We start from the raw sequence: 55,975 nt of genomic DNA, 5'->3' as shown, positions 1-55,975 counted from the left end.
ACGCGGTGTGCGCAGCCCTCGACCGGTTCACCGAACCCGCCGGCCCCCACACGCGGCAGCGAGCTTACGAGGAAGCCGCCCGGTTAAGCACCCTCGTGCCCGACCACACCACGCCGCCTGCGAGGCCCGACCTCGCCGCCCGGTGGATGCCCGATCAAGCCGAGGCGGCCCGCGAGTCCCTGCTGGGCGGCAAACCACAATCACCGTTCGGCGACCACAACGGCCGCATTGATCTACGCGGACTGCGCATCGGCCCCGCCGACGCGGTGAATCCCGCCAAGATGATCTACGAACTCGACCGCATCACCGTGACCGGCGTCGACCTGTCCGACGGCACGTACACGCAGTGTCGCTGGTCGCGAACCAAGTTCGTCGATTGTCGGTTCGACCGATCGAGATTCGACGGGCTGCGCACCTACAGCGCCCGCTTCGATCGGTGTTCCTTCATCGACGCCGATTTGCGTGAAGCCTCACTCGGTGGCTGGACCAAGCGATGGGGGCGCCGGGTGTATGGCGCGCAGTACACCGATTGCGACTTCACCAACGCGGACCTGCGGTATCTGAACGTCGGTGACGCCTGGTTTCGGGGTTGTGCGTTCGTCGGCAGCCGCTGGCTCGGTACCCGAACAATGTCGGCTGTGTTCAAGGACTGCGACTTTCGTGACGCCACCCTGCGTGAAGTGACGTTCGATGGACGAGAACTCGGTGCGGGCATCCCCCGCCGGCGCGGCACAAACCGACTGGCCGGCTGCGACTTCACCACAACCCACCTCCACGGGTGCTCGTTCATCGCGATCGACTTCCGAGACTGCGTGCCGCCCGCCGGCCCAGAACTCGTGCTGATTGACAACTTCCCTGCGCGCGCGCAGGCCGCGGTGCGCTATCTGCGCGCCCAACCCCACATCGAGGCCCACAGCGCAGCGGCCGTCCTCGACATCGAGGCCGGTCCGGCGATGCTGCTGCCCGCGGATGCGGTGGGACTACTGGACTTGCAGGACCTGAACTCAACGCAGCGTGAACTGCTCGGGCAGGCATTCGGCATCTAACGTGCCCCTGGCCGCCACTGCGGCGTGCCGACAACCTGCGGGATGCGTGTACGAAGGCGCGGGAGAGCGGGCCACAAGCCGCCGGCGAGGCGGGTGCCGCTGGCTACCTACCGATTGACGGCAGAAGCGATCACGACTGCGGAACTACCCCAGCGATTCGAACAGATGAGCTTGTTCGATGACACCGCGTAGCCGTGGCGCCAATGTCATGGAATGGCACAACTAGTTCGCTTGGGGGCCATCAACTTTCGTTGGCGTCAAGGAAAGTTGACAGCTCCAGACCGTACATGTCCCAGAGAGCGGTCCAGTTCGGCACCAGCTGCGGCGATCGATCAGCTGTCCTGCGGCCGGGTCTGGGCCGGGCGGCGTGGCGCTGGAGCGGCGGCGCCCGACGGACCGGCCGCCGGGTCTGCAATCCCGGCGTCCGCGTCACCGGCCTGACCACGGTGCTCGACCGACAGGATCCGCTTGTCGTCGTCCTCGCCCTTTTCGTGGCGCTCGGGGTCCCGGCGCTCCCGGTCCCGATCGTCCGCATCCGACTTGTCATGTTCGCCAACGGAATCCGCTACGCTGGAGTCACTGAGCCCGCCCAGACCCGATCCCGCCGCATGTCCGGCGCCGACACCTTCGATGCCACCCAGGCCGCTGGCTATGCCGCTGAGCACCCCGGTGAGGCCTTGCGCGATCTGCCCCGGAATCTGTCCCAACGTCTGCGCGACGCCCTGCGCGATCTGTCCGGCTTGCTGGCCCACCTGCCCGAGCGTCTGTGCCACGTCGCCGCCACCGGCGGCGGGGCTGCCGGGGACCGCCGCGCCGAGGCCGCCGGGTGTGCCGGCACTGACGCCGCTGCCGCCACCGCCACCCGGAATGCCCTCGGCTGCCGAGGACAGTCCACGCGCGCCCTGCTCGTCCCCGGCTCGATACGCCTCGGCGGCACGGTGCAACTGCTCGGACAACTGCTGGCCGGCCGCGCCCGTCGACTGCAGGATGTTGTCGCGCCGCGCCATGACCCCACTCAGCGCCGAATTCATGCCGTGCGCGATCAGCCCGTGCGTCGTCGCAGGACCGGCGGGGCCGACGGACTCCCCGAGACCGCCACCGTTCTGGAGCTGACCGAGCCCGGCCGCGACGGCGTCGTGCACCCGGGCCATGCCCAGCACACCCTCGGTATTGACGTACAGCGGATCGCCCATGATCTGCCCCCTCGAAGATCTGTTGCGGTCAATCCTATGGCGGCGTCGACGAGCTGCCCTGCGGCAAATGGTCAGGTGCGATCGGCGGCGACCTCCGCCGCCACTGCGCGGGCCTGCCTGTCGAACGCGCAGTCGACGCCGACCCGGTCGAAACAGTCCGCGGCCCGGATGTCACCCAACAACGCCGCGTCATGCAGGACGCGCAGCGCCACCGCCGACTGGCCGCCCCGCTCGGCAGCGCGGAACGCTTCGCGGGCGGCGGCGATCGCGCCGTGCCGGTCCCGACGGGCCGCGTTCGTCCAGGCGCGGGCCAGCGCCAATTCGGGCGCGAACAACATCGACTTCAAGCCGTGTCTGGCTTCGGCCCGGGCCAGCGCCCGGCCCGCCTCCGCGGTCGCGCCGCGCTGACCGAGCGCCCGCGCCAGCAGCATCCACGCCAGCGGGCCCCACGAATATCCGCTGCGCGCCAGCACTTTCGCCGCGTCCTGCAGTAATTCGATCGCGGCATCGAGCTCGCTCCGGGCGATCAGCACGTCGGCCAACAGCACCTCGCCGATGGCACGCCCGGGCTGTTGGGACTGGGTGAAATCGATCAGCTCCTGGGCCAGCTGCTGAGCCTTGTCCGGCTCCCCGGCCAACAGCAGGGCCGTGGTCTGACCGAATCCACTGGTGAACCGCAACAGACCCGGCTGACCGGCGGCCAGGGCCCGCTCGGCGAAACCGTCCACCTCGGTCAGCCGGCCCGTACGCGCACAGCTCAGCGCGGCCGCCGATGCCGCCCAGCCGACGGCGGTGTCGCTCGGGTCAGCACTGGCCAACACCGAGTCGGCCAGCTGCATGGCGCGGTTGAGGTTGCCCGCATTCATCGCGAACGTCGCCGACAAGGCATCGAGGGTGACCTGCGCCGCCGGCGTCTGGACCCGGCTGCGGACGGTGCGCAGGAACGCTGTCGCACGCTCGGGCTCGGACAGCATCCAGAACTGGTTGGCCGCGCGGGGCAGCGCCCACATCATCAAGGCGGGCTCGGTCAACGCCGCAGCGTCGACCTCGGCCAGCACGGCGTCGGCGTCCGCGCCGCGACCCTGCCAGGCCAGGGCATAGCTCAACGTCACCCGGGCGGCCAGTCCGCCGGCCGGCAGCGCGGCCCGGCCCAGCCGTTCCGCCAGCTCCAGATCGCCGAGACGCAGGGCATCGTCAGCGGCGGCGGCCAGCTCGGCGACGGGTAGGGCGTCGCCGCCGTCGAGTGCCCGCACCGCACGCCGCAGCCGGCCGACGACGCCGACGCCGACGCCGACGCCGTCGGGCGGCGGCAGCGGCTCAGGATCCCGGGACGCGACGGGATGGACCGGCCCGTCGGCAGCCACCGGAACCACCAGCCGATCCCGCACCAATGCCGAAAGTCCTTCGGGCAGAGACTGATTCGACTCCGCCGTGATGATGACCCGAGCGGCCCCCGACACGGCGAGCTGGTACACCAGCGACGCTGACAGCCGGTCGAGCAGATGTCCGTCGTCCGCGACCAACAGCAGTCCCGTCCCGAGCGCGTCGCGCGCCGCCCGCAACACCTGAATCGTCCGGCCCGTCTCGGGCACCGTGAACAGCTGCTCGAAGGCGCCGAACGGCACGCAGGAGTCGGTGACGGTGCCGGTGATCCACGCTGCGCGTTCGAATCCCGGCGCCAGCTCGTCAAAAGCCGCCCGCGCCAATGCGGTCTTGCCGGACCCGCGGGCACCGGTAAGCAGCGCACCGGCCCGGGTTTCGACGCCCGCTTTCAGCTGGCTGAGCACCACGGTCCGATCCTATGGCTGCGCAGTGGTCGGCACCCCTCGATTAGCGTTGTGCTGTGCTGGCCGATAACACCCCCGAAAATGCCTATGCCGTCTGCGTCTACTGCGCTGCCGGTCCCCGTCATCCCGAATTGCTCACCCTCGCCGGGGATGTGGGCCGGGCCATCGCGGCGAAAGGCTGGACCCTGGTGTCCGGCGGCGGCAACGTCTCGGCGATGGGCGCCGTCGCCGACGGGGCCCGGGAGAACGGCGGCCGCACCATCGGCGTCATCCCCAAGAAGCTTGTGCACCGCGAGCTGGCCGATGTGAACGCGAGCGAGCTGATCGTCACCGACACCATGCGCGAGCGGAAGCAGATCATGGAGGACCGGTCCGACGCATTCATCGCGCTGCCCGGGGGGATCGGCACCCTCGAGGAGTTCTTCGAGGCCTGGACGGCCGGCTACCTCGACATGCACGACAAGCCGCTGGTGATGCTCGATCCGCACGGCCACTACGACGGCCTGCTGGCCTGGCTGCACACGCTGGTCGATACCGGCTACGTCCAGCAGGCCGCGCTCGACCGGCTCATCGTCGTCAAAGACGTCGACGAGGCGATGGCTGCTTGTGCACCGCGTGACGTCGCTCACTAGGCTCACCGGGCATGAGTGACGAGACATCACGCACCGGCGTCGGGCTGCTCGATATTGCTAAGCAACTGCCCGGTTTCCTGTCCGACGCCCCGGTGATCCTTCGCGGCCTGATCACCGGCTTCGGTGCCAGCCCGACGGCGAAGACGTCCATCGGCAAGGTGTTCCAGGAACGCGCGGCGGCCAACAAGGACAAGGTCTTCATCAAGTTCGAGGACCAGCGCATCACCTACGGCCAGGCCAACGCGACGGTGAACCGCTACGCGTCGGTGCTCGCGGCCAAGGGCGTCGGCCCCGGTTCGGTGGTCGGCATCATGCTGCGCAACTCACCGGACGCCGTGCTGCTGATGCTGGCGACGGTCAAGTGCGGCGCGATCGCCGGAATGATCAACTACAACCAGCGCGGCAACGTCCTGGCGCACAGCCTGGGCCTGCTCGGCGCCAAGGTCCTGGTCACCGAGTCGGACTTCCACGAGCCCGTCATCGAGTGCGGTGCCGCTCCGGAGCTGACGGCGGGCCTGATGTCGGTCGAGGAGCTGCGCGAGCTGGCCGTCGGCCAGTCGACCGCCAACCCGGTGGGCACCAGCCAGATCCTGGCCAAGGAGAAGGCGTTCTACATCTTCACCTCCGGCACCACCGGCATGCCCAAGGCCAGTGTCATGACGCACTACCGCTGGCTGCGCGCACTCGGCGGGTTCGGCGGGCTGGGGCTGCGCCTGAACAGCAGCGACACCCTGTACTGCTGCCTGCCGCTGTACCACAACAACGCGCTGACGGTCGCGACGTCGTCGGCCCTCAACGCCGGCGCGGCGCTGGCGCTGGGCAAGTCGTTCTCCGCCTCGCGGTTCTGGGACGAGGTCATCAAGTACGACGCCACCGCGTTCATCTACATCGGCGAAATCTGCGGCTACCTGCTGAACCAGCCGCCCAAGCCCACTGACCGGGCACACAAGGTCAGGGTCATCGCCGGCAACGGACTGCGCCCGGCCATCTGGGACGAGTTCACCTCGCGCTTCGGCATCAAGCGGGTGTGCGAGTTCTACGCCGCCAGCGAGGGCAATACCGGCTTCGTCAACGTCTTCAACATCGACAAGACCACGGGCATCTGCCCGTCACCCGTCGTCTACGTCGAGTACGACCTGGAGACCGGCGAACCGGTCCGCGGCCCCGACGGCCGGCTGCGCAAGGTCAAGCGCGGCGAGCCGGGCCTGCTGCTCAGCAAGGTCAACAGCCTGCAGCCGTTCGACGGCTACACCGACAAGTCCGCCAGCGAGAAGAAGCTGGTGCGCAACGCATTCAAGGACGGCGACGTCTGGTTCAACACCGGTGACCTGATGCGGTCGCAGGGCTTCGCGCATGCCGCGTTCGCCGACCGTCTCGGCGACACCTTCCGGTGGAAGGGCGAGAACGTGGCCACCACCGAGGTCGAGGCCGCGCTCGGCGCCGACGACCAGGTCGAGGAGTGCACGGTGTACGGCGTCGAGGTCCCGGGCTGCGGTGGCCGCGCCGGCATGGCGTCGGTGCAGCTGCGCGACGGCGCCGAATTCGACGGGCCGCGCCTGGCCAAGGCCGGCTTCGAGCATCTGCCCGCCTACGCGGTGCCGCTGTTCGTCCGGATCGTGCCCGAGCTGGCGCACACCTCGACGTTCAAGAACCAGAAGGTCGACCTCCGTAAGCAGGGCTACGGCGACGAGGTGGAGGACCCGATCTACGTGCTCGCCGGCCGCGACGAGGGCTACGTGCGGTTCTACCCCGAGTACCCCGCCGAGGTGAAGGACGGCAAGAGGCCCCGCTAGGGACGGATGCTCGTCAGCCCGAGGTGGGCGCTGATCGCGTCAGCGGCCACCTCGGCGCCGTCCCGCTTGCGGATGTCGGCACCCAGCGCGGCCGCCGCCCGGCGATATCCCGGGATGGCGAGCACCCGCTGCACGGCGGCCCGGATCTGTTCCGCGCCGGCCTTTTTCGGCAGGGCGATGCCGGCGCCGGCGCGCTCGATGGCGGCCCCGACGCCCTTCTGATCGATCATCGGATTGGCCGGCATGATGACCAGCGGCACGTCGAACGACAGGGCGCGCATGGTCGTGCTGTGGCCGCCGTGGCCGACGACAAGCGACGCCGTCGCGAGGACCTCGTCGTGATCCAGCCAGGCGTGCAGTGTCGCGTTGGCCGGCAGCCGCAACCCCGCGGTGTCGACGCTGGCGCCCGCGGTGACGGTCACCTCGACCGGCAGCGGGGCGAGCGCGTCGAGGATGTTCTGCAGCATCGCCCCCTGGCCGCCGAAGCCACATGTGCTGAGGCTGACCAGGATTCGTGGCGTCTCGGCGCCGACGGACGGAGCCGGCGTGCCCTGCCACACCACTCCGGTGTGGACGACCGGCGGCGTGCCGCGCACGGGGTCGAGGTCGGCCCGCGCGGCGACGACCTGCAGTGCATCGGCGTGCTCGGGCGCCCGCGGGTCCATCCCGCGCAGCCGGGTGTACCACCCCGCCGGGCCGGCCGCCATGTCCTGCACGGCCCGGTAGAAGCAGTGGACGAACACGACCGCCGGAATGCCGTGCTTCAGCACGTCGGCGATCACCGCCACCAGGAGGGTGTCGACGACGATGGCGTCGGCACAGTGACGTCGTGCCGCATCGAGCACCTGCGGACCCAGGCTGCGATCGGTCATCTCACGGACGAAAGTGGTCATCATGGCGGCCAGCGACCGCGGCGTGGTCGGGTCGAATTCCCTTCCGGTGTTGAAGGTTTCGAACGAGAAGCCCGCGGTCTCGACGCGCTCGCGAGCGCCGGTGTGGCCGATGAAATGGACGTCGACGCCGCGCTGCCGGAGTGCGCGGGCAACCGCGATCTGGGGCGGGATGTTGCCGCCGCCGTCGACGATGGCCCACAGGATCTTCATGGTCCCTACCCTTCGGGTTGCGTCGTTCACCAGGTGAAATCGCTTTCGCCTCTACTCATCAGGCAAACCCATCGAAGTGCTGCATCTCACGATTTCAAGCCACTCGGTGAATGTCCAGCAAACGGGCAAACTTTTGCCTCATCGGCCTCGTGGAGCAAGCCGAATCAGCAGATTTGCGGCAGACCGATAGCCTGGGAGCCGTGCAGTCCTCCGCTAGGGGCCAGTTCCTGGGTCGCCAGGTGGCCGGCGATCGCGCGCTGATCATGGCGATCGTCAACCGCACCCCGGATTCCTTCTATGACCGGGGGGCGACCTTCAGCGACGGCGCAGCCAAGGAGGCCACCCACCAGAAGATCGCCGACGGGGCCGACGTCATCGACATCGGCGGCGTCAAGGCGGGGCCGGGCAGCACCGTCGACGCCGACGAGGAGATCGCGCGCGTCGTGCCGTTCATCGAATGGCTCCGCGGCGAATACCCCGACCAACTGATCAGCGTCGACACCTGGCGCGCGAACGTGGCCAAGCAGGCCTGCGCGGCCGGGGCCGACCTGATCAACGACACCTGGGCGGGCGCCGACCCCGGGCTGCCCGAGGTGGCCGCCGAATTCGGGGCGGGGCTGGTCTGCTCGCACACCGGCGGGGCAGTGCCGCGGACCCGGCCGTTCCGCGTGCACTACGGCGTCACCGAACGCGGCGTGGTGGACGACGTCATCGCCGAGGTCACCGCGGCGGCGCAGCACGCCGTCGACGTCGGTGTCTCGCGGGACGCCATCCTGATCGACCCGACACACGATTTCGGCAAGAACACTTACCACGGTCTTAGTTTGTTGCGCCACGTAAAAGATCTTGTAAATACCGGATGGCCAGTCCTGATGGCCCTCAGTAACAAGGATTTCGTGGGGGAGACTTTAGGTGTCGAACTGACCGAGCGCCTGGAGGGGACGCTGGCCGCGACGGCACTCGCCGCCGCTGACGGCGCCGCCATGTTCCGGGTGCACGAGGTGGGCCCCACCCGGCGCGTCCTGGAAATGGTCGCGTCGATCCAGGGCGGGCGTCCACCGAGCCGAACAGTGAGGGGACTCGCGTGACCCTAAGTCCTGAATTGTCCGCGGAAGGCATCGCTCGCCATGCGTGGCTTGCCGAACGCAGCTGGAGCCGGCCGTCCTGGACCATCGCCGAACTCGAGGCCGCCAAAGCCGGCCGCACCGTCTCGGTGGTGCTGCCCGCGCTGAATGAAGAAGAGACCGTCGCCGACGTCATCGACAGCATCAGCCCGCTGCTGGGTGGCCTGGTCGACGAACTGGTGGTTCTCGACTCCGGCTCGACCGACGAGACCGAGCTGCGCGCCATCGAGGCCGGCGCCCGGGTCATCAGCCGCGAACAGGCCCTGCCCGAGGTGCCGGTCCAGCCCGGCAAGGGTGAGGCGCTGTGGCGCTCGCTGGCGGCCACCACCGGCGACATCATCGTGTTCGTCGACTCCGACCTGCTCGACCCCGACCCGATGTTCGTGCCCAAGCTCCTGGGCCCGTTGCTGCTCGCCGACGGTGTGCATCTGGTCAAGGGCTTCTACCGGCGGCCGCTCAAGCTCGGCGGCGCCCAAGACGCGAACGGCGGCGGCCGCGTCACCGAACTGGTGGCACGTCCGCTGCTGGCGTCCCTGCGGCCCGAGCTGACGTGCCTGCTGCAGCCGCTGGGCGGCGAATACGCCGGCACCCGGGAGCTGCTGACGTCGGTCGGGTTCGCGCCGGGCTACGGCGTCGAGATCGGTCTGCTGATCGACACCTACGACAAGCTGGGCCTCGACGCCATCGCCCAGGTCAACCTCGGGGTGCGTACGCACCGCAACCGGCCGCTGACCGAGCTCGCCGCGATGAGCCGTCAGGTGATCGCGACCCTGTTGTCGCGCTGCGGCATCAGCGACTCCGGCGTCGGCCTGACCCAGTTCTTCGCCGACGGCGACGCCTTCACGCCTCGCACGTCGACGGTCTCACTGATCGACCGGCCCGCCATGAACACCTTGCGCTGACCCGGCCTGGCGGCGCTTGTCGGTGCCATCCGGCAGGATCGTCGGTGTGACACTGATTCTGATCTACCTCGTGGTGCTGATCCTGGTCGCGGTCGTGCTGTTCGCCCTGGGCACCGTGCTGTTCGGTCGCAGTGAACAGTTGCCGCCGCTGCCGCGGGGCACCACGGCCACCGTGCTGCCCGCATCAGGTGTCACCGGCGCCGACGTCGACGCCGTCAAGTTCACCCAGACCCTGCGTGGCTACAAGACCAGCGAGGTCGACTGGGTGCTGGACCGGCTGGCGCAGGAACTGGACTCGTTGCGCGGCGAGCTGACGACGTTGCGCGCGCAGACCGCGGACGCCGAACAGTGACTGCTCCTGACGGCAGGGTGCGGTGCGGCTGGGTCAACATCGGCGAGTCCGCCGACGCGACGCAGTACCGCGACTACCACGACACCGAATGGGGCCGCCCGCTGCGCGGCACTCAGGCGCTGTTCGAACGCGTCTCTCTGGAGGCGTTCCAGAGCGGCCTGTCCTGGCTGATCATCCTGCGCAAGCGCGAGAACTTCCGGGCGGCGTTCCACGGGTTCGACGTGGCGACAGTGGCGGGCTTCGGGGAGAAGGACATCGACCGGCTGCTCGCCGATCCGGGCATCGTCCGCAACCGCGCCAAGATCGAGGCGACCATTGCCAATGCCCGGGTGATCGACGGGGGTCTGGACCTCGATGAGCTGCTGTGGTCGTTCGCACCGCCGCCGCGGCCAAGGCCCGCTGACCTGGCGCAGGTCCCGGCGACCACACCGGAATCGGTGGCCATGGCGAAGGAACTGAAGCGCCGCGGGTTTCGGTTCGTCGGCCCGACCACGGCGTATGCGTTGATGCAGGCCACCGGGATGGTGGACGACCATGTCGAGGCTTGTTGGGTGCCCCGGCACACCTTGTCGGAGGCGTGACGGGCGGGTCTTTCACACCCTCGGGTAGCGATAGGGAACAATAGGCGTAGTTCAGTTGCAGTTCAGTGCCGTGAGCCGACCCATGCGAGTGGGTGGTTCCGGCCTTGATCCGGGACCGTGGATGCGGTCCGGCGCGTGCGGAGGGAGCACCCGATGGCGGCGATGAAGCCCCGGACCGGCGACGGTCCACTGGAAGCAACCAAAGAGGGGCGCGGCATCGTCATGCGGGTACCGCTGGAGGGTGGCGGTCGTCTGGTGGTCGAGCTGACCCCGGATGAGGCCGCAGCCCTGGGCGACGAACTGAAGAACGTCACCAGCTAGTTCAGTCGCAGACGCTCCGGTAGATGTCGAGCGTCTGCTGGGCGACCTGCATCCAGGAGAACTCCTCGATGCACCGCCGACGGCCGGCCTGCCCGAATGTGCGGGCCTGTTCCGGGTTCCGGACCAACGCGTTGACCGCGTCCGCGAGCCCTGTCTCAAACTCCACCGCATCGGCGGCGTCGTAGTGCACCAGGAGTCCGGTGGTGCCGTCGTCGACCACCTCGGGAATGCCGCCGACGTCCGAGGCGACCACGGCGGTGCCGCAGGCCATGGCTTCGAGGTTGACGATGCCGAGCGGTTCGTAGACCGACGGGCAGACGAAAACTGTTGCCGTCGCCAGGATTTCGCGGATGTTCTCGGTCGGCAGCATCTCCTGGATCCAGTGCACGCCGGCGCGCGTCGTGCTGAGCTCTTTCACCGCAGCCGCCACCTCGGCGGCGATCTCCGGGGTATCGGGCGCGCCCGCACACAACACCAGCTGCACGTCGGGGTCGAACCGGTGGGCCGCCGCGATGAGGTGGCCGACGCCCTTCTGCCGGGTGATCCGCCCGACGAACGCCACGATCGGCCGGTCCGGATCGATCCCGAGGTCCGCCAGGGTCTGGCCCGCCTCGACCGGGTACCAGTCGTCGGTGTCGATCCCGTTGCGCACCACGTGCACTCGCGCGGGGGCCAGCTGTGGGTAGGTGGCCAGGACGTCGGCCCGCATGCCCGCGCTGACCGCGATGACGGCGTCGGCCGCTTCGATCGCCGTGCGTTCGACCCACGAGGAGATGCGGTAGCCGCCGCCGAGCTGCTCGGCCTTCCACGGCCGCCGCGGCTCCAGCGAGTGCGCAGTCAGCACATGCGGGATGCCGTGCAGCAGCGCCGTGAGGTGCCCGGCCATCCCGGTGTACCACGTGTGCGAATGCACCACGTTCGGCATGGCAGCCGGCCCGGCGAACGCGTTGTTGACCATCGCCAGGTCCGCCGACAGTGTCGTCAGGGCCGCATTGGCCCCGGCGAGCAGCGGATCGGGCTGGGCCACGAAGGCGTCCCGCCGGTGCACTCCCATGCAATGGACGTCGACGTCGCACAGCTTCGTCAGCTGACCGACGAGTTCGGTCACATGCACGCCCGCGCCGCCGTAAACCTCCGGCGGATACTCCCGAGTCATCATCGCCACCCGCATGTCGATGACGTTAACGCGTACGGCGGGTTGGGGCGTATGTCTGGCCGCTTCGGTTGGTGGCTACTAGGTTTGGTGGCATGAGGGAACAGCCGCAGGTGCTGGGAATCGTCTTGGCCGGCGGCGAGGGCAAACGGCTGTATCCGCTGACCGCGGACCGCGCCAAGCCCGCCGTCCCGTTCGGCGGTGCCTACCGCCTCATCGACTTCGTCCTGTCCAACCTCGTCAACGCCCGGTACCTGCGGATTTGTGTTCTTACGCAATACAAGTCGCACTCCCTGGACCGGCACATCTCGCAGAACTGGCGGCTGTCGGGCCTGGCCGGCGAGTACATCACCCCGGTCCCGGCGCAGCAACGGCTGGGCCCGCGCTGGTACACCGGCTCGGCCGACGCCATTTATCAGTCGATGAACCTCATCTACGACGAGGATCCCGACTACATCGTGGTCTTCGGCGCCGACCACGTGTACCGCATGGACCCCGAACAGATGGTGCGGTTCCACATCGAGAGCGGAGCGGGCGCGACCGTCGCCGGCATCCGGGTACCGCGGGCCGAGGCGTCGGCGTTCGGCTGCATCGACGCCGACGAGTCGGGCCGCATCCGCAGCTTCATCGAGAAACCGTCGGACCCGCCGGGTACTCCCGACGATCCGGAGCAGACCTTCGTCTCCATGGGCAACTACGTGTTCACCACCAAGGCGCTCATCGACGCCATCCGGGTGGACGCCGAGAACCACGACTCCGACCACGACATGGGCGGCAACATCATCCCGCAGATGGTCGCCGACGGGATGGCGGCCGTCTACGACTTCAACGACAACGAGGTGCCCGGCGCCACCGAGCGCGACCACGGCTACTGGCGCGACGTCGGAACACTCGACGCGTTCTACGACGCCCACATGGATCTGGTGTCGGTGCACCCGGTCTTCAACCTCTACAACCGGCGCTGGCCCATCCTGGGTGAGTCGGAGCATCTCGCCCCGGCCAAGTTCGTCAATGGCGGCGCGGCGCAGGAGTCGGTCGTCGGCGCGGGCAGCATCATCTCGGCTGCGTCCGTGCGCAACTCGGTGCTGTCGTCCAACGTCGTGATCGACGACGGCGCCATCGTCGAGGGCAGCGTGATCATGCCCGGCGCACGCGTCGGGCGCGGCGCCGTGGTGCGGCACGCGATTCTGGACAAGAACGTCGTCGTGGGCCCCGGCGAGATGGTCGGCGTCGACCTGGAGAAGGACCGCGAACGCTTCTCGGTCAGTGCCGGCGGCGTGGTCGCGGTCGGCAAGGGCGTCTGGATCTAGCGCGCAGCCTGTTCCCGTCGGCACCAGGATCGACACGGTCTCCCCACCCTGTCGTGTGCCCGCGCAAGGTGAATGTCGAACACGGCATCGACGACGTCACCGTTTCCCGACGCAACCGTTGACAAGGACTTCCCATGGCCACCATGCATTTCCATCGGACCACCACCGCGACACCCGAACAGTTCGTCGCCGGCCTGACAGACTTCGGGCCGAACCGTTCGAAAGTCTTCGGCTTCAGTAGCGACGACTACCTGAAGGTGCATTCCGTCGGGCCGGATCGGGCCGACGTCACCGAAGGCTCGAGCGGCAGTTGGGAGCGGTTGGAATACGACTGGTCCGATCCCCGGCACATCGTGCTCACAACGACGGATTCCAATGTCTACGGCGGAGCCTCGGGCTACACCTACACCTTGACACAGCGGCCGGACCACCGGACCGACATCGACGTCGTGATCGTGCGGCAGGGCAAGAATCTCAAGGGCAAGCTCTGGTCGGCATTCCTCGGCACGCTGGGGCGGCCGGTACTCAAGAGCGGATTCGTCAAGAGCGTCAAGGCGATTGAAGCGGGCAGCGGCCAGATGGCGCTCTGATCAGACCGTGGCGTCGCGGCGCCTCCGGCGTCGGAGCAACGCGACCGCCGCCCAGACCAGCAGCGCCAGCGCGACGACCACCAGTACCGGCAGCACGATCGCGACGATCACCAGCCCGACGCTGGCCACGTCCTCGACCGTGCTCAGCACCGGCGCGGCAAGACCGCCGGTGGCGACATTCGCGACAGGCCGCACCGTCGACTTCGTCAGGGACACCACGAGTGCCGTGACCGCCCCGATCACCACGGGAATCCACTGCCCGGAGCCGGCGAACGCGCCGGGGTCGGTGACGGCCGCGGTCTGTGCCGCGGTGCCGGAGCCGAAGACGATGCCGCCGGAGGTCGGCCGCACGAACGTCTGGATCGTGTCGTTGATGCTGTCGAGGGCAGGAACCTTGTCGGCGACGATCTCGATGACCAACAGCACCGCCACGATGCCGATCACCCAGCCATTGGTCAGCCACGCCCATGGGTGCGGTAGCTCCACGAGGTTGGTGAAGCGTCCCAGTAGGCCCATCGCCAGCAGCGGGATGTAGGCGTTGAGGCCCGACGCGGTGGCCAGACCGAGCCCGGTGAACAGTTCCACCCGTTCAGTCTCCGCGATTTGTGCACGATTTCCCGCGCTGTCCGCGGATTTTCGTGCACAAATCGCGAGGGGCGGCGGCTACCAGACGTACGGCAGCAACCGGTAGCGCACCTTGCGGGTGTAGTCGACGTAGCCGGGGAGCTCGGCGCGCAGCATCTTCTCTTCGTCGAAGATGCGAACCATGAGCGCCGGCGCGCTGGCGATCACCGGCACCAGGCCCCAGAAGGAGCCGAGCGCCAGCGGGGTCGCGAACATCATGATGAGCGCGCAGATGTACATGGGATGCCGCACGATGCCGTACAGCCCGCCTGAGATGACGGGCTGTCCGGCCTCGACGGAGATGCTCGCGCCCGCGAAGTTGTTCTGGATCACCACCCATTGCGCCGCCACCAGCGAGACCCCCACGACGACGTTGCCCAGCACCACAACTGCAGTGGGCACGTGGGTCCAGCCGAAGCGCCAGTCCAGTGCGCTGACGACGCCGGTCGCGAACACCGATGCCAGGACAGCCCACATGACCATTTTCTGCACCGGCCGGGTCTCAGCTTTCGGACCGCCGTGCATGCGCCGGGCCAGCGCTTCGGGATGCTTGACGGCCAGGTACATGCTCGGGCCCATGGTCGAGATCATGAACACAGCGATGAAAACCCAGGCCTGCCAGTAGTGGATGGTGCCGGCCGGCACACACAGCAGCAGCGCGAAGAAGACGATGCCGCCGGCCGCCGAGGCGAGCGCCTGCAGAGCGAGTTTCATGATTTCTCCTACCGTAGATCGCGGCGCCGGAAAGCCAAGGCGCCCAGGATGATCAGAATCGCGTCCAGAGCCAGCAGCCAGGCCAGTGGCGTCGCGGTGAAGCTGCCCGACGCGACCCGCGGGATGTGGCTGAACGGGTCGAGGTCCAGCATCCAGTGCGGCGAATTCGCCAGCGAACCAAGCAGATACACCGCGATGAAGCCGACCAGCACACCCCACGCCACTGCGGTGAACCGCGGCACCGCGCCGAACAACAACGTCGTCACCGCCACCAGGAGCCAGATGGCGGGTAGCTGTACCGCTGCCGAGCCCAGAACCAGGGGCAGTTTGCCGCTGACGTTGCCGGCCGCTGCGCCGTAAGTGAGGCCGGCCAACAGACCCGACGTCAGCATGGCGGCCGTGGTGCCGGCGAGTGCGATGGCCACATAACCTGTCAGCCAACGGATCCGGCTCACCGCTCCGGCGAGCAGTGTCTCGGCACGCTGGCCGGCCTCCTCCTGATGGGGCCGCAGGGCCAGCGATACCGCGAACGCGGCGGCGACCATACCGAGCATGTTGAAGGCGATCGCGATGAACGCCTCTTCCAGGGCGCCGGTACCGCCGAGGCGCGTGATGATGTCTCGTGCCGAACCGCTGCCGCCCAGTTCGTCGCCGATGCCGTGCACGACGCTGCCGACCAGCAGCCCGTACAGCCCCAGTCCGACGGTCCACACCAGGACCGAACCGCGGGTCAGCCGCCACGCCAATCCCGTTGGGCCATGAAGCATTCTGGTGGCCCGCGGCCGGCCTCGCCGCTCTGCGAACATCCCGGCGCCGACATCGCGAGCACCCTGGAGTTGGTACGTCAGTACCACCAGGGCGACCGTCAGTGTCAGATGCAAGGCCAGCACGCCGAACCGGTCGCCGGCATACGGGCGCACCAGCAGTGACCAGCCCAGCGGCGACGCCCAGGACAGGTCGCTGCCGCTCGCGTCGCCCACCGCCCGCAGCGTGAACGCGGCGCCGAGTACCCCGAAGGCGGTACCGCGGGCGACACGGGCACTGGCGGAGAGCTGTGCGGCCACTGCGGCGACGGCGGTGAACACCAGACCGGAGGCGGCCAGCGCGCAGCTGAATGCCAGTGAACCCATAACGGGCACATCGGTTTTGAGTAGGCCGAGGAATCCGAGCAACCCGGTCAGCACCGAGGCGCCGCCGGTCAGCAGCAGCGCGGCGGTCAGGCTCGCGTTGCGGCCGACGGCCGTCGAGTCGATGAGCTCGGTGCGTCCGGCCTCCTCGTCGGCGCGGGTGTGCCGGATCATCGTCAGGATGACGGCGACGGCGATCAGCACATGGAACATGCCGGCTTTCCAGATGCCGGCCGCGCCCAGGCTGTCGTTGTAGATGTTGCCGTAGATCGCACGCTGGGCCGGGCTGGCCATGATGCTCGCGACGAATCCGGCACGGCCCGCCGCGGTGGGGTAGGCGGCCGCGATGCTGCCGATGTACACCGTTGACAGTGGCAGGGACAGCAGTAACACCCACAGTGGCAGCACGATGCGGTCGGTGCGCAGGTAAAGACGAAGCAGCCCAAGGGTTCCGGTGAAGCTGGACGCCCCGGCGGCAGGCTGGGCAGGCGGGGCCGGGCGGTCGAGGACGGTGGTCATGCCCGCACCTGCTCGGGTTCGCGGCGGGTCCGGCCATTGTCGTAGTGCCGCAGGAACAGGTCTTCCAGGGTGGGGGGCTGGCTCACCAGCGAGCGCACCCCGGCGTCGCCGAGCGCCTTGATGACGGCGCCGAGGCTCTCCGACTCGACGCGGGCCGTCAGCATCCGGCCGTCGAAGGAGATGTCGGAAACCCCTGGGAGATGGTCGATCCGGCCGGGGTTGTTGATCATGTCGGCCTTGATGGTGGTACTCGACAGGTGCCGCATCGACTCCAGCGTGCCGGTCTCCACCGTCCGGCCGGCGCGGATGATTGTCACGCGCTGGCACAGGCGTTCGGTCTCGGCCAGGATGTGGCTCGACAGCAGGACGGTGGTGCCGCGGCCGGCGGCCTCGGCGACACACTGCTGGAAGATGTTCTCCATCAATGGATCCAGGCCGCTGCTGGGCTCGTCGAGGAGCAGCAGGTCTGCGTTCGAGGCGAACGCGGAGACCAGCGAGACCTTTTGCCGGTTGCCCTTCGAGTATGTGCGGGTCTTCTTGGTGGGGTCCAGGTCGAACCGCTCGGTGAGTTCGGCGCGGCGCTTTTCGTCGATGCCACCGCGCATCCGGGCCAGCAGGTCGATGGTCTCGCCGCCCGTCAGCGTCGGCCACAGCGTCACATCGCCTGGTACATAAGCGATGTGGCGATGCAATGCCACGGAGTCGGTCCACGGGTCGCCGCCGAGTAGGCGGACAGAGCCGGAGTCGGCGCGGACGAGCCCGAGCAGGATGCGGATTGTCGTCGACTTGCCTGCGCCGTTGGGCCCGAGGAAGCCGTGCACCTCGCCCTGCTCGACTCTCAGGTTCAGTCCGTCGAGGGCCCGGACCGCACCGAAGTTCTTTGTCAGGGTGTCGATTTCGATGGCGGCGTTCACATTCACTCCTCAGTGGTGGTGACGATGGGCTGGCCTGATTCGCGTTGCGCCAGAAACGCCTCGTACATGGCCCGATCGGCCATGAGGCCGTCGGTGTACAGCTCGAGGGCGGGCAGCAGCATGTCCTGCGCGTAGTCGTGCAGGACCTGGCGGTAATCCGTCGGGTTGTCGTGCAGCTGGATGTACGTCAGGAATGCGCCGCCGCTGGTCAGGGCCAGGTACCGGGCGCGAGCCCTGGGGTCGTGACTCGGTTTGATGGTGCCGGCGCGGACGCCCTCTTCCAGATAGCCTTCGGTGTTGTCGATCATGTTCTGCCACAAGGACTTCGACAGTTCACCGCCGGTCTGCAGGGCCTGCATCAGGTAGGCCGTCATCGGCGCGAAGGACTCGATCTCGGCGATCTGAGCGAACCAGGCGTTGGGGCTGGCGTTCTGCATCGACTCGGTTTTGGCCGCCCGGACGGTCTCGATGACGTAGGCATCGCAGGCTTCGCGCAGCTTCTCCTTGGAGCCGAAGTGGTGGATCACCAACGCGGCGCTGACCCCGGCCGCTGTGGCGATGCTGCGGACACTGGCCGTGAACCCGTGCCGGCCGAACTGTCCGATCGCGGCATCGCGGATGCGGGCGACGGTGGTGAGATCCTCGACTGAACGCATGTTTAGTACGCTAAACACGTGTTCAGGCGGACGTCAAGGATCTGGCCCGTCAAAGACCCGTAAAGATTCGACAGAAACGTCAATCGCCAGGCGTTCGCGCGCCTGCCCGCGGTTGACCCCGCGGTGAGGGTGGGGCTTACTCGGCCTTTTGCGCCCTGGGTACAGGGTCAACGCGAGCCGACGGTGCCCCGGCGTTGACTCTGTGCTGAGGGCGCTGGTTACTCGACTTTTTGTGCCCTGGATACAGAGTCAACGTCAGCTGGTCGTTGATCCTGTGGCGAGGGTGTCGGTTACTCGGCCTTTTGCGCCTTGAGTACAGGGTCGACGCGGCCGGTGCGTAGTTGCCTAGTCGCGGACCGCGGCCAGGAGCCCGTCGCCCAACGGCACCAGGACCGGCGTCAGGCGTTCGTCTTCGGCGATGGCGCGGGTGGCCTCCCGCACCGCCGTCACGTCGCGGTCGTTGGCGGTGGCGTCGCCGGCCCGGCCGCCGAGCGCGGCCCGGTGGACGACGATCACGCCGCCCGGTCGCAGCAGGCGGACGCCCTCGGCGACGAACTGCGGCTGGTCGGCGGGCTCACCGTCGATGAACACCAGGTCGTACGACTCGTCGGCCAGCCGGGTCAGGACTTCCTGGGCGCGGCCGACGATCAGCCGGGTCCGGGACGGTCCGACGCCCGCGCCGACGAAGGCCTGCTTGGCCAGCCGCTGGTGCTCGGGCTCGATGTCGATGGTTGTCAGTACGCCGTCGTCGCGCATGCCGGACAGCAGCCACAGTCCACTGACGCCGGCGCCGGTGCCGACCTCGACGACGGCCTTGGCCGAAGCGATCTTCGCCAGCACGCTCAGCAGCGCACCCACGGCCGGGGTGACGGGGTTGGCCCCGCTCTCCTCGGCCCGCTCCCGGGCCGCCGCGGTGATCGGTTCCTCGGTGATGGACCGCTCGGCGTGCTTGACGATGGCCTCGGCCGTGCTGGGCTTGGGTGCGGCCGGTGCAGCAGCGACGGGCTGGGCCGGGGCCTCGGCGGGTGTCGCCGGAGCCGGCTGCGCCGAAGCAGGCTGGTTGCTGCCGGCCGAAACCGTCGGGTCATCGGTGCTGGACATGTGCGCAGCGTAACGAACGTCCGGGATGCCGACGCTCAGTACACGCGCAATCCGGCCGCGCTCTCCGGCGGCCGCGGGACGATCCTGAGCGGCCGCGCGCCACGCCCGGGACGCAAGGTTAAGTTTTGGCGAACGCTCTGTGGGTATTCGCAGGTCATGGAGCTGAAGCCGGGTTTCTCAGGAAAAGTTCAGTTTGCTCATACATCAACCTCACCAGGGTGGGGAACCGTAATCGCCATGCACGCGAGTGTTAATGATCTGCAAGCCGATTCCGGACGCCGGCAGTCGCCGGACATCCGTGGAATCGGGAATATCGGACTCCAGCTACCGGTTTCTGCTGATGCGTCATGTGCCAGCGACGCGGAACCTACGGAACTGGAGATTGCCACGACCGCCATACCGGCCCCCACGAAGCTTGCCCCGACCCACATGTCTCATGTCCCGGTCGCCGAAGCCGAGCTCGATTGGGCTGAAGTCAGCGACGAATTGACCGGCACCGCCGTCTTCGATGCCACTGGCGATGTGGCCACCATGCCGTCGTGGGACGAACTGGTCCGGCAGCACGCCGACCGCGTGTACCGGCTGGCCTACCGCCTGTCGGGCAACCCGCAGGACGCCGAAGACCTCACCCAGGAGACGTTCATCCGGGTGTTCCGCTCGGTGCAGAACTACCAGCCCGGCACCTTCGAAGGCTGGCTGCACCGCATCACCACCAACCTGTTCCTGGACATGGTCCGTCGTCGCACCCGCATCCGCATGGAGGCGCTGCCCGAGGACTACGACCGGGTGCCCGCCGACGACCCGAACCCCGAGCAGCTGTACCACGATTCCCGGCTCGGGCCGGATCTGCAGGCCGCGCTCGACTCCCTGCCCCCGGAGTTCCGCGCCGCTGTGGTGCTGTGTGACATCGAAGGCCTGTCATACGAGGAGATCGGCGCGACCCTCGACGTCAAGCTCGGCACCGTGCGCAGCCGTATCCACCGTGGCCGGCAGGCCCTGCGCGAGTACCTCGCCAGCCACCCGGGTGACTACTCCGAGGCGGCCGCGGCCATCTCCGCCAAGTCCGCCTGAGCGTTGTGACGTATCCGTCCCCGGTTGTCGCGCTACATTCAGTAGTAACGGCAACACGGACGAATGCGTGGCGCGGAGAGGAGCTCGGTGATGGTCGACCGGGGACAGTTGTTCCGTCGTGCGTTCTCCTGGCTGCCCGCGCAGTTCGCCTCTCAGACTGACGGACCCGTCGGTCCGCGCCGCTTCGGGTCCACGGAGCACCTGGCCATCGAGGCGATCGCCGCATTCGTCGACGGTGAACTGCAGATGGGCGCGCACCTGAGGGCCGCCCACCACCTGTCGCAGTGCCCGGATTGCGCCGCCGAGGTGGACGCGCAGGGTCAGGCCCGGAGCGCATTGCGCGATTCCTGCCCGATCATTGCGCCCAATTCCTTGCTGGGTGCGCTGGCGAACATCCCGAATGACGCATCGGTGCAGTTCGCGGATATCCAGACGTCCGGGAGCGAAGACCGGGACTTTGCCGATCGGCCGCCGCGGGAACGTCGTCGCCGCCGGTAGGGTTGAGCCTGAATTTTTGAATTACCGCCAGGCCCGCTCAGCCGGACCGTGCGGATAGAGCCAGTAGATGGGGAGTGCAACACCGGTGACGAATCAGGACATGTCCGGCGATCGCCCCCGTCTGGCTCCACGTCCGGTGACGCGCACCCCGGTGGATCCGGCGTCGCAGCGTGCGTTCGGCCGGCCCGAGGGCTTCACGGGCTCCTTCCTCGCCGAGGACCAGATTCGCAACCAGGGGGAGTACACCCCCACCAACCAGGCGCCCGATCCTGTGCTCGCCGAAGCCTTCGGCCGGCCCGGTGGTGGCGTCGATTCCCTGCAACGCCACCCGGCCGACGCCGGCGCGCTGGAGGCCGAGGGCAGGGACGACGAAGACGCTGTCGCCGACCCGTGGCGCGATCCGTCGGCCGCGCCGACGCTCGGCACCCCGGCCCTGCCCCCGCCGCCGCCCGTTGTGGTGGCCGCCCCCGTAGGCAAGCTCGGTGTGCGCGACGTGCTGTTCGGCCGCAAGGTCTCGATGACGGCCCTCGCGGTGCTGGCCCTGCTGGCGCTGGTCATCGGCACACTCGGCGGCGTCGTCGGGCGCAAGACCGCCGAGGTGGTCGAGGCCTTCACCACCTCCAAGGTCACCTTGAAGACCAGTGACGGCGGCGACCTGCCCGAGGGGCGGTTCGCGAAAGTGGCTGCCGCCGTGGCGGATTCGGTGGTCACCATCGAGGCGATGGGGGATACCGACGGATCGCAGGGCTCCGGCGTCGTGGTGGATGGCCGCGGCTACGTCGTCACCAACAACCACGTCATCTCCGACGCGGCCAAGAACCCCAGCCAGTACCACATCTCCGTGGTGTTCAACGACGGCAAGCAGGTGCCCGCCAACCTTGTCGGCCGGGACCCCAAGACCGACCTGGCGGTGCTGAAGGTCGACAACGTCGACAACCTGACCGTGGCGAAGTTCGGTGATGCCGAGAAGGTCAAGGTCGGTGACGAGGTCATCGCGGCCGGCGCCCCGCTGGGCCTGCGCAGCACCGTCACGCACGGCATCATCAGCGCGCTGCACCGCCCCGTGCCGCTGTCGGGTGAAGGGTCCGACACCGACACCGTCATCGACGGCATCCAGACCGACGCTTCGATCAACCACGGCAACTCGGGTGGCCCGCTCATCAACATGAACTCCGAGGTCATCGGGATCAACACGGCTGGAAAGTCGTTGTCCGACAGTGCAAGTGGTCTGGGCTTCGCCATCCCCGTGAACGAGGTCAAGGCCACCGTCGAGATCCTGATCAAGGACGGCAAGATCTTCCACCCGACGCTCGGCCTCAACGCCAAGTCGGCCAGTGACAAGGTTGCCTCGGGTGCCCAGGTCGTGAACGTCGTCGCCGGCAGCCCCGCGGAGAAGGGCGGCATCCTCGAGAACGATGTCGTGGTCAAGGTCGGTAACCGCAAGGTCGCCGACGCCGACGAGTTCGTGGTCGCGGTGCGGCAGCTGCAGATCGGTCAGCCGGCGCCCATCGAGGTGATCCGCGACGGCCGGCACGTGACGCTCACCGTTGTGCCCAACGCAGACACTCCGGCCAGCTGATGTTCGGCAACATCGGATGGGGCGAGATGCTCGTGCTGGTGATCGCGGGCCTCGTGATCCTCGGTCCGGAGCGGTTGCCCGGCGCCATCCGGTGGACGGCCGGCAGCCTGAAGCAGGTGCGGGAGTACCTGAGCGGTGCGACCAGTCAGCTGCGTCAGGATCTCGGGCCGGAGTTCGAGGACCTGCGTCAGCCCCTCAGTGAACTGCAGAAACTGCGCGGTATGACGCCGCGCGCGGCACTGACCAAGCATCTGCTCGACGGTGACGACTCGTTCCTCACCGGCGCCTTCGACACCCCGGCGCCGCCGGATCAGACCAAGCCCCTGACCACGCCTGAGGTCAACGGCATCCCACCGGCCCCGGGTGCCCCCGGGGCCGCCCCGCAGCCGGGGACGACGCAGTTCGACCCCGACGCGACCTGACGTGTCAGCTGTTCAGGGCCTGTAGCCGCGCCGGATCCCGGTAGCGATCCGCATTCCCGGCGATCTCGGCGGCCGGCGGGAGAATCTCGTCCGCAGCCACGTAGACGCCGCCCGCGCGCAGTGAGTCATCGAGCATCAGCCAGATCCAGCGGGTGAGGTCGGCGACCAGCGCGTCCTGGGTATCGCGCAGCGGCTGTTCGAGCCAGTGCCCCGCGGCGGTCTCGACCAGGCCGACGATGCCGTACGACAACCGCTCGGCGTCGGCCTGGACGTCGAAGGCCGCCACGTACACCTTGAGCACCGCGGTCAGCAGGTTGGCGATGGTGATCTTGATGTCGGCGAAGGCGTTGAAGCCCTCGTCGATCGAGCATCGCTGCAGGTAGCGGTAGAGGTTGGGGTGTTGGGTCAGGAAGTGGACGTGCGCGCTCACGCCGGCCTTGACGATCTGCGCCATGCTGCCCTCCGGCTGCCATACCGGCGCGAGTTCGGCGGTGATCATCTGGGCGGTCCGGTGCGCAACCTCGCGTTGCAGGTCCGCGGCGTCGACGAAGTGCCGATACAGCTTGGTGCGGCTGACCCCCACGTGCGCAGCGATCTGCTCGGTCGACGTCTGTGGCCCGTGTTGCTCGATCACGACGAGGGCAGCGTCGATGAACTCAGCGCGCCTGCGCTCGCGTTGGCCGGCCCAGCGACCGGTGGTGGCACTCGCCATGGCTCCTTGTTTACCTCATGTACCTGGTCGGGAGTTACCTGATGCAGTCAATCAGTGGGAGTCTGGCTATCTAGTGGTACGTGCCGTACCATTTAGCGGACCGCGCCAGTGGGTGGCGCCTTCATGTTCAAAGGGGAACGACGATGGATGCTGTCGCCACTTTTCGCCGGGTTGCCGGTCTGCCGGTCGCGGACACGAAGCTGACGCCCGCTGTCGACTACGGCTTCTTCGGACCCGACTCCGTGACCTGGCGGGTGTGGAGCTACCCGACGTCACTGCTGCTGGGCTTCGCCCGCGCCGTGACCATCGAGCATCTCGACCCGTATCTCGCGGCCGCCGTGGACGCCAGCGGTCAGGTGTACGCCCGTACCCGGCTGCGCTACGACCGCACCATGCAGTACTTCGCCCTGGTGGCCTTCGGTGACGCCGAGGCAGTGCTGGACGCCTCGGAGATTCTGGTCAAGATCCACGGCAAGGCCGTCGGCACCGAGCCGATCACCGGCAAGCCGTTCGACGCCAACGACCCGTACTCGCAGCTGTGGATCCACCTCACCGCGTGGCACTCGATCCTCTACACCTACGAGATGTTCGGGCCGGGCAAGCTGACAGAGGCCGAGGAACTGCAGTACTGGGAAGAGTGCGCGCGCGCCGCGGAATTCCAGACCATCAACCCCGACGACGTGCCGCGCACGCGGGAGGGCATCCAGCAGTACTTCGAGCAGTACCGGCCGCAGATGGCCGGCTCCGAGGTGGCCCAGAACATGATGAACTATCTCGTCGACCTGGGTTATCACATCCTGCCCGAGCGGGTGCCGAGCTGGATGCGCCGCGTGTTCAACTGGCCGATGCGCCGGGCAATCATCGCCACCATGCCGAAATGGATGCGCACGCTCGGCGGTATCCCGCAGAACTACTCCGATGACTTCATCGCCAAGCTCATAGCCCGGCCGTTCCTGCGCGCGGTGTCGAGCATCCCGCGCCTCGAGCTCGCGATCCTGGACTTCACCACCCCGCACACCACGCCGATCGTCGGCCCGACGCTGATGAAGATCCCGGCCCAGAACCCCGTCACGTACACCCCGGCCGAGGCCCGGCAGAAGTGGGGGCGGACCACGCCGTTCGAGCAGTACCAGGCGCTGCTCGCGAAGCGGGCTGTCGGGCAGGGCCCCAAGCCGTACGAGCACAACCACAGCGACGCGCTGCTGGAATTCGAAGCACACGCCGGCTGATTCCGCCCCGTACCGACCGCATCACCGGGAGAATTCAGTACATGACGGACACTGCGTACACGGCCCTGGTGGACCAGGCGCTGAACGAGCTCGCTGAAGGCGAGAAGGCCTGGGCTGCAACATCTCTGGTGCGGCGTCGGGAGATTCTCGACGACGTGCAGCAGCTGGCGGTGCAGCACGGCGCCGAGTGGGTCGAGGCCGCGATCCGGATCAAGCAACTGAATCCGGAGTCGCCGCTGGTCGGTGAGGAATGGATTTCCGGCCCGTACCCGCTGGCGGCCGGGGCAGCGGCGTTGTCGGCGAGCCTGGCCAAGCTGGAGGCCGGCAAGAGCCCGCTCGACGGCGCCAACTTCGGCACCGCCGCGGGCCGCACCACCGTGAACGTGTTGCCGCTCAACATCTTCGACAAGCTGCTGCTGTCCGGGTTCAGCGCGCAGGTGTGGCTGCAGCCGGGTGTCAGCCGGGATGAAGCCATCCGGACCGCCGGCCTGGCGCAACGGGATCCGGGCAAGACCAACGGCATCGGCGTCGTCCTCGGCGCCGGCAACATCACGTCGATCGCACCGCTCGACACCGTCTACGAGCTGATCGCCAACAACCGGGTGGTGGCACTCAAGCTCAACCCGGTGACCGATCCGTTGCTGCCGGTGCTGACCAAGGTGCTGGCCCCGTTCATCGCGCTCGGTGTGGTGCGGATTCTGACCGGTGGCGCCGATGTCGGCACCTACCTGGTGCAGCACGACGCCGTCGACCACGTGCACATGACGGGCAGCGCGCTGACGCACGACGCCATCGTGTGGGGCACCGGGGAAGAAGGCGCCAAGCGCAAGGCCGCGAACGACCCGGTCCTGCGCAAGGACATCACCAGCGAGCTCGGCGGGGTATCGCCGACCATCGTGGTGCCGGGCAAGTGGAGCAAGGCCGATATTGCGTTCCAGGCCAACCACATTGCCACCCAGCGCCTGCACAACAACGGCTATAACTGCGTCGCGTCACAGGTCGTGGTGCTGTCCTCGAAGTGGGCGCAGCGCGACGAGTTCGTCGCGGCCCTGACCAAGGCCATCGCCGCCGCGCCCAACCGCGCCGCCTACTACCCGGGCTCCGACTCACGGGTCGCCAGCGCCGAGGCGACGTACCCGAAGGCACAACGCCTGGGCGACCGCGTGCTCGTGGTCGATCCCGAAGACCGCACCGCACTGCTCAACACCGAGTACTTCTCGCCGGTGTACGGCGTCGTCGACCTGGACAGCGACGGGGTCGAGTTCATCCGCGAGGCCACCCGCCTGGCCAACGAGGACTTCGTCGGCACCCTGGGCGTCAACATCGTCGCGGCGCCGGCCACCATCAAGGTGCTGGGCAAGGCCTTCGACGCCATGATCGAGTCGCTGCACTACGGCACGGTGGCGGTGAACGCCTGGACCGGTGTCGGCTACCTGACGCCGCATGCCACCTGGGGCGCGTTCCCCGGGCACGCGCTCGACGACGTGCAGAGCGGAATCGGTGTGGTGCACAACGGCTTCCTGCTCGAGAAGCCCGAGCGCACCGTGGTGCGCGGGCCGTTCCGCCCCTCGCCGCGCTCGTTGCTCGGGGGTGAGCTGTCGATCTCGCCGAAGCCGCCGTGGTTCGTCAACAACCGCACCGCGGCGACGACGGGACGACTCCTCACCGCGTTCACCGGCAAGCCGAGCTGGGCCAAGCTCCCCGCGATCTTCGTCTCGGCGTTGCGGGGCTGACGGGTTCCCCTGGCTTTCGGAGTTGTGTCCGTCAGAGGCTGACGTACCGGCCGAAGAGCGCGGTGAGCTCGTCGAGGAACTCGTCGTGGTCGATGGGCGGCTGGTCGAGCACGTAGCGGATGGCGAGGTGTTCGACCGCCCGCACGGCGATCCACACGACGGTATCGGGGTGTTCGGGGCGTCGGTCCCGGAGGTTCAGATGGGCGAGGGCCAGTTCGCCGACGCGCTGCTCGAAGTCGACGATCTTGTTGCCCAGCCCCAGGCGCGGCGTGTGTTCGATCATGGCCCGCAGCAGTTCGGGCTGTGCATTCATCGCGTCGAGCAGGACCGCGAGGGTCTCGCGCATCGTGTCCAGTTTCGCGGGCTTGCCGACGTGCTCCACCAGATGCGTGGTGACGGTACGGGCGATTTCGTCGGTGTAGTCGTCGACGATGGCGGCGATGATGACGTCTTTGTTCGGAAAGTACTGGTAGAGCGAGCCGGGACTGATGTCGGCCGCTTTGGCGATGAGGTTGGTCGTGGTGCCGTCGTAACCGTGCTTGATCAGTACGGTGCGGCCGGCAGCGAGGATGCGGGAGACCATCAAACGCGAGCGTTCCTGCCGCGGACTGCGGCGCGGATGCGCAATTGGGCTGTTCATGAGGCACTCACAACGCGAATTGTATGCGAGTAAAAGCTCGTGTCACGCTTTGAACATGGCTTCTGGCAAGGGAAATGCCGCGGTGAAGGCGGGTTCGCACTCGTATGACTACTACTGGCGCCCCGGCGTGCCGCTGCGTCCCGCGCCGCCGCGGCTGAGGTTCGAACCGATGTGGACTTACACCCGTCGGCAGCTGTTCACACCGTGGATGGACTTCCATGAGGTACCCCGACCCACGGCGTGGACCGACCTCTTCGTCGACCACCTCTGGCAGGGCGACGAGCTGATGGACGCCGTCGTCGTGCGATTTCGTGCGATGGGCATGGCCGACGGCCGCGCCATGCTGGACCGGGCGCTCGACCACGGCATCGACTCGGTGCCCAACCCGCCGGCGGAACTGGTCGCGTTGTTCGATCAGTTGGACAACCCGCCGGACTGGTATGACCCGCGGCAGTGGGAGGCCGGGCGGCGACTGTGGATCGACGCGTCCCTGGCCGGCAAGGTCGGCATGGTGGCCGGCGATACCTTCGGGACCTTCGTCGGCGACGAGGTCGCCTATGCCACCGGGCAGACGGGTCGATTCGTCAGCGATTTCTACCGCCGCAACCTGGAAACCCTGGCCTGGTTTCGGAATATGACCTACCCCGGCGCGCTCGAGCGCTGGGCCGAACCGTTCAAAGACACCGTGCGGGTGCGGCTCATGCACTCGCAGGTGCGTGCCGGGCTGCGGCAGACCTGGGGTGACGAACAGTTCGCCCATCACGGCAACCCGATCTCCAATGCGATGATGATGAACGCGGCAATCAGCTTCGGCCTGCAGCCCCTGCTTATCGATCATGCGCACGGCCGGACCTGCAGCAGCGCGGATCTCGATGCGGCGCTGATGTATTGGGCCTACATCGCCCACGTCTTCGGGGTGGCGGAGGAACTCATCCCCAGGAATACCGCCGAAGCCATCGAAGCCATGGACTTCACGGTGGCGTATGCCGGTGGCCCGTCGGAGTGGACGGACACCATGGTCGGCGCCGCCATCGATGGTCAGACGACAGCGGGACTTCTCAAGCGCGCCTTGGCTACACCGGTGCTCGGGCTGCTGGCCTATTACGGCGGTGAGGATCTCGCCCACGCGATGGTGCGTGGCACGAGCCTGGCCGACGTTGATCTCGCGCCGTGGGTGGGAATCTCGAAGATGCTGGTCAATGTCAATGTGGGATTACGGCGGCTGCTCGACCGTGTCCCCGGCGCAACAGCGCGTGCTGCCGCGCGCGAAAGCGACCTTGCGCTGTGGGGCTCGATGTTGGCTGTAGCCCGGTTCGTGGCTGCTCGCAAGGGCATTCACGGCACCCCCTACGACCACCACAACGAGACCGCCGCCGCGGGCTGTCCGGTTCCGCATCAGGCGGTTGCGCGCTAGTGGCGGCATTCAACGTCGTCCTGCGCCGCAGCGGCCAGAAAATCCTTGTGCCGCAAGACCAATCGGTCCTCGAGGTGCTTGACCACGCAGGGATTCGGGTGGATTCCATGTGCCACAACGGTTTGTGTGGGACGTGTCAGACCCGGGTGGTGTCCGGTCATGTCGACCACCGCGACAGCTTTCTCACCGACGACGAGCGGGCCGCGGGGCAGTTCATGATGCTCTGCGTCTCCCGTGCGGTGGATGGCACCGATATCGTGCTCGATCTCTAGCCTGCAGCCTCGGTCTCCAACCCGGAGCTGTAGGCGGAGTTTGTCGGCACAGCGGTCCGGAGGGCGTCGTGGTCGTCGCCGCGCCGGCTGCTTGCGCGGGCAGCTTTGCCGGCTCGTCAACGGGTGACTTGTAGCGGCGCGCGCGGTACCGCCGTCGCGGCGTGGGGTGCCGTGGCGGCGTGCCGGTTAGCCTGCGGAACAGTCGCTTTCACCGTCCGCGTCCTCACCCTCGGTGGGGTAGATGGTTGGGTGGTGGTACCGGTTGGTCCTTGGTTGCCCGAACTGATCGGGTTCCTCGGGGTGCTCGACGAGCGCGCGCGGTACTACGAGGAGAAGCGCAAACTGGCCGCCGTCGCCGGCTGAGGGGCTGGTCGGATCACCTTGAGCGGCTAGCCGGGGAGTCGGATGACCTGGGCGGCGTAGGCCAGGCCCGCGCCGTAGCCCAGGAGCAGCGCAACGCTGCCGGGCTTTGCCTCGCCGGTGTCCAGCAGCGTGTACATCGCCAGTGGAATCGAGGCGGCCGAGGTATTCCCGGCATCCTGAATGTCTTGGGCGATAACGGTTTCCGGCTTGAGTTCGAGGCCTTTGGCGAGCAGCTCGTTGATCCGGCCGTTGGCCTGGTGGGGGATGAAAACGTCGATGTCGTCGACCGTCAGTCCAGCCGCGTCGATGGCACGCCGGCCCACGTCGACCATCTGGAAGGCCGCCCACCGGAAGACGGTCTGGCCTTCCATGCGCAAGAAAGGTCTTGGGCCGGAAGGGTTCTCGGCGTAATCGATCCAGCTGAGCTCTTGCACGATGGCACCGGACTGCGCGCCGTCGCTACCGGCAACGGTTGGTCCGATGCCCTGTTCCTCGGTCGGGCCCACCACCACTGCGGCAGCGCCGTCGGCGAAGATGAAGGCATTGCCGCGGTCGGTCATGTCGATGGCGTCGGACAACTTCTCGGAACCGACGACCAGGATTCGGCCCGCACTGCCCGACCGGATCATGTCGGCGGCCACGCCCAGGGAGTAGCCGAATCCGGCGCAGCCCGCCGCGATGTCGAAGGCCGGAATACCCTGTGCGCCAATGTCTGTGGCGACCTGGGGTCCGCACGGTGGGGTGTTACGGAAGTTGGTGCTGGTCGCCACGATGACGGCGTCGATGTCCGCGCCGGACAGCTCCGCCGCGGCACAGGCGCGTCGGCCGGCCTCGCACGCCATCGTGACCGCGGACTCGTCGCGCCCGGCGAATCGCCGGTTCTTGATGCCCGTCCGGGAGTAGATCCATTCGTCCGACGAATCGATGGTCTCGCAGATTTCGTCGTTGGTGACGACGCGCCCGGGGCGGTAGGCTGCCACGCTCAGTAGGCCGACGTTCTGAGCGCCGGTGCGCGTATGGATATGTGTCACTTGAGGTTCCTGTCGGAAGGGGGAGGGTCAGCGCCCAGCCGGGTCGAGCCCGAGCGACATCCCGGCCAGTCCGCGCTTGCGGTTGGACAGTTTGTCGGCGATGCCGCGCAACGCGGCGCCGGCGGCGGTGTCCGGTCCGGACAGCACCAGGGGCACACCGGTGTCGCCGGCGCTCACGAGCTGCGGGTCCAGCGGGACCTGGCCCAACAGTGGAACCTCTGCACCGACTGTGCGCGTGAGGCTTTCGGCGACCTGTGCGCCGCCGCCCTCGCCGAACAGCTGCATCGTGGTGCCGTCGGGCAGGGTCAGTCCGGACATGTTCTCGACCACGCCGACGATGCGCTGACGGGTCTGGACCGCAATGGCGCCGGCGCGCTCGGCGACCTCGGCGGCGGCCATCTGCGGTGTGGTGACGACGAGGATTTCGGCGCCGGGGATCAACTGCGCCACCGAGATGGCGATGTCGCCCGTGCCGGGCGGCAGGTCGAGGAGCAGGACGTCGAGGTCACCCCAGTAGACGTCGGCGAGGAACTGCTGCAGGGCTCGGTGCAGCATCGGCCCGCGCCACACCACAGGGGTGTTGCCCTGGGTGAACATCGCGATGGAGATGACCTTCACATCGTGCGAAACCGGCGGCAGGATCATCGAATCCACCTGGGTGGGGCGATCCTGCACGCCCATCATCCGGGGCACCGAGTGGCCGTAGATGTCGGCGTCGAGCAGGCCGACCGACAGGCCCTTGGCGGCCAGCGCGGCCGCCAGGTTCACCGTCACGCTGGACTTGCCGACGCCACCCTTGCCCGACGCCACCGCGTACACCCGGGTCAACGAGCCGGGCTGGGCGAACGGGATGACCGGTTCCTTGTCGTCGCCGCGCAGCAGCTTGCGCAGTTCGGCGCGCTGCTCGTCGTTCATCACATCGAGGGTCACCTTGACGGCCCCGGTGCCCGGCACGTCGGTGACGGCCGCCGTGACCCGATCGGTGATCTCGGTCTTCTTCGGGCAGGCCGACGTGGTCAGGTAGATCTCGACGTGCACCGCGCCGTCGGACTCGACCGTCACGTCCTTGACCATGCCGACCTCGGTGATCGGACGGCGCAGTTCAGGATCGACGACTTTGCCCAGTGCGGCGCGCACGGCGGCTTTCAGCTCAGCAGACATCAGCGGCGAGTCTATGCCTGCCGGTCAGCGCACCCGCACCTGGTCACGGTAGGTACGGCGCGGCAGGCGCCGGCGGACCCATCGCTTCGGCTGGCGGCGGGCCTACTGGAGCCGGTGCTGGCGGCATCGCGGCGGGACCGGGCGCGGGGCCCGGTGCGGCGCCGACCGGGCCGGCGGCCGGAGAGCCGACGCCGACTGCGGTGACCGGGATGGGTCCCGGCGCTGCCGGTGCCGGCGCGACGGGCGCGGGCGGCGGAGCCTGCGGCAGCAGGAACGGCGGCATGTTGAACGGGTTCGGCGTGGGTGCGTCCAGGGCCGGGGCGTCCGGCGCGGGAATGGGTGCGGCGCTCGGCGCGGGCCCGCCCTGCAGGCAGAACACCGCGCAGTTCTGTTTCGGTTCGGTCGGGCCGGGCAGCGGGCCCATGCGCCCCATCTGCAGCGCGGGCGTCATCGCCAGCGGGTCGTCGGACGGCAGTCCCATCGCGTTGATCGGCAGCCCCGGCCCGAGCCCCTCGGGGTTGTCCAGGTGCTGGTCGCCGATGGCGGGCGGCGGGCCGACGATCGGCGGCAGGTCGACCGGCGCGACGCCGGTGACGTAGGCCTTGGCCCAGCCGAGCACGTTCTGGGCGTACGGCATCGAGTTGTTGTAGCGCAGGATCGCGGTCAGCACCTGGGACGGATCACGCAGGTTCAGCCCGCCGCTGCACAGGTAGCGGGCCGCGGCCAGCGAGGCGTCGTAGACGTTCTGCACGTCGGGCTTGCCGTCGCCGATGGCGTCCGAGGCGTACCGGGCCCAGGTGCCGGGCAGGAACTGCATGGGGCCCAGCGCCCGCGCGTACGTCACCCGGCCGGCCGCGATGCTCTGGACGATGACCTCGTTGCCGGCCAGCGTGCCGTCGAGGACGGGCCCGAGGATCGGGGTGAGCGCGGTGCCCCGTGCGTCGGTGGCGCCGCTGTTGGCGTGGCCGGACTCGATGCGGCCGATGCCGGCCAGCAGGTTCCAGCTGATACCGCAGCCCGGTGCGTTGGTCGCCATGATCTTCTCGGCGGTGCGGTAGGCGTTGAGGACAACCGGCGGGATCCGCAACCCGCCGGGAGCCATCACCAGCGACGCCGGCGGCGGCGACAGGGTGGTGGTGGGGTCCATGTGCAGGGCGCGGGGCATCTGATCGGACGCGACGACCGTCATGCCGGCCCGGTTGCGGGGTCCGGGCGTTGTGGATGTGACGGCCGCCAGCGGCGTGACGCCCGTGGTGGCGCTGTTGTGCGCGGTTGTTTGCCGAGTCGGCGCCGAACCGCCGACGGCAAGCATCAGGACGAGCGGCGCGACGACCGCGACACCGGCGAGCGGGCGGCGTAGCGCCCGGGCGATCTGCCGGCGACGGCCTGGCGCAGCTTCAGCAACGGCGGTGGTGTCGTCACCGGCGGCGGCGTCGTAATCCTCGATGGCGCCGTCCACCAGGTCAGATTCGGCGGAGAGTGCGTTGACTTCAGTAGTAGGCGCAGCGTTGTCCGCGAAATCAGCGGTGTCGCCCCCGATGTGCACTAAGCCATCCTATGAAAGTGGAGTACCGGAGTGACCCCGGTGACCTGTGTTGTGATCCAAGTCACCATACCTACTCCGCAGTCGGTTGTTGTCGCAATGATTCCGGAGAATGGAATCTCTTATTCGACCGCGGCAGTGGAGTCGCCCGCGGCGCCGCTGAGGGCGTCGTCCTCCTCGACCGGTGGCCGTGATTTTCCGGTCTTGCGTTTGCCGGATCCGCCCTTGCCGCCGTTCTGCTGAGCAATCAACGTGCGGAGCTCGTCGAGTTCGCGGCGCAGGTAGTCGCGGGTGGCCACCTCGCCGACGGCCAGCCGCAGCGCGGCCAGTTCGCGGGCCAGGAATTCGGTGTCGGCCTTGGTCTGGGCCGCGCGCCGGCGGTCCTCCTCGAGCGACACGCGGTCCCGGTTCTCCTGGCGGTTCTGCGCCAGCAGGATCAGTGGTGCGGCGTACGCGGCCTGGGTCGAGAACGCCAAGTTCAGCAGGATGAACGGATACGGGTCGAATTGCAGGCTGATCGCGATCAGGTTGAAGGCGATCCAGATGACCACGATCACCGTCTGGATGAGCAGATATTTGCCCGTGCCCAGGAACCGGGCGATCGACTCGCTGAACTGGCCCACGGCCTCCACGTCGACCCGCGGCGTCAAGCGGAAGCGGGACGTGCGCGGGATGTCCAGGCGCTGCCGCGCCGAAGGCTCGCTCACCGGCCTGCTCCCGAGATGTTGTCAGTGATGGCCTGGGTCGAGCCCGGCCCTGGTTCGTCCGCGCTCCGCCAACCTGAGGGCAGCAGATGGTCGAGCAGGTCGTCGACGGTGACGGCGCCCAACAGATGGTTCTCGTCGTCGACCACCGGTGCGGACACCAGGTTGTAGGCGGCGAAATAGCGCGTGACCTCGGCCAGGGAGCTGGTCGGGGACAGCACCGGCAGGTCACTGTCGATGATGGCGCCGACCTGTGTGGCCGGGGGTTCGCGCAGCAGCCGCTGCGTGTGCACGCAACCCAGATAGTGACCGGTCGGTGTCGCGGTCGGCGGCCGGGTGACGAACGTCAGCGACGACAGCGCCGGCGTCAGCTCGGGGTCGCGGACGCGGGCCAGCGCCTCGGCGACGGTGGTGTCCGGGGTGAGCACGACGGGCTCGGGCGTCATCAGACCACCGGCGGTGTCCGGGGAGTGCTGCAGCAGTCGGCGCACGGGCTCGGAATCCTCGGGGTCCATGCGGTCCAGCAGCATGGCTGCCCGGGTGGCGTCGAGCTCACCGAGGAGGTCGGCGGCGTCGTCGGGGTCCATCTCCTCCAGCACGTCCGCGGCGCGCTCGGTGCCCAGCTGGTTGAGCAGCTCGGCCTGCTCGGGTTCGGAGAGCTCCTGCAGGATGTCGGCCAGGCGATCGTCGTCAAGGGCCTTGACGACTTCATGCCTGCGCTTGGCCGGCAGGTCGCGCAGGGCGTCGGCGACCTCGACGGGACGCTGACCCTCGAACTGCTCGAGCAGTTGCGCGACGCCCTGTCCCGGCAACGCGAGCGCCGACGGCGTCAGCCCGGTGACGCTCTGCCAGTCGACCACGTGCACCGTGGTGCGCCGGCCCAGCCGGCGGTGCCGTACCGCGACGCGGGTCACCAACCAGTCCCGCGTCCGGGCCTGCTCGATCGCGAGGTCGACCACGACGACGTCGACGCCGGCGAGCTGTTCGAGCTGCGGGTCGGTGACGCGGACGCGGGTGTCCAGAATCTGCCCGAGTACCAGGGCCTCGCCGGGGCGCTGTTCGAAGCGGCGCAGCGAGATGGTCGCCCCCGTGAGGGTGACGGAGTTGTGCTCGATGGACGTCACCCGCAGGATCGGGACGAATATCCTTCGGCGCGTTGTCAGTTCGACGACCAGGCCGAGCACCCGCGGCTGCTGGCGGATGATGCCCATGCTCACGACCACGTCGCGGACCCGGCCGACCGACTCTCCGTCGGGGCCGAGCACGACCAGTCCAGCGAGTCTAGCCACGTAGACCCTGTTGACCGCCACCATGCACCACAGGGTAGAGAGTGGGTTTGTGGAGAACCTGTATCGGCCCCGCCGTACGTGCCTGTCCGTTCCGGGTAGTAGCGACAAGATGATCGCCAAGGCCAAGACGTTGCCCGCCGATCAGGTGTTCCTCGACCTCGAGGACGCGGTGGCGGCGGACGCCAAGGCCGCGGCGCGGACCCGGGTGGCGCAGGCACTGTGTGAGCCGGGCTGGGCGGGCCAGCTGCGCGGCCTCCGGGTCAACGACTGGACCACGCCGTGGACGTACGCCGACGTGATCGAGGTCGTGACGGCGGTGGCGCGCGGGGGCGGCGAGCTGGACATCATCGTGCTGCCCAAGGTCAGCGACGTCTCGCACGTGCAGGCCCTGGATCTGTTGCTGACCCAGCTGGAGCGCACGCTCGGGCTGCCCGTCGGCCGCATCGGCATCGAGGCGCAGATCGAGGACGCCAAGGGGCTCGTCAACGCCGACGCCATCGCCGGGGGACCGCGCGTGCAGGCGCTGATCTTCGGGCCGGGCGATCTGATGGCGAGCCTGAACATGCGCACTCTCGTGGTCGGGGAGCAGCCCGCCGGCTACCTAGTCGGCGACGCGTATCACCACGTCCTGATGACGATCCTGGTGGCGGCACGGGCGCACGGCATCAACGCCATCGACGGCCCTTATTTCAAGGTGAAGGACACCGAGGCGTTCACGCGCGTCGCCGGCCAGACCGCGGCGCTGGGTTACGACGGCAAGTGGGTGCTGCACCCCGACCAGATCGCCGCCGGGAACGAGATCTTCAGTCCGCGGCAGGCGGACTACGACCATGCCGAGCTGATCCTCGAGGCCTACGAATGGCACACCTCGCAGGCCGGCGGCGCCCGCGGCGCGGTGCTGCTCGGCGACGAGATGATCGACGAGGCCAGCCGCAAGATGGCGCTGGTGATCGCGGGCAAGGGCCGCGCCGCCGGGATGACGCGCACGGGCGAGCGGTTCACTCCGCCGTTGTGAGCGGTCCGGCTAGCCGCCGAGGATCAGGACGACCAGAAACAGGTTGAGCAGGAACGCCAGGGCACCGCACACGATGCCGCTCAACGCCAGCACGCTCCCGCGCGTGCCGCTGCCTGGGATGCGCTCGTAGGCGACCACACCGAGCCCGACGCCGATGAGCGCCACGGGACCGAGCACGACGCCGGTCAGTGCGCACACGAGCGACCCGACCGCCATCCGGTTGACTCGTGCGCCGATCACAAGTTCGGGTCTTGGCGTGATGCCCAGTCGACCAGCAACACGAAGCCGATCAGGCCGACGACGAGGGTGATGGCACCGATGACGATGCCCGCGATCGCCATGTTCCTGCCGTTGGTCTGCGGTCGGCCCTTGCTCTGCACCATGGCGACGATGCCCAGGATGATGCCGAGCAACGAACCGGCCGGACCCAGTACGAAGCAGATGAAGTAGAGCGGCAGCGCAACCAGCGAACTCACCAGCGACCCGATGGCGATGCCGTCGCTCGACCGCGGCGCCGGGTACGACGAGTACAGCGGGGGCGGCAGATAGCCGGCCGGCGGTGGGTATCCCGGCTGCGGCGGCATCGCAGGTGGCGGTGACATCGCCGGCGGCGGTCCGTACGGTCCCGGGGGCGGGGCACCGTAGAAGCCCGGCGGCGGGCCGGGAGGTGCGGGCGGCGCGGCAAACGGACCCGTCGGCGGCTGCGATGGGACCTGCGGCACCGGCGCGGGTGGCGCCTGTTGCCATGGCGCGGAGGTGGGCCCGGGCTCTTCGATCGCGGGGTACTCGTAGACCGGGTAGTCGCTGGTCGCCTCGGCGTCGGTGCCGCTCGGCGAGGGCGTGGAACCGGCCGGTCCCGACGGATCCCAGGGAGTTTGACCCGGCTGCCCGCCCGGACTTGTCATGCCGACCAACCTAGCGCACGAGTTCATGGCATCGTGGTAGCCGAAGCGCGTTCCGAGGTGAGTGACAGGAGACCAGGGGCATGACCAATCCGCTGCAGCCCGACCGGACCCCGGGCCCGGGTGGACAGCCCGGATTGCCGACTCCGCCGAAGGGCTGGCCCATCGGTTCGTACCCGACCTATGCCGAGGCGCAGCGCGCCGTCGATTACCTGTCAGACCAAGAGTTTCCGGTGCAGCACGTGACCATCGTGGGCGTCGACCTGATGCAGGTGGAGCGGGTCACCGGGCGGCTCACCTGGCCGCGGGTGCTGGGCGGCGGCATCCTGACCGGGGCGTGGCTGGGTCTTTTCATCGGGCTGGTGCTGGGCCTTTTCGGCACCAACGCCTGGGGCTCACTGCTCACCGGCCTGATCGCCGGTATCTTCTTCGGCTTGATCACCTCAGGCGTGCAGTATGCGATGTCCCGTGGCACAAGGGATTTCAGCTCCACGATGCAGCTCGTGGCGGGACGCTACGACGTGTTGTGCGATCCCGTCTGCGCCGAACAGGGCCGCGACCTGCTGGGGCGCCTGTCGCTGTAGTCGCCGGCGGCCCCGCCGACTGATTCGCGCCGACCTGGCAGATATGTTGCACGGCACACCCGCGGCGCTCTACGGTTTGCGCGCGGGAGGTTCTCGTGAGACAGGAGGCGTCCGTGGTGCGCGCGGGAAAGCTGCGGGCTGTGCTGGCAGCAGGTGCGGCGGCGTGCACGGCCGCCACGTTGGTATCCGCCTGCGGTTCCGGCGACAACGGCACCGTCGTCAACGTCTATACGTCGGCCAATGAGAAGGCGACGTTCTCGGCCCTCGCCAAGCGATGCAACGCCGAGCTCGGCGGCCGCTTCACCATCAAACAGGTCAGCCTGCCCAAGGGGGCCGACGACCAGCGGCTGCAACTGGCCCGCCGGCTGACCGGCAACGACAAGAGCCTGGACATCATGGGCCTTGACGTCGTGTGGACCGCCGAGTTCGCCGAGGCCGGTTGGGCCGTGCCGCTGGCCGACGACCCGGCCGGAAAAGCGGAAGCCGACGCCGCCGATGACACCTTGCCCGGACCGCTGAAGACCGCGCAGTGGAAAGGCCGGCTGTTCGCCGCGCCCATCACGACCAACACTCAAATGCTGTGGTACCGAGCCGATCTGATGCCCGAGCCGCCGGCCACCTGGGACGACATGGTGGCGCAGGCAACTCGGCTGCACGCCGCCGGAGGACCCAGCTGGATCGCCGTGCAGGGCAAGCAGTACGAGGGCCTGGTGGTCTGGTTCAACACGTTGCTGACCAGTGCCGGCGGCAGCGTGCTGTCCGACGATGGCAAGACCGTCACCCTGACCGACACCCCCGAGCACCGGGCTGCGACGGTCAAGGCATTGCAGATCATCAAGTCGGTGGCCACCGCACCCGGCGCCGACCCGTCGATCACCCAGACCGACGAGGGCACGGCGCGGCTGGCCCTCGAGCAGGGCAAGGCCGCGTTGGAGGTGAACTGGCCGTTCGTGCTGCCGTCGCTGCTGGAGAACGCGGTCAAGGGCGGCGTGCCCTTCCTCCCGCTCGACGAGCACCCGGATCTCAAGAGCGCCATCAACGACGTCGGCACCTTCGCGCCCGACGATGCGCAGTTCACCACCGCCTACGACGAGAGCAAGAAGGTGTTCGGCTTCGCGGATTACCCGTCGGTGCGGCCCGAGGTGCCGGCCAAGGTCACGATCGGTGGCCTGAATCTCGCTGTGGGCAAAGCCAGTACGCACAAGGCCGAGGCCTTCGAGGCCATCCGGTGCATGCGCAGCGCGAGCAACCAGCAGTTCACGTCGGTGGAGGGCGGGCTGCCCGCGGTCCGCGCGTCGCTGTATGACGATCCCAAGTTCCAGGCCAAGTACCCGCAGTACGCGGTGATCAGACGCCAGCTTGCCGATGCCGCGGTGCGGCCGGCCACCCCGCAGTATCAGGCCGTCTCCACGCGGATTTCGGCGACGCTGGCGCCGATCACCAAGATCGATCCGGAGCGGACCGCCGACAAGCTGACCTCCGAGGTGCAGCAGGCGATCGACGGCAAGGGGCTGATCCCGTGAGCGGTGGAAGCGGCGACCGGCGCCTCGCCTATTCGCTGATCGCGCCCGCCGTGCTGGTGATGCTCGCGGTGGCCGCGTACCCCGTCGCCTACGCGGTGTGGCTGAGTCTGCACCGGGACAACCTCGCGGCCCCGGGGGAGACCCGGTTCGTAGGGCTGGACAACTACACGACGATTCTCACCGACCACTACTGGTGGACGGCCCTCGTGGTCACCCTCGGCATCACGGTGGTGTCGGTGGCCATCGAGTTCGTACTCGGTATGGCGCTGGCGGTGGTGATGCACCGGACGATGTTCGGCAGCTCCGTGGTGCGCACGGCCATCCTCATTCCGTATGGCATCGTGACGGTGGCCGCTTCCTACAGTTGGTATTACGCGTGGACCCCGGGCACCGGATACCTCGCGAACCTGCTGCCCACGGGCACCGCGCCGTTGACCGATCAGTTGCCGTCTCTGGCCATCGTGGTGCTGGCCGAGGTGTGGAAGACGACGCCGTTCATGTCGCTGCTGCTGTTGGCCGGGCTGGTGCTGGTGCCCCAGGGCCTGCTCGACGCCGCCCAGATCGACGGCGCAGGCCGCTGGCAGCGGTTCGTCAAAGTGACTCTGCCGCTGATGAAACCAGCCATCCTGGTGGCCCTGCTGTTCCGCACATTGGACGCGTTTCGCATCTTCGACAACATCTATGTGCTCACGGGCGGCACCAACAACACCGGCTCGGTCTCGATCCTGGGTTACGACAACCTGTTCAAGGCGTTCAACATCGGCCTGGGTTCGGCGATCAGCGTGCTGATCTTCGCGACCGTCGCGATCATCGCGTTCATCTACATCAAGATCTTCGGTGCCGCGGCGCCCGGTGCGGAAGCCGAGGTGCGCTAGATGAGCGGACAGCGCAGCGGCGGCCGGCTGGCCGGCTGGAGTGTGGTCAACGTCCTGGTGGTGGTCTACGCGCTGCTGCCGGTGCTCTGGATTTTCTCGTTGTCCCTCAAACCGACGTCAACGGTCAAGGACGGCAACCTGATTCCGCGTCAGGTCACCTTCGACAACTACAAGGGCATCTTCACCGGGGGCGCCTTCAGTTCGGCACTCGTCAACTCGATCGGTATCGGGCTGATCACCACGGCCATCGCGGTGGTGATCGGTGGCATGGCAGCCTACGCCGTGGCGCGACTGGACTTCCCGGGTAAGCGGCTGCTGGTCGGCCTGGCGTTGCTGATCTCGATGTTCCCCCAGATCTCGCTGGTGACACCGCTGTTCAACATCGAGCGCACCGTCGGGCTGTTCGATACCTGGCCGGGCCTGATCCTGCCGTACATCACCTTCGCGCTGCCGCTGGCGATCTACACCCTGTCGGCGTTCTTCCGGGAAATCCCTTGGGATTTGGAGAAGGCCGCCAAGATGGACGGCGCCACGCCGGGGCAGGCCTTCCGGAAGGTCGTCGCGCCACTCGCCGCGCCCGGCATCGTCACGGCGGCGATCCTGGTGTTCATCTTCGCCTGGAACGACCTGCTGCTGGCGCTGTCGCTGACCGCCACTCAGCGGGCCATCACAGCGCCGGTCGCGATCGCGAACTTCACGGGCAGTTCGCAATTCGAGGAGCCGACCGGTTCCATCGCCGCCGGGGCGATGGTCATCACGGTGCCCATCATCATCTTTGTTCTGATCTTCCAACGACGGATCGTCGCGGGCCTGACGTCCGGTGCGGTGAAGGGGTAGTTCATGGCCGAAATCGTTTTGGACCACGTCACCAAGAGTTACACCGGCGGGGCCACCGCCGTGCAGGATCTGTCGCTGACCATCGCCGACGGTGAGTTCCTGATCCTCGTCGGGCCGTCGGGGTGCGGAAAGTCGACGACGCTCAACATGATCGCCGGCCTGGAGGACATCAGCTCCGGCGAACTGCGGATCGGTGGCGAGCGGGTCAACGAGAAGGAGCCCCGGGACCGGGACATCGCGATGGTGTTCCAGTCCTATGCGCTCTACCCGCACATGACGGTGCGGCAGAACATCGCGTTCCCGCTCACCCTCGCCAAGATGCCGAAGGCCGAGATCGCGGCCAAGGTCGAGGAGACCGCCAAAATCCTTGACCTGACCGCACTCCTGGACCGCAAGCCCGCCCAGCTGTCGGGTGGTCAGCGCCAGCGCGTGGCGATGGGACGCGCCATCGTACGCAGCCCCAAGGCCTTCCTGATGGACGAGCCGCTGTCCAATCTGGACGCCAAACTGCGCGTGCAGATGCGCACCGAGATCGCGCGGCTGCAGGCCCGCCTCGGCACCACCACGGTCTACGTCACCCACGACCAGACCGAGGCGATGACGCTGGGGGACCGGGTGGTGGTGATGAGCGGTGGTGTCGCACAACAGGTCGGCACTCCCGACGAGCTGTACAACGAGCCGGCGAACCTGTTCGTCGCCGGCTTCATCGGCTCCCCGTCGATGAACTTCTTCCCGGCCACGCGGACCGACGTCGGGGTGCAGCTGCCCTTCGGTGAGGTGACGTTGAGCGACGAGGCCCGCGCGGCACTGGACGGGCAGCGGCCGTCGGCCGATCTCATCGCGGGTGTGCGCCCCGAACAGTTCGACGACGCCTCGGTGATCGACGCCTACGCGCGCATCCAGTCGCTGACGTTCGAGGTCGACGCCGAGCTGGTGGAATCGCTCGGCGCGGACAAGTACGTGCACTTCCGGCTCGAGGGCGCCGGCGCTCAAGCCGCCCAGCTGGAGCAGTTGGCCCACGACACCGCAGATGCCGGATTGGGTGAGAACACTTATGTGGCACGGGTTTCGGCCAAGTCTTCCGCGGTGGCGGGGGGCCGGGTCGAGCTGGCCCTGGACACCTCCAAGCTGACCCTGTTCGACCCGGCCACGGGTCGCAACCTGTCACTACCGCAGTGACCGATGTTCTCGGCGCGGTTCGGGCCCGTCTGACAACGCATTTCGCCGGCCGCGGCAGCACCGCCGAACCGGTGGGCGCCAGCGTCACCTTCCTCGGTGCCGACCCCATCGAGGTGCTGCGCTACGGGCCGACCGACGGCGACGTGTATCACTATGCGTCCCTGGGCTGTTCGCGCCAGCCCATGACGGATCCGATGGACATGGTGGCCGACGGCATCAGCGGCCCGCGGGCGGAGGCGGTGCTGTCCCTGCGCGGTCCCACCCCGACGGCGCTGGCCCGCTCGATCGCGGTACTGGCATCCGCGCCCACCGTCGAAGGCCTGATCCTCGAACCGGATGCGCTGATCGATCTGCAGCAGCCACTCTGGCAGGGGGCGGCATTCACCGCATTTCTGTTGGGCGCCAGCGAGATCGGTGAGGTCGAGCTGCCCGAGCCGTATCAGCCGGTGCGGATCCTGAGCGCCACGCCCATCACCGCGACCGAAGCCGCGTGGGTGCGGCTCAAGGGCGCCGATGCCATGCGTGAGGCGTGGCAACAGGACGGCGTCGACGTCCTCGATCAGCGACGTCGGGCCGCCGAACCCAGCTGACCGCTGTTAAGAGGAGTTGTTCGGGCAGGCGACATCAGCCCACACGACATCACCCTCGGCTGGTTCGTCGGAGGACGGGTTGTTGACCCGGACCACGGTGCAGCGAGGCAGGAGCACCGGCTTGTTGCCGTTGAGCCAGTTGATCCTGACGGTGTAGCCCTCGGCCTCGAGGTCTCTGATCACGGCGTCCGCGCCGTTGGCGTGGGCGACGGGTGCGGTGATGCCGGTGAGCACACCACTGGCAACGACCAGCGCGACTACGGTGGACCTGCTCCCAATTTTCATTGGAAGATCATGCCCGATTGGTTGTTATCCGTGGTCCGTTTTGCTGCGCACCGCATCGCTCAGGGCTGCGCGGACCTCGGCAACGGCGCGCTCGGCTGACCGGACTGCGCCTTCGAGGTAGCTCTCGAACTCGGGCGCGGCCTCGGTGCCGGCCCAGTGCAGACGGCCCACCGGAACCGTCGCGGCGTCGGTGTATCCGGTCAGCACCCCCGGCGCGCGGGTGCCGACGCAACCGTTGATCCATGGTTCGTCGACCCAGGACTTCTCCGTCACCTCAACAGGATTGGCCGCCTCGGGGCCGAACAGGGTGACCAGATCGCGCACGAATGCCGTGTGGCGGGCCGCGGGATCGTTGAGGACCTCGTCGGTCCAGGTGAAGCCCGGACCTGCGCCCGCCGTACCGACGAAGACCAGCAGGACACCTACGCTGCCATCCGCCGGGGAGTTGTCGACCACGAAGTGCGCGATCGGCAGGTCGGTGAGGGCTGATCCGTTGAAACCCTGCGCGCGCCAGAACGGCTTGTCGTAGACCGCGAAGACCTTGGTTTCGGTGCCGTTGTGCCAGGCCCGCTGAAGTGCCGCGCGGCGGACCGGGAGCTCGGGCGTGACGCGAATGCGGCCTGCGTCGGCCGGGGTCATGGCCACGATGACGCGCCGGCAGCGGACGTCGGCGCGCGCGGACCGGACCAGCACCTCGTGGTCGTCCTGGTGAATCTCGGTGACGGGGGAGTCCGTGAGCACCCGGTCACCCAGCCGGTCGGCGAGCGTCGTGGACACGAGTTGCATGCCGCCGACCACCCTGGAGTCCTGGGCGCCGTCTCTGGTGTTGACCATGAAGTTGATGCCGCCCGAGGTGGCGATCTGGTGCAGCACCTTGAGCAGCGAAATCCGGTGTGGGTCCTCGGCGTACATCATCGTGAAGCAGGTCGTGAACAGATGCCGGGCCTCGTCGACCAGGCTGTTGGTGTCCAGCCAGTGTCCGAGCGTCGTGCTGTCCCAGGTGTCGGCCTTCTTCGCCTGCCATGGCGCCCTGACCGGTACCTGCTTGGCCATCCGCTCCAACCGGAACTGGGCCTGCGCGAAGTCGACCAGCGCGAGCGGGCCCAGCGGCGGGATGGTGCCTTTGTAGGTGCGGCGCTTCCCGTGTTGCAGGTAGATGCTGTTTCCCTCGGTGTACGTCTGGAAGGTCGACAGTCCCAGTTCCTCGATCAGCGCGTACATCCGGGTGTGCAGGGCGCCGATCCACTGGCCGCCACCGTCGGTGACGGCCCCGCCACCGACATCGACGTTGACGGTCCGGCCGCCCACTCGGTCACCGGCCTCGAGTACAAGTACCGAAATGCCTTGCTGGACAAGCCGGTATGCGGCGGTGAGGCCGGACAGGCCGGCGCCGACGACGACCACGTCGACGTTGTGACGGGCACTCTGCGTGTCGGTCATTTCTCGTAACTCCCGTTCTTGGCCTTCAGGACAAAACTAAAACTCGATTCGGTATTGAGTTTAGGGAAGGGTCACTGTTAGCGTCAATGCCGAAATCGATTTCAGATCGACTTTGTGAGCATGTGATCCGACGAGCACTCTCAACCGATAGGGGCCTGGCCATGGGTACCAAACGAATCGTCTTCATCGGAGCTGCGGGCGAGATGTGCCGCCTGGCCATCCGGCGTTTCGCAGTGGCAGGAGGGGATTTCGAGCTGGCGTTGTACGACATCCGGCCCGAGCTCCTCGACCCGCTGATGCGGCAGTTGCCGCCGGGCTTGGCCACCGCCGCCCGACTCGATCTCTACGACGCGGACGGACTACGTAACGCCGTCGAGGGCGCCGCACTGGTGGTGCTCGGTGCCGGTCCCTACAACCGCACTGCCGGGCCCGTGATGTCGGCGTGCCTGGCGGCCGGGGTGCCCTATCTCGATTTCGACGACGACATCGAAAGCACATTGCACGCACTGTCTTTGCACGACGAAGCCCAGGCTGCAGGTGTGCCGATGTACATCGGTTGCGGCGCGTCGCCGGGCATCACCAACGTGCTGGCCGCCGACGCCGCCGGCGAACTGGACACCGTCGAGAACATCGACGTGTACTGGGTGGTCGGCGATGAACGGGGCTCCATCGGTCGTGCGGTGCTCGATCACATGCTGCGGGTCGCCGCCGGACCATGTATGACCTGGCAGGACGGCGGGCCTGTCCTGCATCAGTCCTGGTTGGAGACCCGCTGGACGGAGCTGGGGGCCGGCCTCGGGCTGACCCTTGTTCATGAGACGGCTCACCCGGAGCCGGTCACGTTGCCCCGAAAGTTTCCGGAGGCCAAGAACATTCGCTGCTTCGGTGGGCTGGACCCGGCGCCCTACAACGGGCTGGTCCGCGGTCTCGGGGTAGCCGTACAGAAGCGGCAGATGCCCGTGGAAGAGGCCATCGATTTCCTGGAAGCGTTGCTGACGAACAAGTTCGGCAGCGTCAAGGGCTGGCGCCACGCGCTGTCGGGATTGCGCGACCTCGTGCGGACCGGGGAATCGTCATGGACCGAGCTCCTCAGGTTTCTCGCCCTGGCAGCCGTGGGACACACGTTCCCGTACAAGTCCGGGCTGAAGGTCGAGGTGACCGGTCTGCGCGGCGGCGTCCCGACGGCGGTCAGCCGCCGCACGCCGGTCAGCGGACCGGGTACCTACCTGTTCGCCGACATGGCGGCGGCGACCGGAACTGCCTGCGCAGCCTTCATGTTGGTCGCACTCGATGAGGAAAGCGAAACGCGCGCAGGGGTTTTCACGCCGGAGGAGTGGGTCGAGCCGCAGCTGTTCTACCGTGCGTTGGAACGCGTCGGCACCCCGAGCGCCGAGCTTCTCGACGTCGCGTACTAGGGACGTGCTGACGATGGACGTGAAGACCGCGCTCTACGCGCTCGCCGACCTGTTCATGATTTTCGCCGGTTTCACGTACGGCTGGAAGTTCATTCGCAACTACCGGAACTATCTGCTCGGCCTCGAGTGGATCATCGTGGCGAGTTCTGGAACCAATTTCCTCGTCTACGGGCTCGTCGGTGCCGATGAAACGAGCCCGATGTTCCACTTGGCCTTCTTCCTCGATGCGTTCTCCCGTTCGGTCGGAATCACGCTCATTCTCGTTCTGGGTCTGATGAAGGTCACGCACCGCTTCACGCCGTCGATAGCCGTCGACGTCGGCGCCTTCGGGCTCGCCATCGCGGGTGGTTTGGTGATGTCGTTCTTCGCTGCCGATCTGGACCTGGCCGCGGCGATTTTCTATGTCGCGGTGAACGCGCTCACCACTGTGTTCCTGCTGTATTTCGCCTGGCGGGTGTGGCGCATCGGTGCGCGTGGCACCGCGATAACCGTTGCGGCCGTGACCATTGCGGCGGCAGTGATCGCCGGGACGTACGACTTCTACCGCATTCCCGGGGACGATGCGCACCACACGATCTTCTACATCCTGGCCCTGACCACGTGGGCGTCCCAGATGGTCGCGTACTACTACGGCTATCGCCTTCTGCACGAGAGCAACGAACGAACGGCAGCGGGGCAAGTCGCGGTTGATAAAGTCTCGAATCGTGTTCGATAACGGGACGCCGGCACTGCCGACGGCGGTGCAGCGCCGCGGCATCGAACGCGTGCAGGCCATCCTCGACGCGGCCGAGGCTCTGCTGACCGAGCAGGGCTACGAAGCTGCCACCCTGAAGGCGATCGGGGAGCGCGCCGGGATCCCGACTGCGTCGCTGTATCACTACTTCCCGGACCGCCATCAGGTCGACGCGGCGCTCGCGCAGCGTCACCTCCGTGAACTCGACGCCCAGATATCCGCTTCGGTGAGCGATTCGAAGCTCCGCACGCTCAGCGATGCGATTGACGCGATCGTCGACCCGTACCTCATCTATTTTCGCGCGCACCCCGACTTCGTTCAGCTGTGGTTCGCGAGCCGGACCCCGGGCCTCAACGAATTGGCCCTGGAGTTCGACGAATTCCAGGCGCGGCGGTTCTGGCAATTGCTCGTCGACAAGAAACTGGTCCGGGCCGATACCCCGGAACTGGTGGTGCAGTTGGCATTCGAGGCGGGTAACCGGCTCTTCGACGTTGCGTTCCGGCGTTCGCCCGGCGGCGACGACGTCGCCATCGACGAGGCACGCAGCATGCTGACCGCGTACCTCGGGACCTATGCGCCGAAGGCAACCAAGCCGCGCCGGCCGAAGTAGGTCACAGCCAGTGGTTGCGGCGGAATGTCCGGTACAGGCCCGTGCACACCAGCACCATCACCGTGAGAACGGCGAAATAGCCGTAATGCCAGTGTAATTCGGGCATATTGTCGAAGTTCATGCCGTAGATGCCGGCGATCATGGTGGGCATCGCGGCAATCGCGACCCAGGCCGAGATCTTGCGCATGTCCGCGTTCTGTTCCATCCCGACCTTGCCCAGTGCGGCTTGCACCAGCGAGCTGAGCATGTCGTCGAAACCGGTGATCTGGTCGGCGGCCTGGCTGTTGTGGTCGTGCACGTCCCGGATGTAGCGGCGGACTTCTTTGGTGATCAGGTCGTTGTGGTCGGACAGCAGTCGCTGTAGCGCCATCGTCAGGGGGTTCACCGAGTGTCGCAGTTCGACGACTTCACGCTTGAGCAGGTAGATGCTCTCGATGTCGGTCTGAGTGTGCGACGAGAAGACGGCCTGCTCGATGTTGTCGATGTCGGTCTCGACCAGCGCGGTGACCTCGAGGTAGCTGTCCACGACATGATCGGCGATGGCGTGCATGACAGCGTAGGGCCCGAGCTTGAGGATGTTCGGTGACTCGTCCAGCCGGTGCCGCACCCCCGCCAGCCCACTGTGCTCGCCGTGCCGCACGGTGACGACGAAGTCGGGCCCGACGAACACCATGATCTCGCCGGTCTCGACGATCTCCCGGGCGTTCGCCACAGACTCGTGCGCGACATAGCTGACGGTCTTGAGCACCAGGAACAGGGTCTGGTCGTACCGTTCCAGCTTGGGCCGCTGATGGGCACAGACCGCGTCCTCGACGGCCAGTTCGTGCAGCCCGAACACGTCGGCGACGGCCTGCATCTGGTGGTGGTCGGGCTCGTGGAGCCCGATCCACACGAAGGCGTCGGCGCCGGCCGCGCGTAGTTCGCGCACCTTGGCGACGGCGGCGCCGTGGGTGTACTTGCCGGGCATCCGTTCGCCCATGGAGTAGACGCCGCAGTCGACGGTGGCGCGGGCCACCGGAACATGGATGGAGCTGGCGTCGGGGCCGACGGACGCCTTCTTCGGGACCGGGCGGAAGTTCGACGGTTGGAGTGCGCGGAATGAGGGCATGCGGCTGACCTCCCGTGGGGCGGACTTCGTGGATCAATAGACCAGTCGCAAATGCTACGCGGAACCCGCGAGTAACAATTGAGTGAAGTAGCCTGACGCGGTGTCAGATAAGTCAGGCGCTGTGCGCACACCCCAGGTGGTCATCGATGACGCGGAGATTTTCGCCGCCCACGAAGGGGGCAAGCTCTCCGTAGCCCTCAACGAGCCGCTGGATACCCAGCGCGCGTTGTCGATCGCCTACACCCCGGGCGTCGCGCAGGTCAGCCGTGCCATCGCGGCTGACGCGACCCTGGCCAAGAAGTACACGTGGGCCAACCGCCTGGTCGCCGTCGTCAGCGACGGCAGCGCCGTGCTCGGCCTCGGCGACATCGGACCGGCGGCCTCGCTGCCGGTCATGGAGGGCAAGAGCGCCCTGTTCAAGACCTTCGGCGGCCTCGACTCCATCCCGATCGTGCTGGACACCAAGGATCCCGACGAGATCGTCGAGACCCTGATCCGGCTGCGTCCGACGTTCGGCGCAGTCAACCTGGAGGACATCTCCGCGCCGCGATGTTTCGAGATCGAGCGCCGCGTCATCGAGGCGCTGGACTGCCCGGTCATGCATGACGACCAGCACGGCACCGCCATCGTGGTGCTCGCCGCGCTGCTGGGCGCCACGAAGGTGCTCGAGCGCGACATGCACAACCTCAAGGTCGTTGTGTCCGGTGCCGGTGCGGCTGGTGTGGCCTGCACCAACATCATGCTGGCCAGCGGCATTCGCGACATCATCGTCCTCGACAGCAAGGGCGTCGTGCACTCCGGTCGCAACGACCTCAACTCCTTCAAGGCCGAGCTCGCCGGCCGCACCAACCCGCGTGGCGTCACCGGTGGTGTCGCCGAGGCGCTCGATGGCGCCGACGTCTTCCTCGGGGTGTCTGCCGGTCTGGTGCCCGAAGAGCTCATCGCCACGATGGCGCCGGGGGGCATCGTGTTCGCGCTGTCCAACCCGGACCCGGAGATCCACCCCGACGCGGCCCGCAAGTACGCCGCGGTGGTGGCGACCGGGCGCAGCGACTTCCCGAACCAGATCAACAATGTGCTGGCGTTCCCCGGCGTGTTCCGCGGCGCCCTGGACGCCGGTGCCCGCCGTATCACCGAGGCCATGAAAGTGGCTGCCGCAGAAGCCATCTTCTCGGTCGTGGGCGACGACCTGACGGTCGACTACATCGTGCCCAGCGCTCTCGACCCGCGCGTGGGTCCGGCGGTGGCAGCCGCAGTGGCCGCCGCGTCGCAAGCCTGAGCGCCATGAGCCGCCGGGTCGCGGCGGGCGGTGTGGCGCTGGCCGCACTGCTCACCGCGGCGACGGCGGGCTGCAGCAGCGGGCAATCCGTGCCGGGGCCCCCGGCGGTCACCGTCGGTGCCGCGCCGACGAGCGAGTCGAAACTGCTCGCTCATCTGTACTCGGCGGCGCTGGGATATTTCGGTATTCCGACCCGCGTGCACCTGGTTCCGGATCCCGTTGCGGCCCTTGACTCCGCCGATGTGACGGTGGCGCCGGGGCTGACCGGTGAACTGCTCGCCCGGTTCGTCCCGCATGCCACGGCACGGGCCGACGAGCAGGTGTACCGGTCGATGATCTCGGCGCTGCCGGAAGGTGTCGCCGCCGCCGACTACACCGCGTCAGCGCAGGACAAGCCGGCCGTCGCGGTCACCGCGGCGACGGCGGACCGGTGGGGCAAGCGCGATGTCGCGGCGCTGCCGGGGCATTGCGGCGGATTGTCCGTCGGCGTGGTGACAGGCGACGCGCACCCAGCTCGCGTGGGGGACTGTGTCCTGCCGGTCGCTCGTGAATTCAAGGACACCGCAACCCTTTTCGAAGCGCTCAAGGCCGGCGCGGTGACGGTGGCCTGGACCTCGACCGCGGCGCCGGCGGCACCGTCGGGCGTGACGGTGCTGACCGACCGGACCGCGCTGATCCGCGCGGAGAACGTGGTGCCCTTGTACCGGCGCAACGTTCTGGGTGAGCAACAGGTGTTGGCGCTCAACGGAATTGCCGGCGAACTCGACACCGCGACGCTGACCGACCTGATCGGTCAGGTCGCCAAGGGCGCCGATCCGGCGGCGGTGGCGGGTGCGTGGCTGGCCCAGCACCCGCTGGACCACTAGCCGAGTTTCGGCAGGACTCGTCCCGCGATGGCCGCGAACAGGCCCTGGTAGGCACCAGACCCGGTGATGCGGACGATCACGTCGATGATCTTGGCGTCGGGCCCGACCAGCACCCGCGCGTGACCCTTGCGGACCGCGTCGAGGATGATCTTGGCGGCCCGTTCCGGGGTGGTCAGGGTGCCCTTGTCGAACAGCTTGTTCAGGCCCGCGGAGTCGATGTCCGCGGCCGCGGTCGAGTTGCGCACGATGTTGGTCTTGATGCCGCCGGGGTGCACCGTGGTGACTTTCACCGGATGCCCCGCGAGCTTCATCTCCTGGCGCAGCGCCTCGGTGAAGCCGCGGACGGCGAATTTTGCTGCATTGTAAGCGGATTGGCTGGGCACCGCGAACAGGCCGAAGATGCTCGAGACATTGACGACGTGCCCGTCGCCCGAGGCGATCAGGTGCGGCAGGAAGACCTTGGTGCCGTTGACGACGCCCCAGAAGTCCACGTCCATGACCCGCTCGATGTCCTTGAACTGGCTGACCTCGAGATCGCCGGTGAAGGCGATGCCGGCGTTGTTGTAGATCTGGTTGACCTTGCCGAAGTGCTTGGCCACCTCGTCGGCGTAGAGCGCGAAGGCCTCCCGCTCGGCGACGTTCAGCCGGTCGGCTTTCACTTCGGCGCCGATGGCCTTGACCTGTTCCTCGGTCTTCGCCAGGCCCTCGGTGTCGATGTCGCTGATCGCCAGCTTGGCGCCCGAGCGCGCCAGTTCGATGGCCAGGGCCTGTCCGATACCCGACCCGGCTCCGGTGATCACACAGACCTTGCCGGCGAATCCCTCCATGACCACTCCTTTTTCGTGGTGGTGGGCGTCAGTGCGAACGCGTCGGCAGGAGGCGGGACGTGACCCGTGAGAACAGGTCCTGGTAGGCCCCCGAGCCGGTGGCCCGGATGATCACGTCGAGCAGCTTGGCGTCCGGGCCGACGAGGACTCGGGCGTGGCCCTTGCGGACCGCCTCGAGGATGATCTTGGCGGCGCGCTCGGGGGTCGTCTTGGCCAGCTTCGCGTCGAAGGTCTTGGCCAGCTCCTGCGCGTCCAGGCCCTCGGCGGCGGTGGAGTTGCGGGCGATGCCGGTCTTCACGCCGCCGGGGTGCACCGTGGTGACCTTGACGGGGTGGCCGGCGAGCTTCATCTCCTGGCGCAGTGCCTCGGTGAAGCCGCGGACGGCGAACTTGGACGCGTTGTAGGCGGCCTGGCCGGGGACGGCGAAAAGGCCGAAGACACTGGAGACGTTGACGACGTGCCCGTCGCCGGAGGCGATCAGGTGCGGCAGGAATTCCTTGGTGCCGTTGACGACGCCCCAGAAGTTGACGTCCATGACCCGTTCGATGTCCTTGAACTGGCTGACCTCGATGTCGCCGGTGAAGGCGATGCCGGCGTTGTTGTAGATCTGGTTGACCTTGCCGAAGTGCTCGGCAACGGCGTCGGCATAGAGCGCGAAGGCTTCGCGCTCGGTGACGTTGAGGCGGTCGGCCTTGACGGGGGCGCCGATGGCCTTGATCCGCTCCTCGGTCTCGGCGAGGCCTTCGGTGTTGACGTCGCTGATCGCCAGCTTGGCGCCCGAGCGGGCGAGCTCGATGGCGAGGGCCTGACCGATACCCGATCCGGCTCCGGTGACGACACAGACTTTCCCGGCGAAGCCCTCCATGAACACTCCCTTGTGGTCGATGCGCGTGCTGCTAGCGACAGTAGCCGGTACCGCCGGTGTCGGATGGCACCGGGTGGGGGCCGCAGGACGCGTGCGGTTTCCAATGGTACCCGACGGTACCAGCGGCGCCCAATCTGTGAATCATGCAAGGAAACGGCCGCCGCAAGCGCATTTTGTCGCTTCTCGCCGACATTGCGGAGACGCTCGCTTGACCACTCCGCTTCTTCGACCCGATGGCAAGGAGTTGATTCCGATGACCGCATCATGGGCGCTGACCGGACCGCAGTTTCTGGGCGTCTATCTCGTCACCTACCTGCTCGCGCTGGCGCTGATGTACGGCTTCCGGGCCGTGTTGACCCACGAGGAAGCCGACGCGGAGAATCCGCGGCCGCTGCTGGACCCGTATGAGACCGCGTACCTGGCCGGCGGCCCGGACCGCACCGTCAGCGCGGCGATCGCGAACCTGGCCTTGAGTGACCGGCTTCTGGTTTCCCGCGGCGGTGCGCTCACACTTCCCGCCGGCGTCGCGCTCGACGACGTGGATGCGGCCGTCGCCGCCGGCGTATCCACGACCCGCCGCCGGAAGGCCGCGATGAGGCGGCTGCGCAAGCACCCGCACGTCATGGCGATCGGTGACCGGTTGCGCGCGCGGGGCCTGCTTCTCGACGGCGCCTCGACCAGCGTGCTGCGCGCCTGCGTGCTGCTGCCGTGCGCGGTGTGGGCCGTCGGCCTGATCCGCCTGATCAACGGCATCGAGCTGCACCACAAGGTCATTCTGCTGTCGGTTTTCCTGGTGGCCACCGGTCTGTCGACGCTCGCCCTGGTGAAGTCGTTTCTTGCCGATGCGGCGCACCGCCCGTCGGCTGCGGGGCAGCTCGCGCTGCAGGGCATGAAGAACCGGTACGAGTCCGGCGTGGGCCTGAACGAGCCTGCGACCGACACCGGACAAAGCGAGGCCCTGCGCCAGGCGCAGGTGGTCGGCGTCGCGCTGCTCGGTTTCGCCGCACTGACCGATGACGATCTGCGCACGTCGCTGCTCGGCAGCGCCGGTGTCGCAGGCGGCGGTGGCTGCGGTGGCGGCACCAGCTGTGGGGGTTGCGGCGGCGGTGGTTGTGGCGGATGCGGCGGGTGCGGCGGATGACCACCGGTGCCCCCGGGCCGGCCGTTGGTATCGGCTGGCGGCCCGAGATCGACCTCACCATCGAGCGACTGCCCGGTGTCGAATTCATGGAGGTGATCGCCGAGGGCATCCGGCCCGATGCCCTGCCGGAGTCGTTGGCGGCGATTCGTGGCCGCGGAATTCCTGTTGTGCCGCACGGAGTTTCGCTGTCGCTGGGAGGCGCGGAGCGGCCCGAATCCGGCCGGCTGAAGCACCTCGGCGACTGCGCGGCGGCCCTCGGTGCCCCGTTGGTCAGCGAGCACATCGCTTTCGTGCGCGCAGGCGGCCGCGAAGCCGGCCACCTCCTGCCCGTACCGCGCAGCCGGGCCGCGCTCGACGTCGTCGTGGCCAATGTCCGGATCGCCCAGGATGCACTCGCCGTCCCGCTGGCCCTCGAACACGTGGCATCCGTCGTGGCCTGGCCCGACGACGAGTTCACCGAGGCGCAGTTCCTGTGCGAGATCGTCGAACGCACGGGCGCGCTCCTGCTGCTCGATGTGGCCAACCTGTACACGTCGGCCGTCAACTTCGGCGCTGACCCGCTCGATGCGCTCGACACGCTGCCGTTGGAGCGGATCGCCTACGTCCACGTCGCCGGGGGAGACCTGCGCGACGGCGTCTGGCATGACACCCACACCGCCGATGTGGCCGAACCGATCCTGCACCTGCTCGCTGAGCTCGCGCGCAGAACGGTGTTGCCCGCCGTCATGCTGGAACGGGATGGCGCCTATCCGGCGCCCAGCGTGCTGGCCCGGGAGTTGGCCGCCATCAGGTCGGCTGTCGGACGGGTCGGTGACGACGCGGTTCGGCCCTGGGCCGCGGGCCTGCAGCGGCTGCCCGGGCACCCGACGACCAAGCCGTCCGGGCCGTCCGGCAGCACCCGCCGAACGCTGGCCGCTGCCGAGGACTCGCTGCTGCAGGCACTGCTGGGTCTGTCCGGCCCGCCGGCGGGATTCGACGCCGACCGCGTCGCAGTGGCCGGCGCCGCCCTGGCACACAAACGCGCACACACCCAACACACGAAAATGGGCTTGCGTGCGAAACTCCGCCGGAAGTTCGCACACAAGCCCACGTTCGGTGATTAAGGAGCGAAGGCCTCGTCGATGATGGCCTGCTGCTCGATGGCGTGCACCTTCGAGCTGCCCGACGACGGCGCGCTCATGGCCCGGCGCGAGATGCGCTTGATGCCGGTCAGCTTCTCGGGCAGCAGCTCGGGCAGGCTCAGACCGAATGTCGGCCAGGCGCCCTGGTTGGCCGGCTCTTCCTGCACCCAGAAGTACTGCTGCACGTTCGGGTACTGGTCCAGCGTGGCATTGAGCCGGCGCTTGGGCAGCGGGTACAGCTGCTCGATGCGGATGATCGCGACGTCCTCGCGCTTTTCCTTGGCCTTGCGGGCCACCAGCTCGTAGTACAGCTTGCCGCTGGTGAGCAGCACCCGGGTGACCTTCGACCGGTCGCCGATGCCGTCTTCGTACGTCGGCTCTTCGAGCACCGAGCGGAACTTGATCTCGGTGAAGTCCTTGACGTCGCTGACCGCGGCCTTGTTGCGCAGCATGGACTTCGGGGTGAAGACGATCAGCGGCCGGTGGATGCCGTCGAGGCCGTGCCTGCGGAGCAGGTGGAAGTAGTTGGCCGGGGTCGACGGCATGGCGACCGTCATCGAACCTTCGGCGCACACCTGCAGGAACCGCTCGATGCGACCCGACGTATGGTCCGGGCCCTGGCCCTCGTGGCCGTGCGGCAGCAGCAGCACGACGTCGGAGAGCTGGCCCCACTTGGCCTCGCCGGAGCTGATGAACTCGTCGATGATCGACTGCGCACCGTTGACGAAGTCACCGAACTGGGCTTCCCACAGCACCATGGCATCGGGGTTGCCCACCGAGTAGCCGTATTCGAAGCCGACCGCCGCGAACTCCGACAGTGCCGAGTTGTAGATCAGCAGCTTGCCGCCGGTCGGGGTGCCGTCGGTGTTGGTCGCCAGCAGCTGCAGCGGGGTGAACTCCTCGCCGGTGACGCGGTCGATGAGGACCGCGTGCCGCTGGGTGAAGGTGCCGCGCTGGGTGTCCTGACCGGAGAACCGGATCAACCGGCCCTCGGCGACCATCGAGCCCAGGGCGAGCAGCTCGGCGAACGCCCAGTCGATCTTGCCTTCGTATGCCATCTCGCGGCGCTTCTCCAGCACCGGCTTGACGCGCGGGTGCACGTTGAAGCCCTCGGGCACCGCCAGGTGCGCGTCGCCGATGCGGGCCAGCAGCGACTTGTCGACCGCGGTGAACAGGCGCTGCGGGATGGTCTGGTCGGTTTCCACCGACTCGCTGGGCTCGATCTCGTGCTTCTCGAGCTCACGGACCTCGTTGAAGACCCGCTCCAGCTGACCCTGGTAGTCGCGCAGGGCGTCCTCGGCCTCTTTGATGGAGATGTCACCACGGCCGATGAGGGCTTCGGTGTAGGTCTTGCGGACGCCGCGCTTGGTGTCGATGACGTCGTACATGTACGGCTGGGTCATCGACGGGTCGTCGCCCTCGTTGTGGCCGCGGCGGCGGTAGCACAGCATGTCGATGACGACGTCCTTCTTGAACGCCTCGCGGAAGTCGACGGCCAGGCGGGCCACCCAGGCGCAGGCCTCGGGGTCGTCGCCGTTGACGTGGAAGATCGGGGCGCCGATCATCTTGGCCACGTC

The 55,975-nt window shown here is 67.9% G+C and carries 57 protein-coding genes (2 of these 57 running past the window's edge); 32 read left to right on the top strand and 25 right to left on the bottom strand.

What is annotated here, in order from left to right; genetic code table 11:
- Positions 1–1,046, top strand: partial view of a pentapeptide repeat-containing protein gene (locus QRN63_RS23090; RefSeq protein WP_285033344.1) — the 3' portion only. 334 nt of this gene lie to the left of the window's left edge; 1,046 of the gene's 1,380 nt are visible here — the last part of the coding sequence; its start codon lies off the left edge, out of view; the stop codon is at positions 1,044–1,046.
- 332 nt (positions 1,047–1,378) lie between these two features.
- Here the strand turns inward: QRN63_RS23090 and QRN63_RS23085 are convergent, their stop codons facing one another.
- Together QRN63_RS23085 and QRN63_RS23080 are read right to left on the bottom strand one after the other, a co-directional pair.
- The gene (locus QRN63_RS23085; protein ID WP_285033343.1) at positions 1,379–2,239 is read right to left on the bottom strand and encodes a type VII secretion target; all 861 of its coding nucleotides are present in this window, start codon (positions 2,237–2,239) and stop codon (positions 1,379–1,381) included.
- A gap of 71 nt (positions 2,240–2,310) precedes the next feature.
- On the bottom strand, positions 2,311–3,981 hold the full coding sequence (locus QRN63_RS23080; protein WP_502888185.1) for a tetratricopeptide repeat protein: 1,671 nt from the start codon (positions 3,979–3,981) through the stop codon (positions 2,311–2,313).
- Between the two features lie 101 nt (positions 3,982–4,082).
- On the opposite strand from QRN63_RS23080, the gene log reads away from it, so the two are divergent.
- Positions 4,083–4,658, top strand: a complete 576-nt coding sequence (log, locus tag QRN63_RS23075) for a cytokinin riboside 5'-monophosphate phosphoribohydrolase (protein WP_267315294.1) — start codon at positions 4,083–4,085, stop codon at positions 4,656–4,658.
- Between the two features lie 11 nt (positions 4,659–4,669).
- Positions 4,670–6,451 (top strand): long-chain-acyl-CoA synthetase FadD6, encoded by a 1,782-nt coding sequence (gene fadD6 / locus QRN63_RS23070; RefSeq protein ID WP_285033341.1) that lies wholly within the window; start codon positions 4,670–4,672, stop codon positions 6,449–6,451.
- On the opposite strand, the gene QRN63_RS23065 is transcribed toward fadD6, so the two are convergent.
- On the bottom strand, positions 6,448–7,554 hold the full coding sequence (locus tag QRN63_RS23065; RefSeq protein WP_285033340.1) for a glycosyltransferase: 1,107 nt from the start codon (positions 7,552–7,554) through the stop codon (positions 6,448–6,450). The genes fadD6 and QRN63_RS23065 overlap by 4 nt on opposite strands.
- A gap of 263 nt (positions 7,555–7,817) precedes the next feature.
- On the opposite strand from QRN63_RS23065, the gene folP reads away from it, so the two are divergent.
- From folP to QRN63_RS23040, 5 genes are all read left to right on the top strand, one after another.
- On the top strand, positions 7,818–8,642 hold the full coding sequence (folP, locus tag QRN63_RS23060; RefSeq protein WP_285033399.1) for a dihydropteroate synthase: 825 nt from the start codon (positions 7,818–7,820) through the stop codon (positions 8,640–8,642).
- A complete protein-coding gene (locus tag QRN63_RS23055; protein WP_267315291.1) occupies positions 8,639–9,580 on the top strand; it encodes a glucosyl-3-phosphoglycerate synthase in 942 nt (313 codons plus the stop codon). The genes folP and QRN63_RS23055 overlap by 4 nt, the downstream gene beginning before the upstream one ends.
- A 46-nt stretch (positions 9,581–9,626) precedes the next feature.
- Positions 9,627–9,932, top strand: a complete 306-nt coding sequence (locus tag QRN63_RS23050; RefSeq protein WP_267315290.1) for a DivIVA domain-containing protein — start codon at positions 9,627–9,629, stop codon at positions 9,930–9,932.
- The gene (locus QRN63_RS23045; protein WP_267315289.1) at positions 9,929–10,513 is read left to right on the top strand and encodes a DNA-3-methyladenine glycosylase I; all 585 of its coding nucleotides are present in this window, start codon (positions 9,929–9,931) and stop codon (positions 10,511–10,513) included. Before QRN63_RS23050 ends, QRN63_RS23045 begins: the two co-directional genes overlap by 4 nt.
- 153 nt (positions 10,514–10,666) lie before the next feature.
- A complete protein-coding gene (locus tag QRN63_RS23040; protein WP_005059648.1) occupies positions 10,667–10,834 on the top strand; it encodes a DUF3117 domain-containing protein in 168 nt (55 codons plus the stop codon).
- 1 nt (position 10,835) lies between these two features.
- Here the strand turns inward: QRN63_RS23040 and glgA are convergent, their stop codons facing one another.
- On the bottom strand, positions 10,836–12,005 hold the full coding sequence (gene glgA, locus QRN63_RS23035; RefSeq protein ID WP_267315288.1) for a glycogen synthase: 1,170 nt from the start codon (positions 12,003–12,005) through the stop codon (positions 10,836–10,838).
- Between the two features lie 77 nt (positions 12,006–12,082).
- Here glgA and glgC point away from each other — a divergent pair, with 77 nt between their 5' ends.
- Together glgC and QRN63_RS23025 are read left to right on the top strand one after the other, a co-directional pair.
- Complete coding sequence (gene glgC / locus QRN63_RS23030) at positions 12,083–13,297, top strand: glucose-1-phosphate adenylyltransferase (RefSeq protein ID WP_267315287.1); 1,215 nt, start codon at positions 12,083–12,085, stop codon at positions 13,295–13,297.
- 134 nt (positions 13,298–13,431) lie between these two features.
- Positions 13,432–13,887: a hypothetical protein gene (locus QRN63_RS23025; protein WP_267315286.1), complete on the top strand. Its 456-nt coding sequence runs from the start codon at positions 13,432–13,434 to the stop codon at positions 13,885–13,887.
- On the opposite strand, the gene QRN63_RS23020 is transcribed toward QRN63_RS23025, so the two are convergent.
- The 6 genes from QRN63_RS23020 to QRN63_RS22995 form a co-directional block, all read right to left on the bottom strand.
- On the bottom strand, positions 13,888–14,472 hold the full coding sequence (locus tag QRN63_RS23020; protein WP_267315285.1) for a DUF4126 domain-containing protein: 585 nt from the start codon (positions 14,470–14,472) through the stop codon (positions 13,888–13,890). It lies immediately after the preceding gene.
- Between the two features lie 78 nt (positions 14,473–14,550).
- Positions 14,551–15,225 (bottom strand): methyltransferase family protein, encoded by a 675-nt coding sequence (locus QRN63_RS23015; RefSeq protein ID WP_285032845.1) that lies wholly within the window; start codon positions 15,223–15,225, stop codon positions 14,551–14,553.
- A gap of 8 nt (positions 15,226–15,233) precedes the next feature.
- Positions 15,234–16,871 carry an ABC transporter permease gene (locus QRN63_RS23010; protein WP_285032844.1) on the bottom strand — a complete coding sequence of 546 codons (1,638 nt, stop codon included), beginning with the start codon at positions 16,869–16,871 and terminating at the stop codon, positions 15,234–15,236.
- A complete protein-coding gene (locus QRN63_RS23005) occupies positions 16,868–17,791 on the bottom strand; it encodes an ABC transporter ATP-binding protein (RefSeq protein WP_285032843.1) in 924 nt (307 codons plus the stop codon). The genes QRN63_RS23010 and QRN63_RS23005 overlap by 4 nt, the downstream gene beginning before the upstream one ends.
- On the bottom strand, positions 17,788–18,441 hold the full coding sequence (locus QRN63_RS23000; protein ID WP_285032842.1) for a TetR/AcrR family transcriptional regulator: 654 nt from the start codon (positions 18,439–18,441) through the stop codon (positions 17,788–17,790). Before QRN63_RS23000 ends, QRN63_RS23005 begins: the two co-directional genes overlap by 4 nt.
- A gap of 345 nt (positions 18,442–18,786) precedes the next feature.
- Entirely contained in the window at positions 18,787–19,542 is a 756-nt protein-coding gene (locus QRN63_RS22995; protein ID WP_285032841.1) for an O-methyltransferase, read from the bottom strand.
- 237 nt (positions 19,543–19,779) lie between these two features.
- Here QRN63_RS22995 and sigE point away from each other — a divergent pair, with 237 nt between their 5' ends.
- From sigE to tatB, 4 genes are all read left to right on the top strand, one after another.
- The gene (sigE, locus tag QRN63_RS22990; RefSeq protein ID WP_267315279.1) at positions 19,780–20,613 is read left to right on the top strand and encodes an RNA polymerase sigma factor SigE; all 834 of its coding nucleotides are present in this window, start codon (positions 19,780–19,782) and stop codon (positions 20,611–20,613) included.
- Positions 20,614–20,703: 90 nt separating this feature from the next.
- Positions 20,704–21,111, top strand: coding sequence for an anti-sigma E factor RseA (rseA, locus tag QRN63_RS22985; RefSeq protein WP_267315278.1), 408 nt, complete (start codon positions 20,704–20,706; stop codon positions 21,109–21,111).
- 85 nt (positions 21,112–21,196) lie between these two features.
- Positions 21,197–22,690, top strand: a complete 1,494-nt coding sequence (gene htrA / locus QRN63_RS22980; protein WP_285032840.1) for a serine protease HtrA — start codon at positions 21,197–21,199, stop codon at positions 22,688–22,690.
- Positions 22,690–23,112 carry a Sec-independent protein translocase protein TatB gene (gene tatB, locus QRN63_RS22975; RefSeq protein WP_267315277.1) on the top strand — a complete coding sequence of 141 codons (423 nt, stop codon included), beginning with the start codon at positions 22,690–22,692 and terminating at the stop codon, positions 23,110–23,112. Before htrA ends, tatB begins: the two co-directional genes overlap by 1 nt.
- 4 nt (positions 23,113–23,116) lie before the next feature.
- Here tatB and QRN63_RS22970 read toward each other — a convergent pair whose 3' ends face one another.
- Positions 23,117–23,824, bottom strand: coding sequence for a TetR/AcrR family transcriptional regulator (locus QRN63_RS22970; protein WP_267315276.1), 708 nt, complete (start codon positions 23,822–23,824; stop codon positions 23,117–23,119).
- A gap of 143 nt (positions 23,825–23,967) precedes the next feature.
- On the opposite strand from QRN63_RS22970, the gene QRN63_RS22965 reads away from it, so the two are divergent.
- Positions 23,968–25,053: an oxygenase MpaB family protein gene (locus tag QRN63_RS22965; RefSeq protein WP_285032839.1), complete on the top strand. Its 1,086-nt coding sequence runs from the start codon at positions 23,968–23,970 to the stop codon at positions 25,051–25,053.
- Positions 25,054–25,094: 41 nt separating this feature from the next.
- On the top strand, positions 25,095–26,786 hold the full coding sequence (locus tag QRN63_RS22960) for an aldehyde dehydrogenase family protein (RefSeq protein WP_285032838.1): 1,692 nt from the start codon (positions 25,095–25,097) through the stop codon (positions 26,784–26,786).
- 31 nt (positions 26,787–26,817) lie between these two features.
- Here the strand turns inward: QRN63_RS22960 and QRN63_RS22955 are convergent, their stop codons facing one another.
- Positions 26,818–27,426 (bottom strand): TetR/AcrR family transcriptional regulator, encoded by a 609-nt coding sequence (locus QRN63_RS22955; protein WP_285032837.1) that lies wholly within the window; start codon positions 27,424–27,426, stop codon positions 26,818–26,820.
- Positions 27,427–27,481: 55 nt separating this feature from the next.
- Between QRN63_RS22955 and QRN63_RS22950 the strand changes: the two genes are divergently transcribed.
- Both QRN63_RS22950 and QRN63_RS22945 read left to right on the top strand, forming a co-directional pair.
- Entirely contained in the window at positions 27,482–28,840 is a 1,359-nt protein-coding gene (locus QRN63_RS22950; RefSeq protein WP_285032836.1) for an oxygenase MpaB family protein, read from the top strand.
- Positions 28,840–29,112, top strand: coding sequence for a 2Fe-2S iron-sulfur cluster-binding protein (locus QRN63_RS22945; RefSeq protein WP_285032835.1), 273 nt, complete (start codon positions 28,840–28,842; stop codon positions 29,110–29,112). Before QRN63_RS22950 ends, QRN63_RS22945 begins: the two co-directional genes overlap by 1 nt.
- Positions 29,113–29,501: 389 nt before the next feature.
- On the opposite strand, the gene QRN63_RS22940 is transcribed toward QRN63_RS22945, so the two are convergent.
- The 5 genes from QRN63_RS22940 to QRN63_RS22920 all read right to left on the bottom strand — a co-directional run bounded on the left by QRN63_RS22940 (position 29,502) and on the right by QRN63_RS22920 (position 35,227).
- The gene (locus QRN63_RS22940; protein ID WP_285032834.1) at positions 29,502–30,506 is read right to left on the bottom strand and encodes a beta-ketoacyl-ACP synthase III; all 1,005 of its coding nucleotides are present in this window, start codon (positions 30,504–30,506) and stop codon (positions 29,502–29,504) included.
- A gap of 27 nt (positions 30,507–30,533) precedes the next feature.
- Entirely contained in the window at positions 30,534–31,667 is a 1,134-nt protein-coding gene (locus QRN63_RS22935; protein WP_267315269.1) for an Mrp/NBP35 family ATP-binding protein, read from the bottom strand.
- Between the two features lie 43 nt (positions 31,668–31,710).
- A complete protein-coding gene (locus QRN63_RS22930; protein ID WP_285032833.1) occupies positions 31,711–33,213 on the bottom strand; it encodes a lytic transglycosylase domain-containing protein in 1,503 nt (500 codons plus the stop codon).
- Between the two features lie 119 nt (positions 33,214–33,332).
- Positions 33,333–33,917, bottom strand: a complete 585-nt coding sequence (locus tag QRN63_RS22925; protein WP_267315267.1) for a DUF1003 domain-containing protein — start codon at positions 33,915–33,917, stop codon at positions 33,333–33,335.
- A complete protein-coding gene (locus QRN63_RS22920) occupies positions 33,914–35,227 on the bottom strand; it encodes a magnesium transporter MgtE N-terminal domain-containing protein (protein ID WP_267315266.1) in 1,314 nt (437 codons plus the stop codon). The genes QRN63_RS22925 and QRN63_RS22920 overlap by 4 nt, the downstream gene beginning before the upstream one ends.
- A gap of 25 nt (positions 35,228–35,252) precedes the next feature.
- Between QRN63_RS22920 and QRN63_RS22915 the strand changes: the two genes are divergently transcribed.
- Entirely contained in the window at positions 35,253–36,218 is a 966-nt protein-coding gene (locus QRN63_RS22915; RefSeq protein WP_285032832.1) for an HpcH/HpaI aldolase/citrate lyase family protein, read from the top strand.
- Between the two features lie 9 nt (positions 36,219–36,227).
- Here QRN63_RS22915 and QRN63_RS22910 read toward each other — a convergent pair whose 3' ends face one another.
- A complete protein-coding gene (locus QRN63_RS22910) occupies positions 36,228–36,434 on the bottom strand; it encodes a DUF4190 domain-containing protein (protein ID WP_267315264.1) in 207 nt (68 codons plus the stop codon).
- Positions 36,435–36,454: 20 nt separating this feature from the next.
- Positions 36,455–37,123 carry a DUF4190 domain-containing protein gene (locus QRN63_RS22905; RefSeq protein WP_285032831.1) on the bottom strand — a complete coding sequence of 223 codons (669 nt, stop codon included), beginning with the start codon at positions 37,121–37,123 and terminating at the stop codon, positions 36,455–36,457.
- 80 nt (positions 37,124–37,203) lie between these two features.
- Here QRN63_RS22905 and QRN63_RS22900 point away from each other — a divergent pair, with 80 nt between their 5' ends.
- From QRN63_RS22900 to QRN63_RS22875, 6 genes are all read left to right on the top strand, one after another.
- Positions 37,204–37,704, top strand: coding sequence for a general stress protein (locus QRN63_RS22900; RefSeq protein WP_073697681.1), 501 nt, complete (start codon positions 37,204–37,206; stop codon positions 37,702–37,704).
- Between the two features lie 113 nt (positions 37,705–37,817).
- A complete protein-coding gene (locus QRN63_RS22895; protein WP_285033398.1) occupies positions 37,818–39,227 on the top strand; it encodes an ABC transporter substrate-binding protein in 1,410 nt (469 codons plus the stop codon).
- A complete protein-coding gene (locus tag QRN63_RS22890) occupies positions 39,224–40,102 on the top strand; it encodes a carbohydrate ABC transporter permease (protein ID WP_285032830.1) in 879 nt (292 codons plus the stop codon). Before QRN63_RS22895 ends, QRN63_RS22890 begins: the two co-directional genes overlap by 4 nt.
- A complete protein-coding gene (locus QRN63_RS22885) occupies positions 40,103–40,939 on the top strand; it encodes a carbohydrate ABC transporter permease (RefSeq protein WP_267315261.1) in 837 nt (278 codons plus the stop codon).
- A gap of 3 nt (positions 40,940–40,942) precedes the next feature.
- Positions 40,943–42,118, top strand: coding sequence for an ABC transporter ATP-binding protein (locus QRN63_RS22880; protein ID WP_285032829.1), 1,176 nt, complete (start codon positions 40,943–40,945; stop codon positions 42,116–42,118).
- On the top strand, positions 42,115–42,708 hold the full coding sequence (locus QRN63_RS22875) for a suppressor of fused domain protein (RefSeq protein WP_285032828.1): 594 nt from the start codon (positions 42,115–42,117) through the stop codon (positions 42,706–42,708). The genes QRN63_RS22880 and QRN63_RS22875 overlap by 4 nt, the downstream gene beginning before the upstream one ends.
- A gap of 6 nt (positions 42,709–42,714) precedes the next feature.
- Here the strand turns inward: QRN63_RS22875 and QRN63_RS22870 are convergent, their stop codons facing one another.
- Positions 42,715–42,993, bottom strand: coding sequence for a hypothetical protein (locus tag QRN63_RS22870; protein WP_267315258.1), 279 nt, complete (start codon positions 42,991–42,993; stop codon positions 42,715–42,717).
- Between the two features lie 24 nt (positions 42,994–43,017).
- Positions 43,018–44,433 carry a flavin monoamine oxidase family protein gene (locus QRN63_RS22865; RefSeq protein ID WP_285032827.1) on the bottom strand — a complete coding sequence of 472 codons (1,416 nt, stop codon included), beginning with the start codon at positions 44,431–44,433 and terminating at the stop codon, positions 43,018–43,020.
- A gap of 161 nt (positions 44,434–44,594) precedes the next feature.
- On the opposite strand from QRN63_RS22865, the gene QRN63_RS22860 reads away from it, so the two are divergent.
- The 3 genes from QRN63_RS22860 to QRN63_RS22850 are packed head-to-tail and all read left to right on the top strand — an operon-like array spanning position 44,595 to position 47,191.
- Complete coding sequence (locus QRN63_RS22860) at positions 44,595–45,848, top strand: saccharopine dehydrogenase family protein (protein WP_285032826.1); 1,254 nt, start codon at positions 44,595–44,597, stop codon at positions 45,846–45,848.
- Between the two features lie 13 nt (positions 45,849–45,861).
- Positions 45,862–46,563, top strand: coding sequence for a transporter (locus QRN63_RS22855; protein WP_285032825.1), 702 nt, complete (start codon positions 45,862–45,864; stop codon positions 46,561–46,563).
- Entirely contained in the window at positions 46,553–47,191 is a 639-nt protein-coding gene (locus tag QRN63_RS22850; protein WP_267315254.1) for a TetR/AcrR family transcriptional regulator, read from the top strand. Before QRN63_RS22855 ends, QRN63_RS22850 begins: the two co-directional genes overlap by 11 nt.
- 1 nt (position 47,192) lies before the next feature.
- On the opposite strand, the gene corA is transcribed toward QRN63_RS22850, so the two are convergent.
- On the bottom strand, positions 47,193–48,299 hold the full coding sequence (gene corA, locus QRN63_RS22845) for a magnesium/cobalt transporter CorA (protein WP_267315253.1): 1,107 nt from the start codon (positions 48,297–48,299) through the stop codon (positions 47,193–47,195).
- A 136-nt stretch (positions 48,300–48,435) separates the two neighbouring features.
- Between corA and QRN63_RS22840 the strand changes: the two genes are divergently transcribed.
- Positions 48,436–49,578, top strand: a complete 1,143-nt coding sequence (locus QRN63_RS22840) for an NAD(P)-dependent malic enzyme (RefSeq protein WP_267316596.1) — start codon at positions 48,436–48,438, stop codon at positions 49,576–49,578.
- Between the two features lie 5 nt (positions 49,579–49,583).
- Positions 49,584–50,444 (top strand): glycine betaine ABC transporter substrate-binding protein, encoded by an 861-nt coding sequence (locus tag QRN63_RS22835; RefSeq protein ID WP_267315252.1) that lies wholly within the window; start codon positions 49,584–49,586, stop codon positions 50,442–50,444.
- Here the strand turns inward: QRN63_RS22835 and QRN63_RS22830 are convergent.
- Both QRN63_RS22830 and QRN63_RS22825 read right to left on the bottom strand, forming a co-directional pair.
- Positions 50,441–51,271: an SDR family NAD(P)-dependent oxidoreductase gene (locus QRN63_RS22830; protein WP_267315251.1), complete on the bottom strand. Its 831-nt coding sequence runs from the start codon at positions 51,269–51,271 to the stop codon at positions 50,441–50,443. The genes QRN63_RS22835 and QRN63_RS22830 overlap by 4 nt on opposite strands.
- 28 nt (positions 51,272–51,299) lie before the next feature.
- Positions 51,300–52,136 (bottom strand): SDR family NAD(P)-dependent oxidoreductase, encoded by an 837-nt coding sequence (locus QRN63_RS22825; RefSeq protein ID WP_267315250.1) that lies wholly within the window; start codon positions 52,134–52,136, stop codon positions 51,300–51,302.
- A gap of 253 nt (positions 52,137–52,389) precedes the next feature.
- On the opposite strand from QRN63_RS22825, the gene QRN63_RS22820 reads away from it, so the two are divergent.
- Both QRN63_RS22820 and QRN63_RS22815 read left to right on the top strand, forming a co-directional pair.
- Positions 52,390–53,277: a TIGR04222 domain-containing membrane protein gene (locus QRN63_RS22820; protein ID WP_285032824.1), complete on the top strand. Its 888-nt coding sequence runs from the start codon at positions 52,390–52,392 to the stop codon at positions 53,275–53,277.
- A complete protein-coding gene (locus QRN63_RS22815) occupies positions 53,274–54,380 on the top strand; it encodes an MbnB/TglH/ChrH family RiPP precursor modification enzyme (protein WP_285032823.1) in 1,107 nt (368 codons plus the stop codon). Before QRN63_RS22820 ends, QRN63_RS22815 begins: the two co-directional genes overlap by 4 nt.
- Here QRN63_RS22815 and QRN63_RS22810 read toward each other — a convergent pair.
- Positions 54,377–55,975, bottom strand: partial view of a multifunctional oxoglutarate decarboxylase/oxoglutarate dehydrogenase thiamine pyrophosphate-binding subunit/dihydrolipoyllysine-residue succinyltransferase subunit gene (locus tag QRN63_RS22810; RefSeq protein WP_285032822.1) — the 3' portion only. 2,130 nt of this gene lie beyond the right edge of the window; only the last 1,599 of its 3,729 coding nucleotides appear in the window; its start codon lies off the right edge, out of view — the gene reads right to left on this strand; its stop codon occupies positions 54,377–54,379. The two genes, QRN63_RS22815 and QRN63_RS22810, sit on opposite strands and share 4 nt — an antisense overlap.

The sequence above is a fragment of the Mycolicibacterium sp. lyk4-40-TYG-92 genome (assembly GCF_030209435.1).
Taxonomy (GTDB): domain Bacteria; phylum Actinomycetota; class Actinomycetes; order Mycobacteriales; family Mycobacteriaceae; genus Mycobacterium.
Note: the sequence above shows the minus strand (reverse complement) of the source record. Positions and strands in the feature narration are given on the sequence as shown.

Coding starts and splice junctions, on each gene's coding strand:
- QRN63_RS23085 (WP_285033343.1), bottom strand. CDS start 2,239: ATGGGCGATCCGCTGTACGTCAATACCGAGGGTGTGCTGGGCATGGCC.
- fadD6 (WP_285033341.1), top strand. CDS start 4,670: ATGAGTGACGAGACATCACGCACCGGCGTCGGGCTGCTCGATATTGCT.
- QRN63_RS23065 (WP_285033340.1), bottom strand. CDS start 7,554: ATGAAGATCCTGTGGGCCATCGTCGACGGCGGCGGCAACATCCCGCCC.
- folP (WP_285033399.1), top strand. CDS start 7,818: ATGGCGATCGTCAACCGCACCCCGGATTCCTTCTATGACCGGGGGGCG.
- QRN63_RS23040 (WP_005059648.1), top strand. CDS start 10,667: ATGGCGGCGATGAAGCCCCGGACCGGCGACGGTCCACTGGAAGCAACC.
- glgA (WP_267315288.1), bottom strand. CDS start 12,005: ATGCGGGTGGCGATGATGACTCGGGAGTATCCGCCGGAGGTTTACGGC.
- glgC (WP_267315287.1), top strand. CDS start 12,083: ATGAGGGAACAGCCGCAGGTGCTGGGAATCGTCTTGGCCGGCGGCGAG.
- QRN63_RS23025 (WP_267315286.1), top strand. CDS start 13,432: ATGGCCACCATGCATTTCCATCGGACCACCACCGCGACACCCGAACAG.
- QRN63_RS23015 (WP_285032845.1), bottom strand. CDS start 15,225: ATGAAACTCGCTCTGCAGGCGCTCGCCTCGGCGGCCGGCGGCATCGTC.
- QRN63_RS23010 (WP_285032844.1), bottom strand. CDS start 16,871: ATGACCACCGTCCTCGACCGCCCGGCCCCGCCTGCCCAGCCTGCCGCC.
- QRN63_RS23000 (WP_285032842.1), bottom strand. CDS start 18,441: ATGCGTTCAGTCGAGGATCTCACCACCGTCGCCCGCATCCGCGATGCC.
- QRN63_RS22995 (WP_285032841.1), bottom strand. CDS start 19,542: ATGTCCAGCACCGATGACCCGACGGTTTCGGCCGGCAGCAACCAGCCT.
- sigE (WP_267315279.1), top strand. CDS start 19,780: ATGCACGCGAGTGTTAATGATCTGCAAGCCGATTCCGGACGCCGGCAG.
- rseA (WP_267315278.1), top strand. CDS start 20,704: ATGGTCGACCGGGGACAGTTGTTCCGTCGTGCGTTCTCCTGGCTGCCC.
- tatB (WP_267315277.1), top strand. CDS start 22,690: ATGTTCGGCAACATCGGATGGGGCGAGATGCTCGTGCTGGTGATCGCG.
- QRN63_RS22970 (WP_267315276.1), bottom strand. CDS start 23,824: ATGGCGAGTGCCACCACCGGTCGCTGGGCCGGCCAACGCGAGCGCAGG.
- QRN63_RS22965 (WP_285032839.1), top strand. CDS start 23,968: ATGGATGCTGTCGCCACTTTTCGCCGGGTTGCCGGTCTGCCGGTCGCG.
- QRN63_RS22960 (WP_285032838.1), top strand. CDS start 25,095: ATGACGGACACTGCGTACACGGCCCTGGTGGACCAGGCGCTGAACGAG.
- QRN63_RS22955 (WP_285032837.1), bottom strand. CDS start 27,426: ATGAACAGCCCAATTGCGCATCCGCGCCGCAGTCCGCGGCAGGAACGC.
- QRN63_RS22950 (WP_285032836.1), top strand. CDS start 27,482: ATGGCTTCTGGCAAGGGAAATGCCGCGGTGAAGGCGGGTTCGCACTCG.
- QRN63_RS22935 (WP_267315269.1), bottom strand. CDS start 31,667: ATGTCTGCTGAGCTGAAAGCCGCCGTGCGCGCCGCACTGGGCAAAGTC.
- QRN63_RS22920 (WP_267315266.1), bottom strand. CDS start 35,227: ATGGTGGCGGTCAACAGGGTCTACGTGGCTAGACTCGCTGGACTGGTC.
- QRN63_RS22910 (WP_267315264.1), bottom strand. CDS start 36,434: ATGGCGGTCGGGTCGCTCGTGTGCGCACTGACCGGCGTCGTGCTCGGT.
- QRN63_RS22905 (WP_285032831.1), bottom strand. CDS start 37,123: ATGACAAGTCCGGGCGGGCAGCCGGGTCAAACTCCCTGGGATCCGTCG.
- QRN63_RS22900 (WP_073697681.1), top strand. CDS start 37,204: ATGACCAATCCGCTGCAGCCCGACCGGACCCCGGGCCCGGGTGGACAG.
- QRN63_RS22885 (WP_267315261.1), top strand. CDS start 40,103: ATGAGCGGACAGCGCAGCGGCGGCCGGCTGGCCGGCTGGAGTGTGGTC.
- QRN63_RS22880 (WP_285032829.1), top strand. CDS start 40,943: ATGGCCGAAATCGTTTTGGACCACGTCACCAAGAGTTACACCGGCGGG.
- QRN63_RS22870 (WP_267315258.1), bottom strand. CDS start 42,993: ATGAAAATTGGGAGCAGGTCCACCGTAGTCGCGCTGGTCGTTGCCAGT.
- QRN63_RS22865 (WP_285032827.1), bottom strand. CDS start 44,433: ATGACCGACACGCAGAGTGCCCGTCACAACGTCGACGTGGTCGTCGTC.
- QRN63_RS22860 (WP_285032826.1), top strand. CDS start 44,595: ATGGGTACCAAACGAATCGTCTTCATCGGAGCTGCGGGCGAGATGTGC.
- QRN63_RS22855 (WP_285032825.1), top strand. CDS start 45,862: ATGGACGTGAAGACCGCGCTCTACGCGCTCGCCGACCTGTTCATGATT.
- corA (WP_267315253.1), bottom strand. CDS start 48,299: ATGCCCTCATTCCGCGCACTCCAACCGTCGAACTTCCGCCCGGTCCCG.
- QRN63_RS22835 (WP_267315252.1), top strand. CDS start 49,584: ATGAGCCGCCGGGTCGCGGCGGGCGGTGTGGCGCTGGCCGCACTGCTC.
- QRN63_RS22830 (WP_267315251.1), bottom strand. CDS start 51,271: ATGGAGGGATTCGCCGGCAAGGTCTGTGTGATCACCGGAGCCGGGTCG.
- QRN63_RS22825 (WP_267315250.1), bottom strand. CDS start 52,136: ATGGAGGGCTTCGCCGGGAAAGTCTGTGTCGTCACCGGAGCCGGATCG.
- QRN63_RS22820 (WP_285032824.1), top strand. CDS start 52,390: ATGACCGCATCATGGGCGCTGACCGGACCGCAGTTTCTGGGCGTCTAT.
- QRN63_RS22815 (WP_285032823.1), top strand. CDS start 53,274: ATGACCACCGGTGCCCCCGGGCCGGCCGTTGGTATCGGCTGGCGGCCC.